Raw genomic sequence first — 48,788 nt, 5'->3', positions numbered from 1 at the left:
TATAAAGGTTCTTCTTGCAGTATGAATAGAAATACGCTCATAAAATTTCTTGATAAATGACTTTTGTATAACACCTTTGGTTCTGGTATATTCAACCTCTCTAGTGAATCCTGCACTCTTCAAGACTTGCTTTATATAATCATTATGTTTTTGATTAGATATTAAAGGCAAATTAAAATTGTATTTTAAAAGTATGGCATTTGAAATATTTGTTAAAGGTATTTCTCTTACTGGTTTTGAAGAATCTTTTTCCTCTTTTAAAAAAACATAATAGTCTTTTACAGTTCGTCTATTTACTTTTTTTAGCTCTCCAAAGCGCATACCTGTTAAGCATTGAAATATAAAGACGTCTTTCACTTTTTCTAGTTTTTGATTTTCACATTTATGTCTGAATAAGGTTTTGATATCTTCTAGTGAAAGTGCTTCTTCACGGGTTAAAACTCTTGAGGGTTTTTTAAATTTTATAAATGTATTATTAAATGTATATTCATTTTTCAAAGCCCAAAACATAAAAGCCTTGAATAATCCCAAATTTCTATTAAAGGTGTTAGTGTAATGGTTCTTGTATTCATAACAGAAATCAGTGAATTCCTTATAAAAGATTTTATTTACTTTACTGAAAGTCAATTTATAATCGTAAACCTTTTCAAATTCTTGAAGTAAGTTTTTAATGTTCTTGTAGCGTTTAATTGTTGACGTCTTCCATTCTTTTAACTTTATTTTTTCCTCTACAAAGTTGTCATAAACTTGAAAGAATGTTTCTTTCTTTGAAACAATTCCAAAAACTTGGTTAAAGTGTTGTTTCAATAAATGACTGGTAAATTCTATTTTCCCAAGATTGCATCTAGATTGAAAGACATAATATTCGTCTACAAATTGATTCAAAATAGCTCTAATTTGTCTTTGGTTTATGGCTATATTTTTACCTTTATTTTTAGGTTGATTATTCTTAAAATCCCAATGTAAAGGTAAAATAGATAGTCTTGTTGAGTAAACAAATTGTTTTTGTTCATCTTTAAAGTAGCAAGAGAATAGAATTAAAGTTTCTTTTTCTCCCTTAGGTTTTCTTAAAAAAAAAGTATGTTTCATAATTTTCAAAATTTATCAGTTTCACTATGCGTTGATAATCGCGTTGATAATTTTTTTATAGTTTATTAATGAATAATGTTATAATAAAACATAAAAAAATCATTCAATTAACTGTTAATAAGTAACTTATAAAAATTTATTGATAAATAAAATTATACTAAAGGATAGCCTCCGTCTCCACTTTTATGCATTAAACATTTGATAGCAGTTTATTTAATGATATCTTTGTAAAGACATAGCGAGAATTCCATTCTTTAAAGTCATAAGGTATTCAGTTTTAATTTTTAGTATCAGGTCTTCTACAAGATACATTTTTCTAAAAGAGATTCTTACTGTTTTAATTTTTATAGTCTTTTAGTAACATAAGAGAGTATATGCCCTAATTTTTTTATAACAACGACAGGTTAAATAGGTGTGTTGTTAGGAAGCATTGCTTGTAATTTGATAATAAACATAAAAAAGATAAATGATAAAAATAATAGTAAAAGAAGGCGAAAATATAGACAGAGCGCTTAAACGATACAAACGTAAGTTTAAGAATATTAAAGTACTTCAAGAATTAAGAGAAAGAAAGCAATACACTAAAAAATCAGTTATTAAAAGAAAACAAATGCAAAAAGCACAATATAAGGAGCAGTTTTTGCGCGATGAAGAATAATTTTTTTAGTTACGATTATAGTGCTGGAGGTTTATAAGATAAATATATATTGTCAAAATATTTCTAGAATAACTTTTCCTAAAAAATACATATATTGCAGAAGTGCTTAAGTTATAAGCACTGTTTCAATACTAATGTATGGCTAAAAAAGTAATCAAAGATATTTTAGATGATGCGCTCGATAGTTCTATAGAGCAAATATCTGCTCAAGATGCTACTTTTTTATATGCTGAATCTCCTACCAGCCATATGCATATTGGTTCATTAACTATTGTTGAAGGATCGATAAATTTCGAAGACTTTAAAGCTATTCTTGCTTCTAAACTTCATCTAATGCCCAAGTTTAGAAAGCGTCTGGTTAATGTACCACTTAATTTAGACTATCCGTATTGGGTAGATGATCCTAATTTTGATATAGACCTTCATTTAGACAGGCTTAAATTACCAGACGCTCCCAATTGGAAAACTTTAAGAGATACGACAGCCTCAATAATTAGTAGTTCATTAGACTTACGTAAACCCTTATGGTCTATTAGTTTTATAGAAGGGTTAGATGAGATTTCTCAAATACCGAAAGGATCAGTCGCTATTGTTACTAAAATACACCACGTGATGATCGATGGTGCCTCTGGTGTTGGCTTGATGGGAATGCTTTTCGATCGAGAAAAAGAAGATAGAAGAAAAACGATTCCACAACCAAAGCCTTATGAACCAGATCCGTTACCAGACGACTTAAGTTTATTACTAAAGAGCTCTTCGAAATTCATAAAAGATCCTCTAAAAGCACCAATGACTATCGGTGACACTGCCTTATCGCTACTAAAGAGTCAAGCGAAGAAAAAATTAAGAGGTAAAAAAACATTTAATAAAAGATCTTTTTCGGTTCCAAGAACCATTTTTAATAAAAATGTATCTCCAAAAAGAACATGGGGAACGGCGATTCTTTCCTTTAATAGAATCAATACCCTACGAAAGATTATGGGGGTAAGTATTAACGACCTTATCTTAGCTATATGTGCAGGAGCGCTGAGAAAATATTTGATTGAGCGAGATAAATTGCCATCACAATCGTTAGTTGCCAATGTGCCTATTTCTATTCGTGTAGAAGGAGAACAAAACAAAACGGGGAATAAAATTTCTAATATGCTCATACCTATTGCTACGCATATTAGCGACCCAATAGAACGGTTAGAATACATTCAAGAGCAAACAGAAATAGGTAAAAATCGCCACAAAGCAGTTGGAGCGAAAAGCTTAATGCAGATGGCAGAAAGTGTTCCTTTCGGATTAGCAAATCTGGCTGCAGGCTTATATAGCCGATACGATATTAAAGAATTGGTTCGTCCTCCTTTTAATGTTACAATCACCAATGTTCCAGGACCCAGTGGTATGCTGTACTTACGCGGGCACAAAATTGTATCCACTTTTGGTTTAACGCCTGTTTTAGACGGATTTGGTCTTATTATTGCAGCTTTTAGTTATAACGGTCAGGTAACAATTACGACTACCTCAGACGCCTATACAATGCCAGATGCCGATAAGTTTTCGCGTTATATTAGAGAAGCTGCTAATGAACTAGAAGAGATCATCAAAAAAAGAGGAAAGAAAAAAGAAGAAGAGAAAAATGTAAAAATTGAAAGTACGATTTTCTTTAACGGATTACGAAACTATTTAAAAGCCAATCCAAAAGTTGCGAATCGATATACAGAAGCCCTAGGTTTTAAAGTTTTATTAAAAAATGATGAACAAGCGACATGGCAATTAAAAAATGGAATATTAAAAAAGCAAAAGCTTTCTAAGCCCAAAGCAATATTAAAGATACGAGATGAAGTATTAGTAGCGTTATATAATAAAGAATTACTGTTCGAAGAACTCAAAATACAAGGAAGAATACTAGTTGAAGGTACAGTTACCCACCAAAAAAAATTAATAAGGTTACTGTCAGATTTTTTGAAAAATGATTAATGAATTATAATACGAATACGTTTATTGCCAATGATGGTGAAGAGATATTTTACTATCACTATAGTACCAGAAATCCAAAAGCTGTAGTACAAATAGCACATGGTGTTGGTGAACATGCAGGCAGGTATCAACCGATAGCTTCATTATTACAAGAGCAAGGGTATGAGGTTTATGCACATGATCATAGAATACACGGCAACTCAGTTAAATCGAAAGATTTATTAGGTTTCTATGAAGGAGCAGATTATTTTAATGATGCTGTTGAAGATATGCGTCAATTGACGAATATCATCAAAAAAGAACATCCTCAGCAAAAAATTATTTTATTTGGGCATAGTATGGGTTCTTTATTAAGCCGAGAGTATGTTACACGATATGGTAATGATTTACATGCCTTAGCTCTATCGGGTACTGCGAGCTTTATGAAAGGATTAGGCAATGTAGGTTTAATAGGTGCAAATATTACCAAATTTTTGAGAGGAAGACAACGTAGTAGTGCGACTTTAAAATCTTTATTTTTTACAGAATTCAATAAAAAATTTAAACCTAATAGAACCAAAGTAGATTGGATAAGTCGTGATGAAAAACAAGTAGATTTATTCGAAGCCGATCCATTACGAGTTGAAGATTTTTCTACGAGTGTTTTTATTGATATTTTAAAAGGAAGCAAAAAAATTAATCAAAAATCTACATTTAAAGCAACACCCAAAAATTTACCGATTTATATTTTTTCTGGAGATAAAGATCCAGTAGGAGAAATGGGTAAAGGCATAAAAAAAGTAGCAAAACAATATGAGAAAGCAGGAATTAATGACCTGACACTTAAAATCTATGAAGGAGGAAGACACGAAATGCTTAATGAAATTAATAAAGAAGAAGTAGAAAGAGATTTTATTAATTGGCTTAATGAACGAATTGAGTCGAAGAACTAATTATGGAAAACAACAAAACCCTTTATAAGTCATTTGCCAAATTAGCCATACATACTGCGATGAAAAGTGGTGTAGAACTAGAAGACGCTAAACAATTTATGTATAGTAGTTTTAAACATCATCCGTATGGTAAAGAAATAAAGAAGCATGCTTCAAAGGTTGATTATGACAAGCATCAAGAATTAGAACCTCTACTCGCCAACAGTATTGTAGTATGTGAAGATTTTGGTCCCGACAGAGATTACTTAGCCTTAGTACTTATTTTAGAAAGGCTTATATCTCCTAACATGCGCACCAGAAAGGTAAAAGAAGATAAATTATTAATAGTTGATTTTATAGTTAAAAGGTTTAGATCAGAAATTGAACGAATTAATAAAAAGATAGATGCGCCACCAGTATATAATGCATTGTTAGAGACGAGAGCCTTAGTAGAATGGTCAACTATTTTTTACATATATCCTTTTATTCCTAAACGAAAAAAAGGGAAAGGGAAGCCTGTTCTAATAATGCCTCCATATTTAGGAAATGATTTTTCAACACGTTTTGTAAGACGATATTTAAAGTCATTAGGTTTTAAAACCTATAAATGGGATTTAGGGGTGAATATGATAAATTCCAAATATATTCCAAAGCTCGTTGAGAGACTCGATGAAATCTATGAAAAACATCAAGAAAAAGTAAGTCTTGTTGGTTGGAGTGGCGGAGGTATGCTTGCTAAAATAATCGCGAATAGACATCCTGATAAAGTAGCACAACTTATTACGATTGGTTCACCAGTTTGGGGTATAAAAAACATGAATACGCCATTAGTTAGAATGCTAGAGTTCCTTCGAGGGAAAACACTTAGAGAACGCAATGAAAAATTTCTTCATGAATTAGAAAAGATACCCAATGTGCCTATTACGTGTATTTATACAAAAACTGACGGTTTATTACCCTGGAAACATTGTTTAGAGGCAGAGACTTTGCGAGGGGATATTAAAAATATAGAAGTATTTGGCAGTCATATAGGTATGGGAGCTAACGCGTCGATATTATTTACCGTTGCACACGCTTTAGGCGAGAATTTACATTTAGAGCCTTTTGAAAGCCGTTTTGTTCATAAAGTTGAAGAGTTATTTTTTCCTAAGTTTTGGGAACGTAAAAAAATGGATATCGTCAAAGATTTATTATTCTTAAAATAAATCTTATTACAATCGATTATATATACTTATTTCATTTGCGTAAATTAGTGTCTTAAATTAAAGACAAGTGCAGAAAGTCATTGACCAATCTCAGTTTCAAGAAGAGCTGAAGAAGATAGCTAAAGCGCAAAAACGAACGTTAGAAGATGTTCAGAAAGAAGCTGAAGCGTGTATAGCAGAAATGTATGCTAAACAAGACCCTATTGCAAATATTGCAACTATGAAGGGTTTTGAGTTAATGATGTCTAAAGCTTATGAAGATAAAATAGACGTTGATCCTCAAGAGATGAAACGTTTAATGAAGCTCATGCGCAAAAACTCGGTAGCCTTCATTCTTACCCATAAAACCTATTTAGATACTGTTGTTCTCATCAATACCTTGGCGAGCTATGGTATGCCAATTCCATATTTTTTTGGAGGCATCAATTTGGCGATGCCCGTTGTAAAGCAGTTGGGTAAAAATTCGGGACTTATTTTTTTACGTAGAAGTTTTAAAGATGATGAGGTATATAAAGCTTCCTTACGCCATTATATTTCTTATTTAATTGAAAAAGGAGATCACTTAACGTGGAATATTGAAGGAACACGTTCACGAACAGGTAAGATTGTATATCCTAAAATGGGAATATTAAAGTACATTATGGAAGGTGAGCAAGAGAGCTCACGAGCTATAAAATATGTACCCGTCTCTATTGTATATGATCTCATTCCTGATGTGAAAGAAATGACTGAAGAAGGAAGAAAGAATAGTGGAAAGCGATCTGAAAATTTAGGAGTTTTTGCCAATTACATCAAGAAATTAGGACATCAATATGGTCGGGCTGCCATTCGTTTTGGTGATCCCGTTGATGTAACAGCGCATAGAAATGCAATCATACCCGATGATGAAGAGCATAGTTACGATGATAAAAATACCTTACCTAGATTTGCTTTCGAATTAATTCATAAAGCAAATACAATAACGCCAGTAACCACCGTATCATTAGTCTGTAATGTATTGCTTAACAATTTTGCGTTGACCAAAAAAGAAATTGAAGCCAATGTCATCAAATTGATGAAGTATATTGAAAAACGAAAAGAAGATGTGTTGCTAGATCGGGGTAATGCTATCGGAGTTACAGTTCAAAAAGCCTTAAACTTATTACTCAGTTCTCATATTATTCAAAAGAGTAAAGCTGGGCGAAAAACACAGTATAGTTTAGCAGCAAGCGAATACCTTTCAGCTACGTATTATGCAAATATGGCGTCGGGTCATTTATACCACCGTGCTTTTATTGAGTTAGCGTTGGTTAAAATTAAAGATGACATTTCACCAGATAGAATTATCCATTTCTGGGAAGAAATCATGCGTTTACGAAATCTATTCAAATTCGAATTTTTCTATACAAATAAACCTCAATTTAGTAGTGAAATAGAAGAAGAATTAGTGTTGTTTGATAAAGATTGGCGTACCATTATTGCAAATCCTGAAGGAGATATTTACGATTTGTTAAAAAGACAAGAATTGTATGTTTCTAAAGGAATGTTACTCATTTATTTAGAAGCAAACAAAGTTGTATGCCATACCTTAAATTCATGGGATTTAGATGACGATTTTATAGATTCAGAATTCATAGACCTATGTCTTTTTAAAGGAAAAGAATTACATTGGCAATCGCGCATTACCCGATTAGATAGTGTATCGAAACCTTTTTTAATAAGTGCCTTACGATGGGCTAAAAATAGCAAACTTACACCTATTAATGGCAATCTTGATTACAACCGATTAGATGCTTGGATGGAAGAACTTGATGAAATGACAGGTCGATTTAATGTCTTACAGAAGCTTGAGTTGAACGCTACTAAAGAAACAGTGGCTATCAAGCATAAAGAAGAACAAAAAGAAACAGTACCAGGTAAAGATTTAGAAACCATTTCTGAGAGAATTTCGCGGCAAGAAGACGGCGCTCATGTAGCTGCATTTTTTGATTTAGACAGAACACTCATTAAAGATTTTAGTGCTAAAAGATTTGTGAAATCTCGATTGTTTAGTGGTAAGGCTACATCAAAAGAACTTTTATTTCAATTAGCTACGGTATTACTTTATTCTTCAGGAAATCGAGACTTTGAGATTTTAACGAAAGTCTCTGCACTTGGTGTAAAAGGTATTAAAGAAAAAGATTTTAAAGCACTCGGGAAGGCGGTTTTTGAAGATTATTTAGCAGAAACAATTTATCCAGAAGCTCGAAAGTTAATTTTAGCTCATTTAGAGAAGGGTCATAGTGTTGTAATTGTTTCTGCAGCGACTGTGTATCAAATTCAACCATTTGCAGATGAACTCGGTGTTAAAGATATCTTCTGTACAGAAATGGAAGTGAAAAAAGGTCGTTTTACAGGACAAATTGCAGAAATGTGTTGGGGTGAAGGGAAAGCTAGAGCAGGAAAGAAGTTCGCCAAAACTCATGACATTGACCTTTCTAAGAGTTTCTTTTATACAGACAGCTTCGATGATTATCCGTTATTAGAAATTGTAGGCAATCCCATTGCTACAAACCCAGATAATCGTCTATCACAAGTTGCCTTTGAAAACGGTTGGTCTATTTTACGTTTTGATGAAATGGATGACCAACCTATTGTCAATACCTTTAGAACAGGATTGGCAGCAGCTAGCATATATCCTTCAGTTGTAAAAGGATTAGTACGGGGCGCGATGACAATGTCTCGACAAGAAGCTGTGAATGCCACAGTGGCTAGTATTGGTGATTTAGGAACCAAATTCGCAGGATTAGATATTGCGGTAAAAGGAAAACAAAATTTAGTCGATTATAGACCTGCTGTTTTTTGTTTTAACCATCAAAGCTCAGCTGACTTTTTTATCCTTTCAAAATTATTGAGAAGAAATGTTACCGGTGTCGCAAAAAAAGAACTAGAAATGAGTCCGATGGGACCCTTATTTAAAGCTTTTGGTGCCATTTTTATTGATAGATCTAATAAAGAAAAAGCAATAAAGTCGCTAAATCATGCTGCTGAAGTGTTGAAAGGAGGAATGTCTGTTGCTATTGCTCCAGAAGGCACTAGAAGTGGTAGTAAAGAATTAGGCTCATTTAAAAAAGGAGCTTTTCATCTTGCTATGAAGGCAGGAGTACCTATTATTCCTATAGTAATTAAAAATGCATATCTGGCCTTGCCAAAAGGTAGTTCTGTATTTAAACCTACCCATATAGAAGTAGTGGTTTTAGATCCAGTAGATACTTCTGAATGGAAACCAAAATATATAGAAAAGTATGTAGAAGAGGTACGTAATTTATTTGTGAAAGAACTAGAAAACTAACTAAAATAAAATCAAATGAAACTTAAAGTTGGAATACTTGGCGGAGGTTCTTGGGGTACAACAGTAGCATCTATCGTAGCTAAAAATGCAGAAGCGACTATTTGGGCTCGAAACCAAAATACTGTTGATGAGATTAACGAACAGCATATCAATAGTAAATATTTACCAAATGCTAAATTAACAAGATCTTTAAAAGCTTCGAATTCTATAGAAGAAACTGTCAAAAATGCAGATTTGGTAATTATGGGAATACCCTCACAAAGTTTTAGAAAGGTTTTGTTAGAAGCCAAGGCACATATACGACCATGGATACCTATTGTAAGTTTGGCAAAAGGCTTGGAGATAGGTACAAAGAAAAGAATGACAGAAATTATTGAAGAAGAATTACCAGGGCATCCAGCAGGAGTACTTACAGGACCAAATCTCGCAAAAGAAATACACTTTGGTAAAGCTGCAGCTGCAGTTATTGCCATGGTAGATGATACGATTGCGAAAAGATTGCAACCTATCTTTAGCTCAGGCTTGTTTAGAGTATATACCAATGAAGATGTAATTGGTTGTGAGCTTGGAGGAGCACTTAAAAATATTATGGCAATTGCATCTGGTATGGGAGATGGCGCAAATGCAGGAGACAATACGAGAGCCGCAGTAATCACACGAGGATTGTCTGAATTAACAAGATTGGGAGTCGCGATGGGTGGAAAACGCCGAACTTTTTCTGGCCTCGCGGGAATGGGAGATTTAGTTGCCACTTGCTCAAGTGCTAAAAGTAGAAATCATCATGTAGGTTTTCAATTAGGACAAGGGAAAAGCTTAGAGCAGATCATCGAAGAAATGAACGAAGTGGCTGAAGGTGTAAAAACAGCAAAAGTTGTGATGGAGTTAGCAAAAGATTATGATGTTGAAATGCCAATTTCAACGGAAGTATATAAAGTATTATACGAAGGCAGTACGGTAAATGATGCCTTTAGAGGTCTATTAAAAATTGAAGTAGGTTCAGAAAAAGAACCAGGATAATTAAGTAATCATGGCTAAAAAAGCAGAGCAAACAGCATCATTTATGGTACGTTTTAACCAACGTATTTTTGAAGAGGATGGCGAATCTAAAGTACAATGGCGCGGTAGAATTTCGCATGTACAAGATGGTGAGGAAAAACGATTTTCAGACTTTAATGATGCATTGAAGTTTATGCAACATAAACTTTCTGAACTAACCAACGAAGCAACCAAAGATCAATCTTCTGAAGAACGTGATACGATTCTTCGAAAGAGTTTGTCTATGTGGAAGACGATGAAAGCCGTCGCTCCACAAATGATTATGGAAACTTTAAAAGATCCGAAAAAGCAGATTTCAAATATTCAAGATCAATTACAAGATCAAATAAGCACTATTGGCGAAGAAATTAGTGAAAAAGTGCAAATAGATCAATGGCGCAATGCTTCGAGATCAGATTTTAAAAAAGTGCAAGACTCCTTAAGTCAACTTGCAAGAGAAGTAAAAAAACTCAATAGTAAAGTTGATGCTTTAAGTAAAAAATAATTTATAATGTCACTTTCTCCCGAATTACAGGAATTGAAAGACTTCTATGATAATGCCGAAGTTCGTATTCAAACGTTAGGGCAATTCAATGTATGGAGAGATGGAGAAAAAATAGAAGGTAAGCAATGGGGTAGAGATAAGACACTACAACTGCTTCAATATCTTATTTCAAATCGTCAGCGTCATGCACTGCATAAAGAAAAGATTATGGATCACCTTTGGGAAGATGGTGATGATCGTGATTTTAAAGTAGCTTTACATGGTGTTAATAAAGCTTTAGAACCCAATAGACCCCCTAGAACAGCACCAAAGTATTTAATACGGCAAGGATTGAGTTATCAATTAGACCTCGATCGGGTTTGGATAGATGTAGAAGTGCTAGAGAGATTTGTAATAATCGGTAATGAATTTTATGGCTCAGACAATCAAGTTGCTAAAGAGGCTTACAAACAAGCTATAAGTTTATATAAAGGTATGTATTTACCAAATCGTATTTATGAAGATTGGTCTTCAGAAGAACGTGAGAAAATACAACTGCTTGTATTAGGAGCTTATATTACGTTAGCGGAAATCATTTTAGACGAAAACCCTTTAGAAAGTAGTCGCCTGGCACAAAATGCATTAGCAATTGACCCTACTTGGGAAGATGCGTATAGAATACAAATGCAAGCGTATATTGCAAAAGGAAATCGCCCTCAAGCGATAAAGACCTATCAAAAATGTGTAAATATTCTTGAGGAAGAGTATGGTATTGATCCGCTTCCAGAAACTAAAAAACTCATTAGAGAAATCGAAGAGATTCGTTGACTTGTCATTCCTGCGCAGGCAGGAATCTTATTAATAAAACTTCTCGATGTATTACTCCCTTAAAGTCTTATTTTAAATGACTCTAAAAATTACTTTGCAACTCATTTGCAACTCGCCTATAGTATGTTTGCCCCAGATTTAGAGTTTAAAATAAATTTAACAATATAAAATACGATTTAAAATGGCAACAAAAGCTAAAAACACAGTAAAAAATAGAGTTTACAAAACTGTAGATACAGTAAAAGAAGTAGCTACTAAAACTAATGATTTCGCTTTAAAAACTACTGAAGAGGTAGTTACAGAAATGATCACTGTAGCTGGTAAATGGCAAAATGTTACTGCAAAAGCTATTAAAGGTGGTTTAAAAGTAGCAGACGCACAACAAAACATGGTTTTTGACTCATTAGAAACTGCTAAAGGCCAGATCTTAAATGGTGTAAAAAGATCTAAGTTATTATTTAGCAAAAACTAGTTTTCATAAGTATTAATTAGGTGGATTAGAAAAGGTCAAGATTTTACATGAAATCTTGGCCTTTTTGTTTTTTAAAATGTTGATTTACAATTTGTAACTCATTTGTAACTAGGCCTACTTATCTTTGCCCCATAATTATTTGAATAACACATAAACAATATAAAAATGACAGCTAAAAAAAGTAAAAAATCGAACAAATTAGAGAATGCTAAGAAGATCGTTAAGAAGATAAACAACGATTTGATTGATGCTTCTTTCAATGCTATTGAAACTACAGTTAAGACTGGTGAGAAATGGCAAAAATTAACTTCTAAGTTGATCAAAAAGGCAGAGCCTTTATCAAAGAATCAGATCAATATGGTAGTTGAAACTGCAGAGACTATTAAAGGTCAATTAGAGCAGAGTACAGACCGTTTAAAAAATTTAGTAGGGTATGATCCTAAAATGATCGAGCAAGCTAAGAGAATGGTAACGGGTCACCCGATAGCACAAAAAGCAGAAGAAACTGCTGACAAAATTAAAAAAGAGGTTTCTAAAAATCCTTTAGTTAAGAAAGCTGAGAAAATGGCAAACAAGCTAAAAAAGGAATTAAACGAAACGATCGAAGATGTAAAAGACAAGGTAGAAGATGTAGCTGAAGATGTAAAAGAGAGCATAGAGGATGTTGTTGAAGACGTTCAAGAAAAAGTTGGTAAGATGGTAAAACCAGAAACCAAAAAAGCTCCCGCTAAGAAAAAAGCTACTCCTAAGAAGACAGTTACAAAAAAACCAGTAGCAAAGAAAGTAGTAAAAAAAGCTATAGTAAAGAATGATCTAAAAGAGATTAAGGGAATAGGTCCTAAAATGGAAACTACTTTAAACGCTGCGGGTATTACTTCATTCGCTGATGTAGCGAAGGCTTCAGTAAAGAAGTTAGAAAAAGCTATTGAAGATGGTGATATGAACCCTGCGATGTATCAAGCAGCTGCTTGGAAAGCTCAGGCACAAGAAATAGTTAAAAAATAAGGTGTTATTTAACTGTAAAAGAATAGAACATGAGTACTAAGAAAACAAAAAAAGTATCGGTTGCAACAAGAGTTAACAATGCTTTCGATACAACAAAAGAACTAGTAAAAAATTCAAATGAGTTTGCTTTGGCCACAACTGAAGGTTTCGTGAATGAATCTTTACAAGTTGCTGAACAATGGCAAAAAGTTGCTAAAAAAGCATTGAATGGTGGATTTAAATTAGCTTCTAATCAACAAGATTTAGTATTTGAAGCGCTAGAAGCTGTGAAAGGTCAATATTTCTATGGGAAGAAAAAGGTTGTAAAACTTTTCTCTTAATTTTCATAGATTTTTGAGTTAGTTAGTTGAAAGCCGGGCAGGAGTGCTCGGCTTTTTTTTTTATATTTAACTAATTTAAACTTTTTAATCATGAATTTCTTTTTAAAACGAACAAAATCAATTGTAATAATTTTATTTTCTTCTTTACTTCTCTTCACATCATGTAATCAAAATGAAAGTTCTGATATTATCTTAGACGAACAAATATCAATGGAAAAGGTAGTTGAAAAACATATTTTATTAGGAAAGGAATTATTCGCTTTAATTCAAGGTGAGAATAATATAAGTAAAGAGGTTATTATAAATTCACCGACTTATTTTGAAAACAACAGACAGTTATTAGACTTATTGAAATCAGCAAGGGTTGAAAATGCAGAAAAAATAACAGAGTTAATTTTAGAAATGAATGACAATATAGCTTCATACATAAAATCTATACCTTATGAAGAAATGAATCGGAACATAATTGTTAGTGAGATCACACATGAAATAAATTATCAATTGGATAAAGAAGAATCATTAAAAAATTTCTCGGGCCCTTGTCAAGACCAACTTAATCGAGATGAGAAAAAATGCACAACATCATTCTTAGTTTCGGCTGGAGGCGTGATAGCTTCAGGATTTATTTCATTTGGCGTAGGTACGATTATTGGAGGAGGGGTAGCATCTTTGAATTATATAAGATGTGGGTTTACAGCATCATTGGCTTATGAAGAATGTTTGGAGAATGAAAGGAATAATGATGAACCTTAGAATAAAAGAGAAAAAATACTTTTTTTTATTTTTATTCTTAGTTCTACTAATGCAATTTTTACATTCTTTGAGCATAAAAGATATATATTTATATCTTCAAATATTATTTTTAATTATTGCTTTATTTATAGGGATTTTAATGGTTAGAGATAATTTTAAGAATAAACCTGAATGATAGATTAAATCTCGGCTTTTTTTTAGTGTGGTAAAAAAACTACCCCACTACAAGAATCTCGTTGGGCACCTGTCACCGACCTTACTACATTTATTTTATTTTCTATTCTTAAAACACCCATAAAGGCAAAAATAAGCGCTTCTTTAAACTCAATGAGTTCTTTTGAAGGTATAACGACTTCTATGATTTCTGGTAATTTCGAACATAAAACCTCTATAAAGAAAGTATTTAAAGCACCGCCACCAGTTACGAGCACCTTAGCTTTTGTTATAGTTTTTTCTTGTTGAATGGTTTTGGCTATTTGCACACAATTGTGATGAATTGCAGTATGTAATAGATTCTCTAGGGTATCTTGATGTTTTTCTATAATAGGAATGACTTTTTCAGAAAACCACTCATACCCCGTTGATTTAGGATATGGTAATTTATAGTACTCAAGATTATTTAGATCTTCTAACAGTGCTTCATTAACCTTTCCGGTACGTGCTAATGCACCATCTTTGTCAAACGCTAAATCTTGCTTTTGAGTTATGTAGTTTAAAATCATATTCGCCAACCCGATATCATAAGCAATACGTTTATGTTCTTTTTCAAAAGAAATATTACTAATTCCACCAAGGTTAAGGCAAAAGTCATATTCACCAAATAAAAATTGATCTCCTATAGGAACTAACGGAGCTCCTTGTCCGCCCAATGCAACATCATTAGTTCGAAAATCGCATACTACTTTATGCTTTGAAATATTGGCGATGTGTTGACCTGAACCAATTTGATAGGTAAAACCTTGTTCTGGTTGATGATGAATGGTATGCCCATGACTGGCAATAAAATCTACTTGTAGATTATGCTCTGAAATAAAATCGCGAACCTGTTCGCCTAACCAAATACCATAATCATTATTGAGTCTCAATAGATCTATAGCTGACAAATTAATTGCCTTAGATAGCTTCGAAGTCATTTTCTTATGATAAGAAATACTTTTAGTCTGCTCAATATTGTAATGCCAATACGCATCTTTTTTCCATATAGTACAATACACCATATCTAGCCCATCGAGAGAAGTACCAGACATTAAACCAATAACTTTGTAGTAACTCATTTAGGCTAATTTAAATAAAAATCGAGCTTCTAATTTAAATATAGATGAAACATTTTAATTTTCAATACGTTAACAGGAAGTAAAATGTTAATAAATATCGTATCTTAGTCATACTAATTAATAAAAATGAGCGTTTTGACTAAAAAATAAACGAGATTATGAGAAAAACATTACTATTACTTTTTATACTTCCATTGCTAGGAGTTTCTCAAACTGAACCAGATACTGTTGCGAATAGTGAACAGGCTGAAAAGATAAAAGAAGTCGCTGCGCTAACTAATAAAAAAGAAGATAGTTCGCCTAAGTGTGTTGCTGGAGATTGTGAAAATGGTAAAGGAGATATGCAATTTAAAAGTGGTGTATATTCTGGAGCCTGGAAAGACGGCTTACGTAACGGTCAAGGAACGTTTACATGGAATAATGGCGATGTTTACACAGGAAATTGGGTTGAAGATAAACGTCATGGGTATGGAGAATACAATTGGCACGATGGCTCTCGCTATAAAGGAAACTATAGCCATGGAGTAAGAAGCGGATATGGAATTTACTATTATGCTAACGGAAGTATTTATGAAGGCACTTGGCAAAATAACCTTAAGCATGGTATTGCTAATTTTTACTATAAAGAGAGTGTAAATATTGGCGGAAAATACTTTAATAATGAGTATGTAAGCGGTACAGGAATCAATCAAGAATCATATAAACATAAACCTACAAACTAAAAAGAGTAAGGTTTAATTGAGTTAAACGACTAAAGTAATAAGTTGGTAAATAATCATTGTTTACCAATCTTTTTCATAGCAATTTCCCTTCTTTTTCTAAGAAGGGTTTTTTTATTTAATAGGTATTTAGAAATGCCTACTATATAAAAGAAAGGTTTTAGTAAAATAGAATTTAAATTAGTTTTAAAATCTATTTCTTCTTTATATTGAGACCAATTGTACTTTTTAGAAACGCCATAAGGATTACAGTTAGATATTATTAGATTTTTGTAGATCACCTTAATACCTTTTTTGTAAAAAAATAAGTTGAGTGCATAATCACTTAAAACTTTATATTTTAGGGAAAAATGTTTTTTTTCAAACAGACTTTTATGATAAAAAGCAGATTGATGATGTACACAATTTTTTATCCAAATTAATTTTGACCATTTAGATGTAAAAACGATATCTTTTTTTCTATAGGAATATAGAATCTTTCCTAAGATTAATTTTTCATCATTATAAATAAGCTCAGAAAATATATTTTCTAAAGTTTTCGAATTATACAATGTGTCATCTGTTCCCAAAAAATAAAGCCATTCACCTTGTGCGAGACTAATGCCTTTATTCATGGCGTCATAAATTCCGTAATCAGATTCGATGACAAACTTAAAAGGATGTTCAAGAAGTTGTAAATATTCTTTGGTTCCATCCTGCGATTTGTTGTCAAATATCAATACTTCATAGTCTTTAAAAGTTTGATCTTGAATACTTTTAATACAACCTTCTAAATTACTTAGATTGTTGTAAGACGGAATTATTATGGAGACCTTTGGTTTTATAATAGCTTAGTAAAAGTATTTGTCTAATAAGTTACTTTCTTTTTCCCAGCAAAAAATAGTTTTTGCTGTTTTTTGGTTTCTTTTTATTTCAGAAAGTAATTTTTTATGATTCAAAGAGGTCTTTATTTTTTTCGCAATGTATTGCGGATCATGACTTTCTAACAATATCCCGACCTTATGCTTAGTCACTATTTTTTCAACCTCTTTCAAAGGATAAGCAACAAAAGGCAATTCACTATGTATATAGTCAAATAGCTTATTAGGCAAAGAAAATTGAAAGCTTTTCCCAACGGGTTCTTCTAATAAAATACCCATATCTGCTTTCTTTGTGTAGTTGTGTAATTCTTCATAAGCAATTCTTCCTAAAAAGTGAACCCTATTATTTAAATAACGATTTCTAACGAATGAAACTAGGTTTTCTTTTTCTTTACCATGACCAATAATAACCAAATCAACACCTTCTAGAAAATTTAATGACTCTATAACTTGGTATAACCCTCGATTTTTAGTTAATTTTCCTTGATAAAGAAGTACTTTATTCTTTGTAGGAAAAGTAACATCTTTATAAATAAGGTCTAAATTATGTAGAATTGGTACATTTCTAATAATTCCGAATTTTACTTTATACTTTTCGTAGTATGCATCTACAATAGATTCACTAACAGTATAGACCTTATTTAACTTTGGAATTATGATTTTTTCTATTTGTAACCATATTTTTTTTACAAATGACCTGCCTTCTAGCTCTGGAGTTTCTGTAAAATATTCATGACTATCAAATACTAATTCAGTTTTTTTGATCTTAGAAGCCAAAAAACAAGCAACTAAGGTGTCAAGATCGTTAGAAAGAATGTAATCATGTTTGTTAAAAAGTAAAAACCCAAGTAATCTAATATTGTATTCTAAGTAAAAAATAAAGTTTGAGTTAAACCAATGTTTTTTATGAAATATTTTATACTTTCTGTCAACTTCAAAAGTATCTGGTAATTTTCTACCTCGAGCAATAACATTAAAACCTTTTTGTACCAAATAATTGCAAACTCTATGTACGCGTTGATCTGATGAAACATCATTAATTACGGCTACTAAAATGGTTTTTTTAGTACTCAAAATAGAAATGTTGTTTAAACAACTTCAAATACCTTTTCTCCTTCACATTTTATTGTTTTATGAGGATATTTTAAAATAAGCGCATAGTCATGTGTTGCCATTAAAATGGTCTTCCCACTTTTGCTAATTTGCTCTAGAATACTCATCACTTCAAGCGAAGTTTTAGGGTCTAGATTCCCCGTAGGTTCATCAGCTAAAATCAGTTCAGGATCATTCAGTAAAGCACGAGCTATGGCTACACGTTGTTGTTCACCACCAGATAATTGAAATGGCATTTTAAATCCTTTGGTTTTCATACCCACCTTATCAAGTACCTCGTCAATTTTTGCTTTCATTTTAGCCTGCTCTTTCCAACCAGTAGCTTTTAGAACAAATAGCAAATTGTCATAAACATTACGATCGTTTAACAATTTAAAATCTTGAAAGACAATACCCAATTTTCTCCGTAAGAACGGGATGTCTTTTTCACGAAGTTTTGTGAGGTCAAAACCTACAATAGTACCAGCTCCTTTTGTTAAGGGTAAGTCACCATATAGTGTTTTCATAAGGCTACTTTTACCACTACCAGTTTTACCGATTAGATACATAAAATCGCCCTCATAAATAGCAACATCCACATTAGATAATACAAGATTTTCTTGTTGAAATATCGAAGCTTCTTTAAGATGTAAAACAGGCTCAGCCATATAGTTTTAGATTTTTGATGTACAAACTTACTGTTTAAATTTTGAAATCGAAAAAGGTATTGTTCGTATGATTAATTTTATCTTTGATTCCTCTTGAAAATTCAAACAATGAGAATTTTTTTCATCATTATTATTTTAGTTACAACGTATAGTTGTAAGCAAAAAAGACAAGACATATCGTATAGTTGGAGTATAACTGAGCTTAAAAATGTACCAGAACCAGTCACGAACAGTGCTGTTATTGAGGGATTTGTACAAAGTGAACCTTATGTATTCACTTTTGCAGGATTAGATAGCACCAAAAAACATTCTGGGATACACTTGCGATCGTATAAATACAATTTTAAAAATAATATCTGGAGTCAAATAGCAAATTTACCCGATACGCTTGGTAAAATAGCTAGTGCGGCGAGTCGTATAAAAGACACCATTTATATTATTGGAGGCTATCATGTTTTTGAAGATCATTCAGAAAAATCATCAAATAAAGTACATCGCTACGATGTGGTTAATGATATATTTTTAGATGATGGAGTGCCTATACCTGTTCCAATTGATGACCAAGTGCAAGCTGTATGGCGAGATCAGTTAATTTATATAGTTACAGGATGGTCAGATAAAGAGAATATGCCTGATGTTCAGATTTATGATCCCGCTAAGAATAGTTGGATGCAAGGAACACCAGTTCCTAATAATCATACTTACAAATCTTTTGGTGCTTCAGGAACCATTGTAGGTGATACTATTTTCTATTTTGGAGGCGCTTCTATGGGGAAACACTATCCAATTCAAAATGTACTTCGAAAAGGAGTTATTAACCCTAAGAAACCGACAGAGATTACTTGGTCTCATCAAATAATCGATTCAACGATTGTGGGGTATCGAATGGCAGCTACTTCAGTACACCATACACCGTATTGGATAGGTGGAAGTTCTGTAACTTACAACTATAATCCGATTGCCTATAATGGCTCAGGAGCTGTAAGTCCTTTAAATAGAATACTTTCTTATAAAAAAGGAATGTTGAAAGAAGATTTTTTGAATAAAATCCCAATGGATTTGAGAGGAATAGCATCTTTAAACGACTCAACAAAAATAATTGTTGGAGGCATTCGAGAAAATCAACAAGTAAGCAATAAAGCATATCTATTAAAACGCGTAAGAAAACAATGAAATTTCTATCTATATTTTTAGTGATTGTTACACTAATTTCCTGTAAAAAAGAACAGAAACCAACGACATTACAAGAAGGTATTTGGCGAGGCGAAATTGCCATGCAAAATCAAGTTTTACCCTTTAACTTTGAGGTATCTAAAGAAGGCGAATCCTATAAAGCGAACCTAATCAATGGTGTTGAAAAAATCCCTTTAGACGAGATAGCAATCGAGGGTGATTCAGTATTTATAGCGCTGCATATTTTTGATATTGATTTAAAAGCAAAAATTGAAGAAGATAGACTGAATGGGCATTATATTAAAAATTATAAAGAGAATTATAAATTACCTTTTACTGCAACTTTTAATAAAGAAAGTAGATTCGAAAGCCCTACTGCTACTGCTATTTTTGACGGTAAATGGCAAACCATTTTTACAGAAAAAGATGGGAGTGCGTATCCAGCGATAGGAATCTTTAAGAAAGAAGGGGATCTTGTTAAAGGAACTTTTTTAACAGAAACAGGAGATTATCGTTACCTCGAGGGTATTGCCACAGATGATAAAATGAGCCTCTATACCTTTGATGGTAATCATGCTTTTATTTTTAATGCTTCTATTAAAAATGATTCAATCACAGGAGAGTTTCTGTCGGGCTTAGATTATAAAGCTACTTTTAAAGGAGTTAAAAATGACAGTGCAAAACTTACAGATGCTGATGAGTTAACCTATTTAAAAGAAGGTTACGATAAGGTTTCTTTTTCTTTTCCTGGTTTAGATGGTAAACCTATAAGCTTAGATGACGAAAAATATAAAAATAAAGTAGTGTTATTACAGATTTTTGGTACTTGGTGTCCTAATTGTATGGATGAAACTAAGTTTTATGCAGATTGGTATCAGAAGAATAGAGATAAGGGTGTAGAGATTATTGGTCTAGCTTATGAGGCAAAAGACGATTTCGAATATGCAAAAGCTCGAGTAGAAAAGATGAAGCAGAAATATAATGTAGGTTATGATTATGTTATTGCAGGTGTGTACGATAAAGAAGCTGCGGCTAAAACACTACCTATGTTGAATCATGTACTATCGTTTCCTACGACTATTTTTATAGATAAAAAAGGCGAGGTTCGCAAAATTCATACAGGTTTTTCTGGCCCTGCTACGGGTAAATATTATGAAGATTTTGTCGATGATTTTAATGCGTTCATGAACGTGTTAATTTCAGAATAAAAGTACTTTGGCGCGATATATGTTAACTTCTTAGGGTTAATTGAGTATATTTTCTTAACAAAATGTTATAATTAATTAACAATTATACAATTTCAAACTAAATATGCGTTGTGTAAAATAGGCATGGTATATTTTTAGCATGTTTTTAAAAATGAAACCCCTCGAAATGAAGCAACATAGTAGAATTATGTTTGGCTTGTTAGTATTCTTTACGCTAATAGGCTATGCCCAAAAAACGGCTATTTATACAGATCAACTAAAAGAGTATAACCATGCTGTTGACTTATATAACAATAGAGATTTCGAAGCTGCTAAAACGCTGTTTAGCAAAATCAAAAACGATTTTAATAAAGATTCAGAACTCAGAGCAAATAGTGAATATTATATTGCTTTTAGCGATATTCAGTTAGGCGAAGGAGATCAACAAATGAAAGATTTTGTTGAACGCTTTCCAACAAGTACTAAGCAAAACACGGCATTTTTAGAGGTTGGGGATTATTATTTCAAGAATGGTAATTATCCATATGCATTAAAATGGTATAAAAATGTAGAAACTCGAAATCTATCTACAGGACAAGAAGAAGACTATACATTTAAATATGGTTACGGATTATTTTCTTTACGCAATTATAAAAGCGCTAAAGAATATTTTCAACGATTACTCAACTCACAAGAATACGGCTCGCAAGCAAAATATTATTACGGATTTATTGCCTACCAAGACGATGATTATGATAATGCCAATCGCTATTTAAATGAAGTTGCCAATGACAAAGAACTTGGTAAAGATGTTCCGTATTATATGGCAAATATCAAGTTTAAAACGGGGCAATTCGAAGAAGCCATAAAAATTGCAAAACCCTTTTTAAAACAAGCGGATAGATTACAACATTCTGAAGTGTCAAAAATTATTGGGGAAAGCTATTTTAACTTAAAAAAATATGACGAAGCCATTCCCTATTTATTAGACTACAAAGGAAAACGTAGAAGGTTCAACAATACCGATTATTACTTTTTAGGCTATGCCTATTATCAACAAAAAGACTACGAAACTGCAATTTCTTATTTTAATAAAATAGTTGATGGCAATGATGGCGTAGCACAAAATGCCTATTATCATTTAGGTGAATGTTACCTAAAAACAGACCAAAAGGTGGAAGCTTTAAATGCATTTAGAAATGCTTCTCAAATGGATTTTAACAATGATATTAAAAAAGATGCCTGGTTAAACTATGCAAAACTAAGCTACGAAGTAGGTAATCCCTATAAACCAATACCTGAGGTTTTGCAAGAGTATCTAGACTTATATCCGCAATCAGAGTCGAAAGAAGAAATAGAGGAACTGCAAATAAGCGCTTATGTTACTTCAGGTGATTATGAAGGTGCCTTAGAAGCACTTAAAAGTAGAACGGGTGCAGATTATAAAACTATGTATCAAAAAGTAGCATTGTACAGAGGAATTCAATTGTTTAATGAAGAGAATCCTAAAGAAGCTAAAAAATATTTTGATATTGCGATTGATGATCCGCGTGACGCAACAATTGCTGCGAGAGCTATTTTTTGGAAGGCAGAAGCCGATTATACATTGACCAATTATGAGGAGGCTCGTGTTGGATTTAAGCAATTTGAAAACGCTAGTAACACAGATGATCTATCTGAAAAAGAACAATTATATTACAGCTTAGGATATACACATTTTAAACTAAAAATGTATGATCTCGCCAATATTAATTTCAAAGGGTACATAATTTCATCACCTGCAGATATTGAAAAATTGAGTGATGCTAAAGTACGGTTAGGAGATACCTATTTTGTTGCAAGTGATTATGATAATGCCATAAAAGAATATAATAAAGTGATTAATGAAAAAGGTCAGGCTATAGATTATGCACACTTTCAAAGAGCCATGAGTTATGGGTTGATTGGTAAAAATGATGATAAAATAATTGACCTCACAAAGTTTTTAAGCAGTTACCGTACATCATCATTACGAGATGATGCTTATTATGAATTAGGAGGTGCTTACACAAAAGCAAATAATACAGATAAAGCCATAGAAGTCTATGATAATCTATTGAAATACCACAAGAGAAGTTCTTACGTGCCGAAAGCATTACTAAAACAAGGATTGATCTACTACAATATTGAACAAGATAACCAAGCTCTCGATAAGTATAAACGTGTTGTAAAAGAATATCCGAATACCGAAGATGCGAAGCAAGCTGTTGCCAACGCACGCCAAGTATATGTTGATTTAGGAAGAGTAGATGAATACGCAGATTGGGTAAAAAGTTTAGATTTTGTAGAGGTTACCGATAGTGATCTTGATAATGATATGTACGAATCTGCAGAAAAACAATACCTACAGAATAATCGTATAAAAGCAATCTCGGCGTTTAAAAAGTATTTAGAGCGTTTTCCTAATGGGGTACATGCTTTAAACGCTAATTTTTACTTAGCAGAGTCATTGTTTGCAGAAAATAATCAAGGAGCTTCGGCAAAACATTACCAGTTTGTAGCTGACCAAGAGCGTAATGAATTTACCGAACAAGCACTTTCTAAATTGGCACAAGTGTATTTAGAAGCAAATAATTGGAATGCTGCAATGCCTATTCTCGAAAGGTTAGAAGAGCAAGCAGATTTTCCACAAAATATAACATTTGCGCAAAGTAATTTAATGAAGGGGCATTATGAATTAGAGCAATATGAAGATGCAGTTGCCTATGCTGAAAAAGTATTAAAACGTCCTAAAATTGAGAATAGGGTAAAATCTGATGCAAAAGTTATCATTGCGCGTTCAGCTTTTAAAACAGGAGATGAATACAAAGCACAAGATGCTTATAAAGAAGTAGCTAAGATTGCCACAGGAGAGTTAAAGGCAGAGGCATTGTATTATGATGCGTATTTTAAAAATAAAGAAGGTAATTATAAGGTCTCAAATACGGTGGCACAGAAGTTAGTTTCTGAATATTCAGCATATAAATATTTTGGTGCGAAAGGACTTATCGTTATGGCAAATAATTTTTATGAATTAGATGACGCTTTTCAGGCAACTTATATTTTAGAAAATGTAATTAAAAACTTTAAAGATTATGAAGATGTTGTACAAGAAGCAAAAGACGAATTAAAGAAGATAAAAGCAAAAGAAGCTGAAACTAATGAATCAGTAGATCCAAATGAAAACTAAATCAAAAGTCATTTTGATGTTAACGAAGAATCTTTAAAACATGAAAAATAGAATTTTAATACTACTGTTAGTTTTAGCAACCTCGTTTTCTTTTGCGCAAAAAAGACAAAAGGATACCATAGACACAGAGGTAATTAATGTAGTAAGACCTTATTCGCCAACGGTGTCTGATGCTTTTAAGATAAAGACAAACCCAAAAATCACAGATTCTATTGCTAAAAAAGAAGTAGCCTATGCCATAATTTCATTTCCGGTTGCATCTACTTTCACACCAGCGAAAGGAAAACCAAAAGCATTACAAGTAGTTCCAAGTGATCCTACCTATACAAATTTTATCATGGCGGGTTTGGGTAATTTCGGGACACCTCAAGTAGAAGCTTTCTTTAAAACAAGTAGTAATCGCTTTAATCAGTTTGGTGCTTTTGTAAACTATCATTCATCACGCGGAGGTATTGAAGGAGTTGTACTTGATGATAATTTTTTAGATGCTAATGTCGATTTATTTTATGCACAAGATGATCGTGATTATGATTGGCAACTCAATGGAGGGGTACGTTATCAAAAATATAACTGGTACGGACTTTCAAATGAGATTAATTATACAGGAGATGTAATTAACGGAATTGATCCTAGTTTAAATTATACAGATGTGCATATTGAAGGAATTATGAATTATCAAGATTCATTTTTTCAAGGTGGGAAAGCTGAACTCTACAGCTTTACCGACAATGAGGCCAGTTCTGAGCTCTACGGTTTGGTGAAGCCTAAAATTGAATTTCCGATCGCTAATGAATATATAAATGCTGAAGCAAGACTTGAATTTTTAAACGGAAAATTCTTTCAGAATTTTGAAAGAACGAATGATATCAATTACACGTTTTTCAATATCGGCTTTAGTCCAAATTTAGAAATCTTACGTGATAATCTAACACTAAATTTAGGAGCAGACCTAGTATATAGTTTAGGTTCAGGTACAAATAATGAAAACAAAGGTTATATCTATCCTAAAGTTACGGCTTCATACGTACTCATAGATCAAGTGATGACGGCTTTTGCAGGAGTAGTAGGTGGTTTACATCAAAATTCATTTAAAGAGTTTGCGAATGAAAATCCATTCGTATCACCAACGTTAAATATAAGAAGAACAAATCAGCAATATGACGCTTATGGCGGATTTAAAGGTAAGCTAGCGTCTAATGTAAGTTATAACTTAAAAGGAGGCTATACTATTGAGAGAGACAAGCCTTTATACAAATTAAATCCATCAAAAACAGGCGGAACTACTTTAGTTAGTAAAGGATTTGAAGCAGGAAATTCGTTTAATGTTTTGTATGACGATGTGAACACAGTCTATGCGAAAGCAGAGGTTAGCGTAGATTTTTCAAAAGCGTTAAAATTTGGAGGTAATGTTGGTTATTATATCTATGAAACTGAAAACGAAGCAGAACCTTGGAATTTACCTGCTTTAAGAGCAACTGCTTTTGCAAATTACACGAATGATCAATGGTTTGCAGGTGCTAATTTGTTTTTTATAGGTGAACGCAAAGATGAGATTACATTTACCGATCCCTTATTAAATAGTATTTTTGTAACGAATGGAAATTATCTCGACTTAAATATAAACGGAGGTTATAAGTTCACCAATAGATTTACAGCATTTGCAAAAGTTAACAATCTATTAAGTAGTAATTATGAAAAATATACGAACTTTACCGTACAAGGTTTACAGGTCTTTGTAGGTTTAAAATATAAGTTTGATTTTTAAATTTAAAAGTATTTCATAAATCGTAAAATAATAAGAAATAGTCATTTAGAGTGGCGTTATGTGTTTTCCCTTCTTTTCCCTTTTTACATGACGCTACTTGAATGGCATTAAGAATACATCTTTTTATAATATTCTCTATAGGCTCCAGAAGTTACATTGTTTAGCCAATCTTCGTTGTTTAAATACCAATCAATTGTTTTTGAAAGCCCTTCTTCAAAGGTTACTGAAGGTTTCCAACCTAATTCTCTATTTAATTTTTTGGCATCTATGGCATAACGACGGTCATGACCAGCACGGTCTTTTACAAAAGTGATCAACTGTGCAGAAGTTCCCTTTTCTCTCCCTAATTTTTGATCCATAAGCTTACATAATAGATTAATAAGATCAAGATTTGTCCATTCGTTGAAACCACCAATATTGTAAGTTTCTCCAACTTTACCTTTATGAAATATCAGGTCAATAGCTTTTGCATGATCTTCTACAAACAACCAATCTCTAGTATATTGACCATCACCATATACAGGAAGCGCCTTATTATTTTTAATATTATTAATAAATAGTGGAATCAGCTTTTCAGGAAAATGATTTGCACCATAATTGTTAGAACAATTACTCACAATAAAGGGCATTTTATAGGTATTTCCATAAGACCGAACCAAATGATCTGAAGCAGCTTTTGAGGCAGCATATGGAGATTGAGGATTGTATGGTGTGGTTTCTGTAAATAAGCCTGTCTCACCTAAAGAACCATACACTTCATCTGTTGAAATGTGATAGAATAATTTACCTTTAAAATTACCATTACAGGCATTTCTGAAGGCATTCATTACATTGGCCGTGCCAATTACATTGGTTTCTAAAAAAGCGTTAGGATCTTTAATAGAACGATCTACATGACTTTCTGCGGCAAGGTGAATTACAGCATCAAATTTATGTTCATTAAATAAACTATTGATAAAGTCAACATCTTTAATATTTCCTTTAATAAAACTGTAGTTGTCAGAGGTAGCAATATCTACTATGTTTTCTAGATTTCCGGCATAGGTTAAGGCATCTAAATTGAAGATTTTATATTCTGGATATTTTGTAACAAACAACCTAAGTACATGTGATCCGATAAATCCGGCACCACCAGTAATGAGTATACTCTTATTGCTATTCATTTAATGTTTTTTGCCATTTCCAGGCAGATGCCAATCCATCCTCCAAACTTAATTCAGCTTTCCAACCCAATTCTTGATTTGCATACGAAGTATCAGCATAAGCTTCTACAATATCACCCTCACGTTTATCTACAATATGATAATTTAATTTTTGCCCAGTAGTATTTTCAAAAGCATTGATAACATCTAATACGGTACTTCCTTTACCAGTACCAATATTAAAAATTTCAAATGAGCTTTTGTTTCTGTTATGAAGTAATCTACGCATAGCAATAGTGTGTGCTTTTGCTAAATCTACAACATGAATATAATCGCGAATGGCAGTTCCGTCTTTTGTAGGATAATCACCACCATAGACAGATAATTTTGCCCTGATCCCAGCAGCTGTTTGGGTTACAAACGGAATTAAATTCTGCGGAACACCAATTGGCAATTCGCCAATTTTAGCTGTTTTATGAGCTCCTATAGGATTAAAGTAACGTAATGCAATTGCATTTAAACTTGAAGCTTTTGTAGTATCTTTTAGAATTTCTTCGCCTATTTTTTTAGTATTACCATAAGGAGATTCTGCGGGTTTGTAGGGAGCGCTTTCTGTAATTGGCATTGTATCAGCTTGACCATAAACTGTACAAGATGAGCTAAAAATAAAATTATTGATATTTCTACTATTCATTTCTTTTAATAAATAGATTAAAGAAGAAATATTATTATGATAATATTTTAAGGGTTTTTCAACACTTTCTCCTACAGCTTTAGAAGCAGCAAAATGAATAACTCCTTTAACATCTGAGTACTTTTTGAATAAATTGTTTACAGCGGTTTTTTCTTTTAGATCAATTTGCTCAAAGTAAGGTTCTTTACCAGTGATAGTGGTAATGCCATGTAACACGGCTATCGATGAATTTGATAGATCATCTACAATCACAACATCATAGCCCTCTTCTTGTAGCTCTACTACCGTGTGAGAGCCTATAAAGCCTAATCCTCCTGTTACCAAAATCTTTTCCACAGCTAAAAAATTATTGATTTACAAATTCTAACACTTTCTCAGTAACATATTTTAAATCTTCTTCAGTGAATTCAGTATGAATAGGTAACGATATTACAGTTTCACAAAGCTCATAGGTAACTTTAAAATTTTCTTCATTATACCTACTATCAGCATATGCTTTTTGCTTGTGTAAAGGCACTGGATAATAAATAGCACTTGCGATTCCATTTTCTTTCAAATGCTCTTGTAAATCTGCTCTGTCAACACCATTTAAGCGTAAGGTATATTGATGAAAAACATGGCAATCGCAATTTTCGCAAAATATATCAGCATTACATTTTCCCGATTTTGGAGTGATTAGTTTTTCAGTTTCGGCAAAAGCAGTATTGTAATAATTTGCAACAGATCGTCTCGCATTACAATATGCATCTAGATGAGGTAGTTTAATATCTAAAACTACAGCTTGCATAGAATCTAAACGAGAATTTACCCCAACCACATCGTGATAATAACGTTTGTACATACCATGATTTACCATACCTCTCATAACATGAGCCAACGCATCATCATTCGTAAAGATGGCACCTCCATCGCCGTAACACCCTAAGTTTTTACTTGGAAAAAATGAAGTAGTACCCACATCACCAATCGTTCCTGCTTTCTTCTTAGTACCATCCTTAAAAGTATAACTAGCACCAATAGCCTGAGCCGTATCTTCGATTACAAAAAGATCATGTTCTTTTGCAATTTCCATAATGGCTTCCATGTTGGCAACCTGACCAAATAAATGTACAGGTATTATCGCTTTAGTTTTAGATGTAATTGCTTTTTTGAGGGCATCAATATCAATATTAAACGTATCAGGATCAACATCAACCAATACAGGAGTTAATTTTAATAACCCAATGGTTTCTACGGTAGCGGCAAAAGTAAAGTCAGCAGTAATTACTTCATCTCCTTGTTCTAAGCCTAATCCCATCATAGCTATTTGTAAAGCATCTGTACCATTGGCACAAGGTATTACGTGTTTAGCTCCGAGATATTCTTCCAAGTTTTTTTGAAAACTTTTCACTTGAGGTCCATTTATAAAAGCGGTAGTATTTATTACTTCTAGAATAGCACTATCAACTTGATCTTTAATTTTGTGATACTGACCTTTAAGGTCAACCATAGGTATATTCTTCATCAAAATGATTTTTAGAGAAACAAAAATAACAATTATTTGAGAGCAGTTGTGCTAAATTCCTATTTTCGCGTTAACAATGTTTTTATTGTACAACATATCTCACTTTTTATTTGGTTTTTTTATTAAAATTATTAGTTTTTTTAATAAAAAAATCAAGCTGTTTGTTAATGGGAGAAAGGATGTTTTTAAGTATTTAGAAGATAATATTTCTACTATAAATAAGGTCATTTGGTTTCACTGTGCCTCTTTGGGCGAATTTGAACAAGGACGACCAGTAATTGAGAAACTAAAAACGCAAAAACCAAATTATAAAATTTTAGTGACGTTTTTTTCTCCTTCGGGTTATGAAGTTCGTAAAAATTACGCTTACGCGGATGTGGTTTGCTACTTACCTTTAGATACAATTTCTAATGCACGAAAATTCTTAGAAATTGTGCATCCAGACATGGCTATTTTTGTAAAATATGAGTTTTGGCCTAATTTTTTACGTGAACTAAAACAAAGAAATATAAAAACGATACTCATTTCAGGTATTTTTAGAAAAGACCAAGCATTTTTTAAAGGTTATGGTGCTTGGATGCGGAAATCACTTAAGACCTTTAATCATTTTTTTGTTCAGAATGATGATTCTAAGAGGTTATTAAAAGATATTGGTTTTAGCAATGTAACTGTAAGTGGTGATACCCGTTTTGATCGTGTATATGATATTCTAAATCAAGAGAATACTATCCATGAAATTGAAACATTTAAGAATAATAAACACACGCTGGTAGCTGGGAGTACTTGGCCAGAAGGAGAAACTTTATTGATTAACTATATAAATAATCAAGCTACAGAAGAGGAAAAGTTTATCCTTGCTCCACATAATATCAACCCCAAAGAAATAGAAAAACTAAAAGCATCTTTCAAAAGGAAAACCATGTTATTTTCTGAAAAAGACAAGCATGATATTACAGATGCTCAGGTGTTAATCATCGATTCTATTGGCTTACTTACAAAAGTCTATAGTTATGCAAATGTGGCGTATGTAGGTGGCGGATTTAAAACAGGGTTGCATAATATTTTAGAACCCGCTACGTATGGTGTTCCGATTATTATCGGACCTCATTATGAGAAATTCAACGAAGCTAAAGAACTTGTTGCATTAGGAGGATGTATTGTTGTAAATTCTCAACATCAGTTTAATAGTACTCTTAAGGAGCTATATCAGCATAAGCAATTAATGTTAGCGAAAGGAGAAATCTCTAAAAACTATGTTAAAAGTAATATTGGTGCTACAAATGCTATCTTAAAGTATATTCAAGAAGAACTTTAATGGCCCTTTCTTTGTAACTTGCAAGTTCCTGTATGAGTGAATTAATAGATAAATTCGGACGGCAAATTTCGTATGTGCGCTTAGCGGTTACAGACCGCTGTAATTTGCGCTGCCAATATTGTATGCCTGCCCATGGTATTAATATTGTTGATCGAAAAGAGTTACTAACATTTAAAGAAATGTATCGGGTCACTCGCGTATTGAGTGAGCTAGGTGTAAATAAAGTACGTCTTACTGGTGGAGAACCCTTTGTACGTAAAGATTTTATCAAGTTTATAGAAATGCTTTCATTTAATGACTTATTAGATGAAATCAATATTACTACTAACGGAGCATTAATTGCTAATCATATTGAAAAGCTAGCGTCACTTAAAGTAAAATCTATTAATTTGAGTATTGATAGTTTGAACAGCGAGAATTTTGCAAAGATTACACGAAGAGATGTTTTTGATGAAGTATTCAAGACTTTACAGTTACTTGAACAAAGTGCTATGAATTTAAAACTCAATATGGTTGTGCAGTCAGGAGTGAATACTGATGAAATTAATGATTTTGTTGCGTTCACAAAGAATAAAGATATAACTGTACGATTTATAGAGGAAATGCCCTTTAACGGAACTGGGCAACGTGAAACAAAAGAGGTATGGAACTACACTAAAATTCTGACTGAAGTTCAATCTCATTTTTCAACTATTGAACCACTAGTTTCAGAAAAATCATCAACTTCAAAGAATTTTAAAGTTAAAGGGTACAAAGGAAGTTTCGGGATTATTCCTGCCTTTACAAGAACGATTTGCGGTGATTGTAATCGTATTCGAATTACGGCCACGGGTATGTTTAAGAATTGTTTATTTGATGAAGGTGTTTTTAATGTTCGAGATTTTATCCGGAAAGGAGCAAGTAATGAAGACCTGAAGGAACTTTTCTTATCAATTGTTAAAGAAAAGCCCGAAAACGGATTTATAGCCGAAGCAAACAGAAAACAGAACAAAAAAGTATCAGAAAGTATGTCCACTATTGGTGGATAAATTTAATTAGATAATGAGTTAATATGATAATATCATTTCGAACGAAATGAGAAATCTCTCAAAATGATCTCATCGCAACAAGCATTAGATATTATACTTGACAATACCCAAGACTTTGGTGTTGAGGATGTTTCTTTTTTAGATGCTCAAAATAGAGTTTTGAAAGAGGATATTGTTGCTGATCGTGATTTTCCACCATTTGATCGTGTGAGTATGGATGGTATTGCTATTAATTTTACTGCCTTTGCTAACGGAAAAAGAACTTTTCAAATAGAGGGAGTTCAACCGGCAGGAAGTTCTCGACTTACATTAAAAAATGAAGAAAATTGCTTCGAAGTAATGACAGGCGCCATACTTCCTTTAAATTCAGATACGGTAATTCGCTATGAAGATGTAAGTATCGACAATGGTTATGCAACCTTAAAGATAGATACTATAACTGCGAATCAAAATGTACATCATAAGGCTAAAGATAGAAAGCAAAGTGCTATTTTAATTAGAAAAAACACCTTACTATTTCCTGCTGAAATAGGAGTTTTGAGTACTGTAGGAAAAGCCAACGTACAGGTTGCGAAACAGCCAAAAGTGATGATTATATCAACTGGCGATGAGTTGGTTGATATCGATCAAAAGCCATTGCAACATCAAATTAGACGAAGTAATGTTTATACCTTGGTTGGACTATTAAAGAAATTAAACATTCAAGCGAAAGTAGATCATATAGTAGATCATAGAGAACTATTAAGAGAGAGTATAGCAGCATACTTAATGAGTTATGACGTTTTGCTATTTAGCGGTGCTGTGAGCAAAGGTAAATACGATTTTTTACCAGAAGTACTCGAAGAACTAGGTGTTCAAAAATTATTTCACAAGGTTGCGCAAAGACCTGGTAAACCTTTTTGGTTCGGCGGGCACCAAGTGCCTTTAAGTATGAATGAGCAGAGCGGAAAAAATACCAATAAAAAAGTAAGCGTTTTTGCGTTTCCAGGAAATCCAGTCTCTACTTTTGTAGGATGTCTAAAGTATTTTTATCCATGGTATAAAAAATCTGTCGGAATTCCAGATACTGAAATTAATCAAGCAGTTTTAGTTGAAGACTTCGAATTCAAGCCATCACTCACGTATTTTTTACAAGTAAAGCTTTATTATACAGAAGGCTTAACAATGGCAAAACCTAGTACGGGTAATGGTTCAGGAGATTTGGCTAACTTAGTAACTATCGATGGTTTTATAGAGTTACCTCCAGATAAAACAGTGTTTAAAGCAGGAGAAGTGTATCCATTAATAACATTTAGATAAATGAGTGATTTTTCACATATAACAGACAAAAATCAACCCAAAATGGTGAATGTTGGTGATAAAAAAATCACCAAGCGAAAGGCAATTGCTAAAGCAGCAATGTACTTAGGTACTGAAATCATTTCAAAATTTAAGGATAGTGAATTAAGTACTAAAAAAGGTCCTGTTTTTCAAACTGCTATTATTGCTGGGATTCAAGCCGTAAAAAAAACATCAGACTTGATACCTATGTGTCATCCGCTTATGATTAACGGTGTCGATATTGACATTACTATTTTAGATACTGAAAACATTGAAATTCTTTGTTCGGTAGAAATTGAAGGTAAAACCGGAGTCGAAATGGAAGCATTGACAGGAGCATCTGTAGCGGCTCTTACGGTATATGATATGTGTAAGTCTATATCACCAAAAATGAGGATTAAAGAAGTAAAATTAGTAGAAAAAACAGGAGGCAAATCAGCTATTAAAAAGTGAATGTCTTTACGAAGAATGAAATGACGAAGTAATCTATTGAATGAGATTCAGAAGCAAATTTAGAATTACAAAATCAAAAAAATGGACAATATAAAACACTATAAACATACTAAGTTAGCACGTAGAATAAATGATAACTTTGCGCCTAACGAAATTGCTATTTTAGGAACAAAATGCTCAATTATCGCTGATTTTGTTCAAAAAATGAGCAAAAAACTGCAAAAAACTGCAAAAATTGGGTATTTAGATGCTTCGCATGCTGATACAATTGAAGTACCGATTTTAGATGAATTTACAGCGCATCATTCTGGTAGTTTATCTGTTACAAGTAAACATGATTTAAATGAATATAACGAACGGATTCACTTTTCAGCATATGATTTACTTTTTATCAATGGAAATCATTACAAAGGAGCAAAACAGATCCTCATTTTAGACAATGAAAAGGAAGCTTCTGTTAAAAAACGATTAGACCAACTAGACAGAATTCAGTTTGTAGTGAAGTTAAATGACGATTCTACGTATTTTGATTTTTTATTAGAAAAATACCCAGCCATCAAGAATCTCAAACAGTATACTATTGACGAGATTGATGCCATTGCGGGGCATATCAATAATTTAATTCAGGAAAATATAGCTCCCATACAAGGAGTGGTTTTGGCTGGCGGTAAAAGCAAACGCATGGGTCAAGACAAAACGCAAATTAAGTATCATGGTAAATCGCAATTAGCACATACGGTTGAATTATTGGAAAACAACTTACTTACCACCTTTGTGTCCTTAGCTGAAAATCAAGTGTTACATGACTATCAAGTAATACAAGACAAATATGTTGATTTAGGTGTTTTTGGAGCGATTTGCTCTGCATTTATGAAAGATCCGAATAAAGCTTGGTTGGTCTTAGCAACCGATCTGCCTTTTGTAGATAAAGATTTGATTCAATTGTTGTTACAAAAAAGAAATCCAACAAAAGTTGCCACAGCCATTAAAGGAAAATCAAAACAATTTGTTGAACCGCTGATTACTATTTATGAGCCAAAAGCGTATCCTATTTTGTTGAATTATTTGGCACAAGGGTATTCATGTCCGCGTAAGGCATTGATTAATTCTGATGTTGAAATTGTAGAGGTTGAAGATGATTTAATACGCAATGTGAATACTCCCGAAGAGTATGAAAAAGCTTTAGAAGAAATCAAAAATGCGTAAAACACTCCATATAGCAAATGGTGATAGTACCAGAATGCAATTAGAGGAAAGTGAATTGCATGGAGACATTGTAGTATGCCGAGAGCTATTTTGCGAAGGCAAAATTGTAGAAGATATAGGTAGTGATGCGTTTTGGAAGGCAAGATATGCGTTCTTCAAAAAAGAATATGATGTTGATAAGCTATCGTATTTTGATAAAACGATCAAAGAATTTGTAAAGCTTGAAGATGTCTCGCAATATGATGAAGTTGTATTATGGTTTGAATATGATCTTTTCTGTCAAGTAAATTTAATGGCAGTATGTACGTATTTACTTAAGCATTATAGGTCTGCTGTTTGGTATCATCTGGTATGTGTAGGAAAAGAATACCCAAAAGATGTTTGGAAAACCTTAGGAGACTACAAACCAGAAGCATTTGTAAAACTTTATGAAAATAAAATAAAGCTTTCGCGGAATGATCTACAATTTATAAAAGATGCCTGGGGAGTTTATGTGAGAAATGACCAGCAAGAAATAGCCCACTTCAATTATAAGAAAAGCAAAAAAATAAAATATTTTGATGTTGCCATGCAACAACATTTAAAACGTTTTAAAGACGAAAAAGGATTGAATGAAATAGACAAAAAGATATTAGAGATTATAAGAATAAAGCCTCAAAAAGAAAGAGAGATTGTAAAAGAATTACTTGAATGGCAGCATAATGAGACTGTTTATGGTTTTGGAGATTTACAATATGTTAGAAAACTTAAAAAATTATCTGATTACTACAAGGTTAATGATGAATTATATTATTTAAAATAACTAAGTAGAGAAACTTTTATAGTTAAATGAAGAATATTACTAAAAAAGACTTTTTCAAACGCCAAACAATTTTACAAGAAATTGGCGTAGCAGGGCAGCAAAAATTATTGCGAGCCAAAGTGCTCATTGTGGGATGTGGCGGACTCGGAAGTGCCGCGGCAGTCTATTTAGCGGCAAGTGGCATTGGTGAACTTCACTTGGTAGATTTTGATGTGGTTTCAGAATCGAATTTACATCGACAAGTATTTTATAGAATTGAAGATATAGGAAAACTTAAAGTTGAAATATTAGCTAGGCATATTAATTCTATTTCACCATTTGTAAAAGTAAAAACATGTAAAATAGCGCTATCAAAAATAAATGTTTTTGATTTAATTGATGTGGTAGATTATGTGTTAGATTGTACAGATAGTTTGCCTGTAAAATATCTTCTAAATGATGCCAGTGTATTAAAAGATAAACCGTTAATCTATGGTTCGTTGTATAAATTTGACGGCTATGTAGCCAGTTTTAATATAAAATTATCGAATGGAGGCTATACCACAAACTTAAGAGATGCTTTTCCTGAGATGTCAAAACAACAAGTACCTAATTGTTCAGAAGTAGGTACACTGAATACCATTGTAGGAATTATTGGATTAATGCAAGCTAATGAAGTATTAAAATTAGTAACTGAAGTTGGTAAGCCATTAATTAACCAGTTATTGATTTACAATAGTCTAGATAACTCTCAGTTCAAAATGAGATTAAAGAAATCGGTTACCAAAGAACAGATTGCCGAAATCTTTAAAAAAGAAATATATATCGATCGAAATTGTGAGGCGCAAGATGAAGCACTACTGATTTCTGCTAATACATTAAAATCAAAACTTTCACTTCGAGATCAGTCAAAAAATCTAAGTATTATCTCAGTCATAGAAGATGAAAAAACAGCATTACCTTTTCAAGTAGCTATTAAAATTCCGCTATCGAAATTAAATGTTAAAAATTTAGAATTTGACAATCAAAAAGAATATGTCATAGTCTGTAATAGAGGTATTTCAAGTTATACTGCTTTGCAAAGAATTAAAGAAGTGTATCCTAAAATTAATGTATTGAGCCTCGAAGGAGGAATAACTAATTTTTAAATGCAAGAACCCTTACAGTTTTATACTTCAGAAAAAGAAAAATATCTACTAGAGCTAGAAATATTAAAAAAGAAATTACGTATTTCTAGCGGCCTGCGAATTCTTGTGTTTTTACTAATTGTATTTGGCTGCTATTATTTTTTATTTGCTACGAAAATACTTTTTATTGGTACTGTGATTGGTATTACAACCTTTTTATTGTTAATAGTAAGACATGGTAAATTACAATCTCAAAGAGATTTAAAAGAAAACTTACTTACTCAGAATCAAACAGAAATTGACGCGCTCAATGGCAATTTTTCAAGATTCGATGATGGGTTCGAATTTGTAAATCCAGCACATTTTTATAGCAATGATATTGATCTTTTCGGAGCAGGTTCTTTTTTTCAATTTGTAAATAGAACAGCCACAAAAGATGGTAAGATACTCTTGGCATCCTTACTTACCTCTAATAACATTTCTAATATTGAACAAAAACAGGAACTAATAAAAGAGCTCGCATCAAAACCCAGATGGAGGCAGCATTTTTCGGCACTGGCAAGTCTTGTTAAAGTACAACACACGACAGAAGCAATACTAAAATGGGTACAAGATTATACACCAAAATTCGAAACTTTTGTAGCCTGGTTACCAAAGTTATTTTCTATTGCTTCTCTTGTATTGATCGTATTATCAAGCGTTAGTCTTCTAAGTTTTAATATGGTTTTTCTTTGGTTTTTTGTGGGATTAGGAGTTAGTAGTATTTATTTCAAAAAAGTAAATCAAGTTTATCTAAATGCTGACAAAGCAAAAAGTACTTTTAAACAATACAATAAACTTTTAAAAGAGATTGAAACGACAAACTTTCATTCACAATTATTACAAGAAGCGCAAAACAAAATAAAGATTGAAAATGAAAAAGCTTCACAAGTATTTGCAATTTTCTCGAAATACCTTGATGCTTTAGATCAACGGAATAATGTTATCATAGCTGTACTAGGAAATGGTCTTTTTTTAAGAGACTTACAAATAGCTTATAAAATTGAAAAATGGATAGAGAGGTACGCTAAGAAAACCGAAAATTGGTTTGATGCAATTGCTTTTTTTGATGCCCAAAACTCATTGGCAAATATGGCTTTTAATCACTCAGAATACGTCTTTGCAGAGATTATAGAAGGGAATAATGTTATAAAAGGAACACAATTAGGACATCCATTAATGAAAAAGAAACAACGCATAGATAATGATTTTAAAATAGAAAATCAGCAGTTCTTTATTATTACTGGGGCAAATATGGCGGGTAAAAGTACTTTTTTACGAACAGTTTCATTAGCTATAGTAATGAGTAATGTGGGTTTACCAGTATGTGCTGAGTCATTTTATTATTCACCTGTAAAGTTGATTACGAGTATGCGAACCTCAGATTCATTAGCCGATAATGAATCCTATTTCTTTGCTGAATTAAAACGTTTGAAGTTTATTATTGAAGAAATTAAAAATGAGGAGTATTTTATTATTCTTGACGAGATTCTAAAAGGAACGAATAGTGTCGATAAAGCCATAGGGTCTAAAAAATTTATTCAGAAACTAGTGGCATCTAAAGCGAAAGGAATCATCGCTACCCATGATCTTAGCTTATGTGAAATTGAAAGAGAATTAAGTGAAATAAAAAACTACTATTTTGATGCCGAAATTATAGATGATGAACTTCACTTTGATTATCAATTAAAGAATGGTATTTGCAAGAATATGAATGCTTCTTTTTTATTAAAAAAAATGGATATCGTTTAGCGATTTTTTAATTAAAAGAGTACAACAATACTTTCTTATGTTGTTTTAACAAGATGTCAAGTTCATCTAAAAATTTTATGGAAACCGTTGGACATCCCCAGCTTAACGCTATTGATTGCGGATACACTTCTTCATCAGGTACATGTTTCCAAGCATGTAAAACGACCACTCTTTTTCGCATATTAGAATTAGATTTTTCGAGTCCATCTAGCCAATATTTGTAGTTCTTACCCCATTTACTGTAAGCACGTTCACTTATAACGGCCATTCCTAAAGAGGTACATAGACTTTCACTTGTATTACTAAAGTTAACTGCTTTAGCTCCATTTTTTAATGTTGCCTTGCAACTTCCATGACAAACAAGACCTTTTTTAATAATCTGCTCTTTTTTCAAATCAACTACAAAAAAGCGATTTTTACCACTGTGTAACGAATAATCAATCATGAAGGCTATATTTTCGTTATAAGAACTATCCTTAGTAAATTGCTTTATCTTCTTTACTTGGTTGAGATAAGATTTTTCCTTTAGAGTATTTTCTATAATAGAATTCATTGCTATTTTTCTCTCTTTACAAGAGAAAAGAGATAGATATATTAGAAATACTACTATTCGTCGCATACGTATAATCTTGACTAGAAAATAAAGCTATAAAAAAACCCTGCTCATTTACAAGCAGGGTTTATAATATAATGTTAAAACTTTTATTGAATAGAGAAATCAAATACAGATTGGTTTGTTCTTCCTTGAGGTACTTGACCTTGGTAAATAAAACAATATTCTCCTGGCTCTAAGTTTTCTGGGGTAACTTTAAATTTATTACCTTCTATCTCATCAATTTTAAATGATATAGCGTACTTTGGGTCGATACCTTCACTACTTGATATCCAACTTTTCTTACCAGTAATTACTTCTCGCAAATTTTTTCTTTCTTTTACTGTAAGCTTTACTAATACAAATTCATTAGGATTTGTTGCCACTCTAAACCACCAATTAAAATAGCTACCACCTCCAAGTCCTTGATCATTTTGCATGTTGTCAACAGATGTTGCGGGATCGAAAATAAAGGTAAATTCAGGCGAACTTGTTGAAAGTACATTATTAGATTTTGTTCTTGGGAGTTGCGCTTTTTTCTTTGAGTTAATTAATCCTGAAACCAGTTTTCTCGCAGCAGAGTTTGAATTGGTTCCTGAAAAAACAGAGGGTTGAATCATTTTCTGTTTACCATTATCATCAAAGTAAATTCCAGTTTTAGAAACGGTATTGTGCTTAGATTTCTTCATGATTAAAGAAATAACATCAGAAGAAACTCCAGCTTTTTTTAATTTAGACAGCTCAGCAATAGAAGTATCAAACTTTACATTTGAGGTATTTATTTTTTCAATAATAGTTGAATCGCTAAAACCTAGTTCTTTCATCTGCACTACAGATTCATTGGTAATCGTCTCTTGAGAAGCAACAGTAAAAGAAATAAATAAAGCAACGACAATAAAAATCTTTTTCATAATTAGTTTTGTTTTAGGGAATTGTATTAAAAGGTAAATTTATTAAAATTAAAATTAAAATAATGAGCACTCATTAAATTTTTGAGTTTTACTGTAAAATATTTGATTGTGTATTACAAAAAACTTGAATAATAGTTTTCTTATCACCAGTGGCTGAAAATAGTCGTTACCTTCAAGGTGTGGCATTCACCCAAACTTCACCATCAACAAAATGTTCTTTTTTCCAAATAGGTACCGTTTCTTTTAAAGTATCTATGGCAAACTCGCAGGCTGCAAACGCTGCTTTTCTATGAGGAGCAGAAACAGCAATAATTACGGGTATATCACCAATTAGTAATTCTCCTTCTGCATGATGAATTACAATCTTTAAAATATCAAAATCTGCTAGGGCTTGATTTGCTATTTTTTGCATCTCTTTTAACGCCATAGGCTTATAGGTTGAAAAATCTAATAAGGTAACCTCTTTATCTTGAGTTTGATTTCTAACAGTTCCAATAAACAAAGCAATGCCACCACAAGAAGCATCAAGTACAAAATCATAACATGCTTGAATATTAAGTTTTTCAGATGTGATCTTTATAGAACTATTTCCATTCATTTTTAATAGATTTCACAACAAAGTTAGCGAATCGGGTTGTATTTTTGCAGTCGAAATTTTGTAGTATGAAAAATACATTTAGAGCGATAAGTATTTTAGAAGGGCTATCTTATATTTTATTGTTATTTATAGCTGTACCCATTAAATACATAGGTGGTGATGAAAGCTATGTTAAAATGCTAGGAATGCCTCACGGTTTGTTGTTCGTAGCTTACATAGTTTTAGCCTATTTGATAAAAGATAAATTGAAATGGAATTCTAAAACTTTCTGGACAGTTTTAGTTGCTTCCATAATTCCTTTCGGAACATTTTATATAGAAAAGAAATATTTACGAGCTTAACCACCACTTACAGGAGGTATTAATGCTATAGTATCATTATTTTTTAATTCTGTATCGCTTTGCGCGTAAGTTTCATTAACAGCTATTGAATAGGCATATTTATTTAAATCTATATATCTATCTGCTAATTGTTGTTTTAATTTTTCGACTGTTATTCCTTCAGTAATTGTTAAATTCAACTCATTTTCACCGATAATATCTCGAGTAATTCCAAAAAGTAACACTTGTATCTGCATAGTTCAAAGTTATTAAAATCTGCTACATTTGTGAAATCAATACCGAACCGATTGAAAAAATATATACCAATACTCGATTGGCTTCCTAAGTATTCTTTTTTATTTTTAAAGGGTGATCTTATTGCTGGGCTGACTGTGGGTATTATATTAATTCCGCAAGGCATTGCTTATGCCTTGATTGCTGGGCTTCCACCAGTGTATGGTTTATATACAGCCTTAATTCCGCAAATAATGTATGCTATTTTCGGAACTTCTAGAAAGCTAGCTACGGGTCCTATAGCTATTGATTCGTTGATTATTGCTGCTGGGGTTTCTGCGATTGCATCGGTCAATCCAGAAAATTATATAGCGGTAGTATTAGCACTGACATTAATTACAGGATGTATTCAAGTAATTGTGGGCTTTTTTAGATTGGGCTTTATTGTGAATTTTTTATCGAAACCTGTTTTGACAGGGTTTGTAACTGCTGCTGCGCTAATTATTGGCTTTAATCAATTTAAAGGATTATTACGAATTGATATAGTGCGTAACAATCGTATTCAGAATTTGATGAATGATATTTTTAATAACCTCTCCTCAATTCATGGTAAGAGTTTTATAATCGGGCTTATTGCTGTTTTAATTATAGTAAGTCTTAGAAAAGTGAATCGGCGTATTCCTGGACCATTAATCGTGGTAATTCTCGGAATAGTAATTATGAGTATTTTTAGAGACTATTTTTCTGGAGTAGAAATTGTTAAAGAGATTCCTAAGGGTTTGCCTCAATTAACACTTCCAGAATTTGATTATGCGTTATTCTATAAACTAATTCCGTTAGCATTAACTTTAGCTTTTACAGGATTTTTACAAGCAATATCGATCGCAAAAGCACTTGATGATAATGATTCAAATTCAAAATTAGATGCAAATCAAGAATTAATAGCACTTGGTTTTGGTAATCTCGTTGGATCTTTTTTTAGCTCTTATAATTCTACGGGTAGCTTCGCAAGATCTGCTATTAATAAAGAAGTAGGAGCACAAACACCAATGGCTAATATTTTTTCGGCATTATTTATAATTTTTACACTCCTTTTTTTAACACCTATTTTCTATTATTTGCCCCAAACTGTTTTAGCGGCAATTATTATTGTAGCAGTATTTAGTCTCATAAAGATTAATGATATTAAATTCCTTTGGGATACAAATAAAAAAGATTTCTTTATGATGTTAGTTACTTTCTTAGTAACCTTAACGATTGGAGTAAAAGAAGGTATTATTGTGGGCGTTTTAGTATCTATTTTTACAGTAATTTTTGAATCTTCTATGCCTCATATTGCCGTACTAGGTAAGGTGCCAGGAGAGCAGAATTTTTATAGAAATATAGCTAGATTTAATGATGTTGAGATACATCCAGAAATATTAATCGTACGTTTTGATGCGCGACTGTATTTCGCAAATGCTAGTTATTTTAAAGAGAAGATTACAGAATATGCTATAGCAAAGGGGGAAGATTTAAGGGTCATCATATTAGATGCTGAGGTAATAAATAATATTGATAGTACTGGGGCTTCTGCATTAAATGAATTAAAACAAAAATATGCAGCGAAAGGTATAGATGTTTACATAACAAATGTAAAGGGACCTGTGAGAGATGCACTGGCTAAGAGTAAATTAACAGAAAAAATAGGTGTAGAGAACTTCTTTATGAGCATTCATGAAGCAGTTGATTATCATTGTAAACAAGAAAAAGAAGAAAGAAAGTACAGTAAATATGTGAATCAGACCAATATTGATTAACACTACTTTATGATAAAAATCAGATTTACTACTTAGATAAGTTGTTAAATTTGTAAATTAAGACGAGATATTATGAATATAGAACAGATATATACCGGTTGTTTGGCCCAAGGAGCTTATTATATAGAAAGTAATGGAGAAGTGGCAATTGTTGACCCCTTACGAGAAGTCAACCCGTATATTGAGCGAGCAGAAAAAGATAATGCCAAGATCAAATATATTTTCGAAACACATTTCCATGCAGACTTTGTGAGTGGACATGTCACATTAGCCGAAAAAACAGGAGCTACTATTGTATATGGTCCTACAGCACAGACTTCCTTTGATTCTCATATTGCTAAAGATGGTGAAGTATTTAAAATAGGAGATATTACGATTACAGCTTTACACACACCTGGTCATACAATGGAGAGCACGACCTATTTATTGAAAGACAAAAACGGAAAAGACCATGCTATTTTTAGCGGTGATACGCTCTTTTTAGGCGATGTTGGTCGTCCTGATTTGGCGCAGAAAGCTGCTGACATGACGCAAGAAGATTTAGCAGGTATTTTATATGATAGTCTGCGTACTAAAGTAATGACGTTAGCAGATGAGGTAATCGTATATCCTGCTCATGGCGCTGGATCGGCCTGTGGTAAAAATTTAAGTAAAGAAACCGTAGGTACAATTGGTGAACAAAAGCAAACTAATTATGCTTTACGTTCAGATATGACAAAAGAAGAGTTTGTAAAAGAAGTTACCGATGGTTTGTTGCCACCACCTCAATATTTTCCTTTAAATGTAAAATTGAATAAGGAAGGATACGAAAGTATTGATGAAGTATTGAATAAGGGCGTTAGACCATTAAATCCTGATGAATTCGAAAAGTTGGCAAATGAGCATGATGCGTTGATATTAGATGTTAGGCATCAATCAGAATTTATAAAAGGTTTTATTCCTCAATCTATTTTTATTGGTTTGGATGGTGGATTTGCACCTTGGGTTGGAGCCTTGGTGATGGATATAGAACAACCTATTTTATTGGTGGCTCCCGAAGGAAGGGAAGAAGAAACCATTACACGTCTGTCTCGTGTTGGTTTTGATAATACCTTAGGATATTTAAAGGGGAGCTTTGCCTCTTGGGAAAAATCAGGAAAGGAAATTGATACATTAGAATCTATCTCAGCCGACGAATTGGAAACTAGAATCAATGAACAAAATGCAATGGTTTTTGATGTAAGAAAACCTGGTGAGTATCAAAGTGAACATATTGAAAATGTACCAAATACACCGTTAGATTTTATAAATCAATATGTGAACGAATTTCCTAGCAATGAACCCTTTTATGTGCATTGTGCAGGTGGATATCGCTCGGTTATAGCGGCTTCTATTTTAAAAGCTAGAGGGTTTCATAAAGTAATTGATGTAGCTGGCGGCTATGGCGCTATAAAAAATACAGATATCAAAAAAACAGCGTACGTTTGTCCAACAACGATTAAATAGAATGTCTTTCTATTAAAAAGAATCATGAAACAAGTTATTTTTCTCATTGTATCTTTTTATGTACTAAACTTAAATGCTCAAACAAAAGTCAGTGAAAACATTTTAATATTAGATAGTTTAGCTATTTCCCCAAAAGCTACATTAGCAGATGTAGCTTGGATTTCAGGAAACTGGAAAGGAGAAGCCTTCGGTGGAATTACAGAAGAGAATTGGAGTGAACCCTCAGGTGATTCTATGATGGCAGCTTTTAAATTGATTACCAATGGTAAAGTGTCCTTTTATGAAATAGAAATTATTAGAGAGGTAAAAGAGTCTTTGATTTTACAACTCAAGCATTTTAATAATGACTTAAAAGGTTGGGAAACTAAAGAAGAAACTATCGATTTTCCATTGGTAAAAATTACAGACAATGTTGCTTATTTTGATGGAATGACCTTTCAGAAAGTGAATGATAATGAAATGAATGTGTATGTGATGATTGGAGGAAAAGATGGAACTCAGAAAGAAGTACAGTTTAATTATAAAAAATAGCGAATGAAAACCTTGAAAGTACTTTTTGTTTTCATGCTTATCGTAGCTTTTTCTTGTAAAGAGAAAGCTAAAGAAAAGACTGCTGAAAATGTTATAGAAACTGTTTCAGCAGATAAATTCAAAGAAATTTTAGATAAAAAAGAGGTACAACTTATCGATGTTCGTCGATTAGATGAATTTGAAGAAGGTTATATAGCTGACGCAGAATTATTGAATATAAATGACGAAGGCTTTATCACTAAAGCGACAAGAAACTTAGATAAAAACAAACCTGTGTTATTATATTGTAAAGCAGGTGGTATACGAAGTGTAAAAGCTGCTGAAGTTTTGGAAGAACGAGGGTACACAAAAATTTACAATCTACAGGGAGGAATTTTGGCATGGCAAGACAAAGGATATAAGCTAACAGAAGATAAACAAACGCAAGTTGTAAATGAAAAGCTAAATTCTCAAGCTTTTAAAGCGAAAATTGAAACTAAAAATATTCAATTAATAGATGTTAGAAGACCAGAAGAATACGCCGAAGGGCATCTTAAAAATGCAAAGAATATTAACTTTTATGATGATGATTTTATTGTGAAAATGAATAATGAATTAGATAAATCTAAACCAGTGTATTTATATTGTAGAAGTGGAAATAGAAGCAGTAAAGCGGCAACCAAATTAAGTAAACAAGGTTATAAAATTTATGATCTTAAAGGAGGTATTTTAGATTGGAAAGCAAACAATTATGAAGTAATTAAATAATATAGCTATAAAAAAAATGTTGGAGATATTGATAAAATAATTCGTTTTATAATTGCTGTAGCTGTAACTTTTTTAGCCTATAAAGGATACGTTCAAAGTCCATGGGATTATGTATTATATGTAGTTGCAATTATAATGTTAGTAACGGTCTTAACAAGTACTTGTTCTATTTGGCTAGCTACAGGAATGAATACTGTAAAATCAAAATTGAAATAAAAAACCGAGCAAAATTACTCGGTTTTTTATTTTTTAAAAATTGACGGTGACGCCTACTAAAAAATTTCTGGTAGCTTGTGGATAATATCCTTGAACTTCAATAGAAGTAGGTCCGCTCCAAAAATCTAAATAGGTATAACCTCTATCTACGTATTCTTTATTAAAAAGATTATTTACAAGACCAGAGAATACTATAGATTTAAATATCTTATTTGGCTTAATTTCGTAAATAATATTAAAATCACTAATAAAATAGTCATCAATTTTAGAGGCTTCAGTATCTGTATTACTTAAGTATTGCGAGCTTACATATTTGCCCATTAGAGAAAGCTGCAAGTTCTTAACTGGTAAAAAAGTCAAGGAGCTTCCTGAAATAAAATTAGGCGAAAAGGCAATATTTGTTTTGCTAAAATTCTTCACTTCCCCATCTCTTTCTATCATTAAATTGTTGATCTTATTTTCACTTATTGAAAGATTTGAATTCAGTCTAATCTTTTCAGAAATTAAAATATCAGCATCTAATTCTAAGCCTAAGCGATAGCTATCTTTTACATTTTCTCTTAAATAAGCTCCAACATCATCAATTGCACCAGTCAATACTAACTGATTTTCATAATCCATAAAGAAAATATTGGTATTCAATTTTATATTTTTAGTATTTAACCTCCAACCCAGTTCAAAATCATTTAGAGTTTCATGAGTAACATTGTCTTTATTACTTTCAAAATCATTACGGTTAGGCTCTCTATTTCCTCTTGCATACGAAGCATACAAACTATTGTTTTTGTTGACCGCGTAAGTAAGTCCAATTTTTGGATTAAAAAAACTAAAATTTGTATCAACATCAATAGGTAATCTATCTGAAGTTAATCCTTTGGTTTTATAATTTACAAAACGCCCTTGAAAATCAATATAAGTATCTATTTTCTCGCTTACGCGGAAAGTAGTTTTAGAGAAGATGCTAAAATCGGTTTTTTTAGCGTCGCTAAAATAGTAGCGATCACGAATATTAGTATTTGCTGCCAAATTACTGCCCCAGATAACTTCCCCAAAATGATCTCCGAGGTAATTACTATATGATAAACCCGTAATTATATCAATTTTTTCATTTTTATAATTTATGTTAAAGTTGGTAACATAAAAATCATTGTCTAACCATCTTCTCACAATAACATCACTATCATCTTCAATTAAATTTGCAAAATCAGCAGCCGATTCACCTTCTTTAAATTGTTCAAAGTAGCCTTCACCTTTTGTATAATTTAAACCAAGATTTGTGGACCAATTCTCGTTTAATTTTTCATTCCAATGTAACTGATAATGATTTTGATTATAATTATCGGTTTCATTTTCGTAAGTATATGGGTTCTGACGACGGTTTTGCTCTAATTGAGCAGCTGTTAAACCAAACCAAGCTTGATAGGTTCTTTCCTTTCCACCAAAAGTTAAAGCTTTAATTAGGGTATTATCATCAATATAGGAAGCTTGTAAAAAATACGATTTTAGGTCAGTAAAGGCACGATCTACATAACCATCAGAATAAATATTTGAAAGGCGCCCAATAATTTCTATATTATCATTTATCAATCCAGAGCTTAGTTTTACGGTATGCTTTCTTGTTGCATAAGATCCAAAAGAATTAGATACTTCTCCGTAGGCCTTATCAGAAATAGCATCAGTCAATAAATTTAAACTTGCACCAAAGGCTCCAGAACCGTTAGTTGAAGTTCCTACGCCTCGCTGTAATTGTAAGCTTTGAGTTGAAGAAGCAAAATCACCAAGGTTTACCCAAAAAGTTCCTTGGCTTTCAGCATCGTTATAGGGTATGCCATTAATAGTAATGTTCACTCGAGTTGCATCAGAACCACGCACGCGTAGATAAGTATAACCAACACCAGCACCAGCGTCAGAAGAACTAATTACAGAAGGTAAATAATTAAGTAAAACCGGAATGTCTTGCCCTAAATTACGCTTGGCTATTTCCTTTTTACTTAGGTTTGAATGTGTTACTGGAGCAGTTGCTTTAACACGAACAGCTTTCACCAAAACTTCGTCTAATTTTTCGACCTTAGTAGAGTCTTGTTTTTTCTCTTGAGCATACATACTGACCGAAAGTAGCAGTAATGTCAAGAACAACGATATTTTTTTCATCGATTAAAATGTTAATCGAATAAAAAGAGGTAATTATTCTTATATTAATAATTGACTTTAGTCATTACGAGGAGTTTACGACGAAGTAATCTCTTCATCAAAAACAGATTGCCACAGTAATCTTAAAAATTACTTCGCAATGACGCTTCATTTCCTAAACAGCATTACCTGTTCTAGGTTCAATGGGTATGATCTCAGCCGATAATAGGCACCCCTTTATGAGAACGTTGCAAAATTACTAGCTATTTTTTAATTAGCAATGCCTAGTTTAAATTATTATTTTAGCCATTCTAATTACAGAATTTTCTATGAGTCAATCCTTTAAAGTAAAAGTCAATGAATCTTATGATTTTAGTTTTTCTGAAGAAGAAATTAAAGACTTAGATCAAGTCAAGAAGGCTAAAAATAATTACCATATTTTAAAAGGAAATCAATCCTTTGATACTATTGTTCTTGAATCTGATTTTAATCAAAAAAAATATACTGTTCTGGTAAATGGGAATAGTTACGAAATAGCTATTTCCAATGAATTGGATATGTTAATTACTGAATTAGGATTGGAAGCTTCTTCTGTAAAAAAAGCAAATGATGTAAAAGCACCGATGCCAGGGTTAATTGTTTCTATTGATGTGAAAAATGGCCAAGAGATTAAAGAAGGTGAAGGTGTTTTGGTTTTAGAAGCGATGAAAATGGAAAACACCTTAGTGGCTCCTAAAGATGGTATTGTAAAAGCGATTAATATAAAAGTAGGAGACAAGGTTGAAAAGAACGAACTTTTAATTGAAATGGAATAAGATGAAGAAGATTTTAATAGCAAATAGAGGAGAAATTGCGTTACGCGTGATGCGATCAGCAAAAAAAA

General features: G+C 32.4%; 45 protein-coding genes and 1 pseudogene (1 of these 46 only partly in view). 33 read left to right on the top strand and 13 right to left on the bottom strand.

Annotated elements, in window-relative coordinates; genetic code table 11:
* Positions 1 to 1,089: tyrosine-type recombinase/integrase (locus tag AC1EUY_RS05450; protein ID WP_480194495.1), on the bottom strand; the 1,089-nt coding region annotated here is incomplete at its 3' end.
* Between the two features lie 466 nt (positions 1,090 to 1,555).
* Here AC1EUY_RS05450 and rpsU point away from each other — a divergent pair.
* The 12 genes from rpsU to AC1EUY_RS05390 all read left to right on the top strand — a co-directional run bounded on the left by rpsU (position 1,556) and on the right by AC1EUY_RS05390 (position 14,035).
* Positions 1,556 to 1,747, top strand: coding sequence for a 30S ribosomal protein S21 (rpsU, locus tag AC1EUY_RS05445; protein WP_480194494.1), 192 nt, complete (start codon positions 1,556 to 1,558; stop codon positions 1,745 to 1,747).
* Between the two features lie 138 nt (positions 1,748 to 1,885).
* On the top strand, positions 1,886 to 3,712 hold the full coding sequence (locus AC1EUY_RS05440) for a WS/DGAT/MGAT family O-acyltransferase (protein ID WP_480194493.1): 1,827 nt from the start codon (positions 1,886 to 1,888) through the stop codon (positions 3,710 to 3,712).
* On the top strand, positions 3,712 to 4,644 hold the full coding sequence (locus AC1EUY_RS05435; RefSeq protein ID WP_480194492.1) for an alpha/beta hydrolase: 933 nt from the start codon (positions 3,712 to 3,714) through the stop codon (positions 4,642 to 4,644). The genes AC1EUY_RS05440 and AC1EUY_RS05435 overlap by 1 nt, the downstream gene beginning before the upstream one ends.
* 2 nt (positions 4,645 to 4,646) lie before the next feature.
* Positions 4,647 to 5,828, top strand: a complete 1,182-nt coding sequence (locus AC1EUY_RS05430; RefSeq protein ID WP_480194491.1) for a PGAP1-like alpha/beta domain-containing protein — start codon at positions 4,647 to 4,649, stop codon at positions 5,826 to 5,828.
* A 67-nt stretch (positions 5,829 to 5,895) separates the two neighbouring features.
* The gene (locus AC1EUY_RS05425; protein WP_480194490.1) at positions 5,896 to 9,138 is read left to right on the top strand and encodes an HAD-IB family hydrolase; all 3,243 of its coding nucleotides are present in this window, start codon (positions 5,896 to 5,898) and stop codon (positions 9,136 to 9,138) included.
* Positions 9,139 to 9,153: 15 nt separating this feature from the next.
* The gene (locus AC1EUY_RS05420) at positions 9,154 to 10,155 is read left to right on the top strand and encodes an NAD(P)H-dependent glycerol-3-phosphate dehydrogenase (RefSeq protein ID WP_480194489.1); all 1,002 of its coding nucleotides are present in this window, start codon (positions 9,154 to 9,156) and stop codon (positions 10,153 to 10,155) included.
* A 10-nt stretch (positions 10,156 to 10,165) separates the two neighbouring features.
* The gene (locus tag AC1EUY_RS05415) at positions 10,166 to 10,678 is read left to right on the top strand and encodes a hypothetical protein (RefSeq protein ID WP_480194488.1); all 513 of its coding nucleotides are present in this window, start codon (positions 10,166 to 10,168) and stop codon (positions 10,676 to 10,678) included.
* A gap of 6 nt (positions 10,679 to 10,684) precedes the next feature.
* Entirely contained in the window at positions 10,685 to 11,485 is an 801-nt protein-coding gene (locus AC1EUY_RS05410; protein ID WP_480194487.1) for an AfsR/SARP family transcriptional regulator, read from the top strand.
* 181 nt (positions 11,486 to 11,666) lie between these two features.
* Positions 11,667 to 11,957, top strand: a complete 291-nt coding sequence (locus tag AC1EUY_RS05405) for a hypothetical protein (RefSeq protein ID WP_480194486.1) — start codon at positions 11,667 to 11,669, stop codon at positions 11,955 to 11,957.
* Positions 11,958 to 12,122: 165 nt separating this feature from the next.
* On the top strand, positions 12,123 to 12,962 hold the full coding sequence (locus AC1EUY_RS05400) for a helix-hairpin-helix domain-containing protein (protein ID WP_480194485.1): 840 nt from the start codon (positions 12,123 to 12,125) through the stop codon (positions 12,960 to 12,962).
* A 29-nt stretch (positions 12,963 to 12,991) separates the two neighbouring features.
* Positions 12,992 to 13,282, top strand: a complete 291-nt coding sequence (locus AC1EUY_RS05395; RefSeq protein WP_480194484.1) for a hypothetical protein — start codon at positions 12,992 to 12,994, stop codon at positions 13,280 to 13,282.
* 210 nt (positions 13,283 to 13,492) lie between these two features.
* Positions 13,493 to 14,035, top strand: a complete 543-nt coding sequence (locus tag AC1EUY_RS05390; RefSeq protein ID WP_480194483.1) for a hypothetical protein — start codon at positions 13,493 to 13,495, stop codon at positions 14,033 to 14,035.
* A gap of 197 nt (positions 14,036 to 14,232) precedes the next feature.
* Here the strand turns inward: AC1EUY_RS05390 and AC1EUY_RS05385 are convergent, their stop codons facing one another.
* Entirely contained in the window at positions 14,233 to 15,309 is a 1,077-nt protein-coding gene (locus AC1EUY_RS05385) for an anhydro-N-acetylmuramic acid kinase (RefSeq protein ID WP_480194482.1), read from the bottom strand.
* A 158-nt stretch (positions 15,310 to 15,467) separates the two neighbouring features.
* Here AC1EUY_RS05385 and AC1EUY_RS05380 point away from each other — a divergent pair, with 158 nt between their 5' ends.
* A complete protein-coding gene (locus tag AC1EUY_RS05380; RefSeq protein WP_480194481.1) occupies positions 15,468 to 16,031 on the top strand; it encodes an MORN repeat-containing protein in 564 nt (187 codons plus the stop codon).
* 53 nt (positions 16,032 to 16,084) lie between these two features.
* On the opposite strand, the gene AC1EUY_RS05375 is transcribed toward AC1EUY_RS05380, so the two are convergent.
* From AC1EUY_RS05375 to AC1EUY_RS05365, 3 genes are read right to left on the bottom strand one after another with little or no spacing between them, the layout of a single operon-like run.
* Complete coding sequence (locus tag AC1EUY_RS05375; RefSeq protein ID WP_480194496.1) at positions 16,085 to 16,828, bottom strand: glycosyltransferase; 744 nt, start codon at positions 16,826 to 16,828, stop codon at positions 16,085 to 16,087.
* A 30-nt stretch (positions 16,829 to 16,858) separates the two neighbouring features.
* Entirely contained in the window at positions 16,859 to 17,962 is a 1,104-nt protein-coding gene (locus tag AC1EUY_RS05370) for a glycosyltransferase (protein ID WP_480194480.1), read from the bottom strand.
* Positions 17,963 to 17,976: 14 nt separating this feature from the next.
* Positions 17,977 to 18,648, bottom strand: coding sequence for a cell division ATP-binding protein FtsE (locus AC1EUY_RS05365; RefSeq protein ID WP_480194479.1), 672 nt, complete (start codon positions 18,646 to 18,648; stop codon positions 17,977 to 17,979).
* 108 nt (positions 18,649 to 18,756) lie between these two features.
* Between AC1EUY_RS05365 and AC1EUY_RS05360 the strand changes: the two genes are divergently transcribed.
* From AC1EUY_RS05360 to AC1EUY_RS05345, 4 genes are all read left to right on the top strand, one after another.
* On the top strand, positions 18,757 to 19,821 hold the full coding sequence (locus tag AC1EUY_RS05360; protein ID WP_480194478.1) for a Kelch repeat-containing protein: 1,065 nt from the start codon (positions 18,757 to 18,759) through the stop codon (positions 19,819 to 19,821).
* Positions 19,818 to 21,029 carry a TlpA disulfide reductase family protein gene (locus tag AC1EUY_RS05355; RefSeq protein WP_480194477.1) on the top strand — a complete coding sequence of 404 codons (1,212 nt, stop codon included), beginning with the start codon at positions 19,818 to 19,820 and terminating at the stop codon, positions 21,027 to 21,029. The genes AC1EUY_RS05360 and AC1EUY_RS05355 overlap by 4 nt, the downstream gene beginning before the upstream one ends.
* Positions 21,030 to 21,195: 166 nt before the next feature.
* A complete protein-coding gene (locus AC1EUY_RS05350) occupies positions 21,196 to 24,216 on the top strand; it encodes a tetratricopeptide repeat protein (protein ID WP_480194476.1) in 3,021 nt (1,006 codons plus the stop codon).
* A 40-nt stretch (positions 24,217 to 24,256) separates the two neighbouring features.
* Positions 24,257 to 25,981, top strand: a complete 1,725-nt coding sequence (locus tag AC1EUY_RS05345; RefSeq protein ID WP_480194475.1) for a TonB-dependent receptor — start codon at positions 24,257 to 24,259, stop codon at positions 25,979 to 25,981.
* 107 nt (positions 25,982 to 26,088) lie between these two features.
* On the opposite strand, the gene rfbB is transcribed toward AC1EUY_RS05345, so the two are convergent.
* Genes rfbB through AC1EUY_RS05330 form a run of 3 tightly spaced genes read right to left on the bottom strand, consistent with a single transcriptional unit; the run spans position 26,089 to position 29,321 of the window.
* Positions 26,089 to 27,144 carry a dTDP-glucose 4,6-dehydratase gene (gene rfbB, locus AC1EUY_RS05340; RefSeq protein WP_480194474.1) on the bottom strand — a complete coding sequence of 352 codons (1,056 nt, stop codon included), beginning with the start codon at positions 27,142 to 27,144 and terminating at the stop codon, positions 26,089 to 26,091.
* Complete coding sequence (galE, locus tag AC1EUY_RS05335) at positions 27,137 to 28,153, bottom strand: UDP-glucose 4-epimerase GalE (protein WP_480194473.1); 1,017 nt, start codon at positions 28,151 to 28,153, stop codon at positions 27,137 to 27,139. The genes rfbB and galE overlap by 8 nt, the downstream gene beginning before the upstream one ends.
* A 10-nt stretch (positions 28,154 to 28,163) precedes the next feature.
* Positions 28,164 to 29,321, bottom strand: coding sequence for a DegT/DnrJ/EryC1/StrS family aminotransferase (locus tag AC1EUY_RS05330; RefSeq protein ID WP_480194472.1), 1,158 nt, complete (start codon positions 29,319 to 29,321; stop codon positions 28,164 to 28,166).
* A 76-nt stretch (positions 29,322 to 29,397) separates the two neighbouring features.
* Here AC1EUY_RS05330 and AC1EUY_RS05325 point away from each other — a divergent pair, with 76 nt between their 5' ends.
* The 8 genes from AC1EUY_RS05325 (at position 29,398) to AC1EUY_RS05290 (ending at position 38,342) form a co-directional block, all read left to right on the top strand.
* Positions 29,398 to 30,636: a 3-deoxy-D-manno-octulosonic acid transferase gene (locus AC1EUY_RS05325; RefSeq protein WP_480194471.1), complete on the top strand. Its 1,239-nt coding sequence runs from the start codon at positions 29,398 to 29,400 to the stop codon at positions 30,634 to 30,636.
* A gap of 32 nt (positions 30,637 to 30,668) precedes the next feature.
* Positions 30,669 to 31,664, top strand: coding sequence for a GTP 3',8-cyclase MoaA (gene moaA, locus AC1EUY_RS05320; RefSeq protein WP_480194470.1), 996 nt, complete (start codon positions 30,669 to 30,671; stop codon positions 31,662 to 31,664).
* Between the two features lie 63 nt (positions 31,665 to 31,727).
* Complete coding sequence (locus AC1EUY_RS05315; RefSeq protein ID WP_480194469.1) at positions 31,728 to 32,963, top strand: molybdopterin molybdotransferase MoeA; 1,236 nt, start codon at positions 31,728 to 31,730, stop codon at positions 32,961 to 32,963.
* Positions 32,964 to 33,437, top strand: coding sequence for a cyclic pyranopterin monophosphate synthase MoaC (gene moaC, locus AC1EUY_RS05310; RefSeq protein ID WP_480194468.1), 474 nt, complete (start codon positions 32,964 to 32,966; stop codon positions 33,435 to 33,437).
* An 81-nt stretch (positions 33,438 to 33,518) separates the two neighbouring features.
* Positions 33,519 to 34,643 (top strand): NTP transferase domain-containing protein, encoded by a 1,125-nt coding sequence (locus tag AC1EUY_RS05305; RefSeq protein ID WP_480194467.1) that lies wholly within the window; start codon positions 33,519 to 33,521, stop codon positions 34,641 to 34,643.
* On the top strand, positions 34,636 to 35,445 hold the full coding sequence (locus tag AC1EUY_RS05300; protein ID WP_480194466.1) for a DUF1835 domain-containing protein: 810 nt from the start codon (positions 34,636 to 34,638) through the stop codon (positions 35,443 to 35,445). The genes AC1EUY_RS05305 and AC1EUY_RS05300 overlap by 8 nt, the downstream gene beginning before the upstream one ends.
* 26 nt (positions 35,446 to 35,471) lie before the next feature.
* Entirely contained in the window at positions 35,472 to 36,572 is a 1,101-nt protein-coding gene (locus tag AC1EUY_RS05295) for a ThiF family adenylyltransferase (protein WP_480194465.1), read from the top strand.
* Positions 36,573 to 38,342, top strand: coding sequence for a MutS-related protein (locus AC1EUY_RS05290; RefSeq protein WP_480194464.1), 1,770 nt, complete (start codon positions 36,573 to 36,575; stop codon positions 38,340 to 38,342).
* A gap of 7 nt (positions 38,343 to 38,349) precedes the next feature.
* Here the strand turns inward: AC1EUY_RS05290 and AC1EUY_RS05285 are convergent, their stop codons facing one another.
* From AC1EUY_RS05285 to AC1EUY_RS05275, 3 genes are all read right to left on the bottom strand, one after another.
* Positions 38,350 to 38,961, bottom strand: coding sequence for a murein L,D-transpeptidase catalytic domain-containing protein (locus AC1EUY_RS05285; RefSeq protein WP_480194463.1), 612 nt, complete (start codon positions 38,959 to 38,961; stop codon positions 38,350 to 38,352).
* An 83-nt stretch (positions 38,962 to 39,044) separates the two neighbouring features.
* Positions 39,045 to 39,845 (bottom strand): hypothetical protein, encoded by an 801-nt coding sequence (locus AC1EUY_RS05280; RefSeq protein ID WP_480194462.1) that lies wholly within the window; start codon positions 39,843 to 39,845, stop codon positions 39,045 to 39,047.
* Positions 39,846 to 40,017: 172 nt separating this feature from the next.
* On the bottom strand, positions 40,018 to 40,443 hold the full coding sequence (locus AC1EUY_RS05275; RefSeq protein ID WP_480194461.1) for a molybdenum cofactor biosynthesis protein MoaE: 426 nt from the start codon (positions 40,441 to 40,443) through the stop codon (positions 40,018 to 40,020).
* A 65-nt stretch (positions 40,444 to 40,508) separates the two neighbouring features.
* Here AC1EUY_RS05275 and AC1EUY_RS05270 point away from each other — a divergent pair, with 65 nt between their 5' ends.
* A complete protein-coding gene (locus tag AC1EUY_RS05270; RefSeq protein ID WP_480194460.1) occupies positions 40,509 to 40,784 on the top strand; it encodes a DUF3817 domain-containing protein in 276 nt (91 codons plus the stop codon).
* Here the strand turns inward: AC1EUY_RS05270 and AC1EUY_RS05265 are convergent.
* Positions 40,781 to 41,020 (bottom strand): MoaD/ThiS family protein, encoded by a 240-nt coding sequence (locus tag AC1EUY_RS05265; RefSeq protein WP_480194459.1) that lies wholly within the window; start codon positions 41,018 to 41,020, stop codon positions 40,781 to 40,783. The two genes, AC1EUY_RS05270 and AC1EUY_RS05265, sit on opposite strands and share 4 nt — an antisense overlap.
* Before the next feature lie 51 nt (positions 41,021 to 41,071).
* Between AC1EUY_RS05265 and AC1EUY_RS05260 the strand changes: the two genes are divergently transcribed.
* The 5 genes and pseudogenes from AC1EUY_RS05260 to AC1EUY_RS05240 all read left to right on the top strand — a co-directional run.
* Positions 41,072 to 42,796, top strand: coding sequence for a SulP family inorganic anion transporter (locus AC1EUY_RS05260; protein ID WP_480194458.1), 1,725 nt, complete (start codon positions 41,072 to 41,074; stop codon positions 42,794 to 42,796).
* A gap of 72 nt (positions 42,797 to 42,868) precedes the next feature.
* On the top strand, positions 42,869 to 44,281 hold the full coding sequence (locus AC1EUY_RS05255; RefSeq protein WP_480194457.1) for an MBL fold metallo-hydrolase: 1,413 nt from the start codon (positions 42,869 to 42,871) through the stop codon (positions 44,279 to 44,281).
* Positions 44,282 to 44,305: 24 nt separating this feature from the next.
* The gene (locus tag AC1EUY_RS05250) at positions 44,306 to 44,812 is read left to right on the top strand and encodes a DUF6265 family protein (RefSeq protein ID WP_480194456.1); all 507 of its coding nucleotides are present in this window, start codon (positions 44,306 to 44,308) and stop codon (positions 44,810 to 44,812) included.
* 3 nt (positions 44,813 to 44,815) lie between these two features.
* Positions 44,816 to 45,559, top strand: coding sequence for a rhodanese-like domain-containing protein (locus AC1EUY_RS05245; RefSeq protein ID WP_480194455.1), 744 nt, complete (start codon positions 44,816 to 44,818; stop codon positions 45,557 to 45,559).
* Positions 45,560 to 45,580: 21 nt separating this feature from the next.
* Positions 45,581 to 45,775: pseudogene (locus tag AC1EUY_RS05240) on the top strand (YgaP-like transmembrane domain); the annotation flags it as partial.
* Between the two features lie 33 nt (positions 45,776 to 45,808).
* Here the strand turns inward: AC1EUY_RS05240 and AC1EUY_RS05235 are convergent.
* Complete coding sequence (locus AC1EUY_RS05235) at positions 45,809 to 47,926, bottom strand: TonB-dependent receptor (protein WP_480194454.1); 2,118 nt, start codon at positions 47,924 to 47,926, stop codon at positions 45,809 to 45,811.
* A 308-nt stretch (positions 47,927 to 48,234) separates the two neighbouring features.
* On the opposite strand from AC1EUY_RS05235, the gene AC1EUY_RS05230 reads away from it, so the two are divergent.
* Together AC1EUY_RS05230 and accC are read left to right on the top strand one after the other, a co-directional pair.
* Positions 48,235 to 48,720: a biotin/lipoyl-containing protein gene (locus AC1EUY_RS05230; protein WP_480194453.1), complete on the top strand. Its 486-nt coding sequence runs from the start codon at positions 48,235 to 48,237 to the stop codon at positions 48,718 to 48,720.
* Between the two features lies 1 nt (position 48,721).
* A protein-coding gene (gene accC / locus AC1EUY_RS05225; RefSeq protein WP_480194452.1) for an acetyl-CoA carboxylase biotin carboxylase subunit crosses the window boundary here: on the top strand, positions 48,722 to 48,788 show its 5' end (the start). 1,382 nt of this gene lie beyond the right edge of the window; only the first 67 of its 1,449 coding nucleotides appear in the window; the start codon lies at positions 48,722 to 48,724; its stop codon lies off the right edge, out of view.

Source organism: Maritimimonas sp. 2210JD6-3, from assembly GCF_056591795.1.
The sequence above is the reverse complement of the archived record's forward strand: the minus strand, read 5'-3'. Positions and strand labels throughout refer to the sequence as shown.

Excerpts from the sequence above, each read along its gene's own strand:
- rpsU (WP_480194494.1), top strand. The coding sequence starts at position 1,556 with ATGATAAAAATAATAGTAAAAGAAGGCGAAAATATAGACAGAGCGCTT.
- AC1EUY_RS05440 (WP_480194493.1), top strand. The coding sequence starts at position 1,886 with ATGGCTAAAAAAGTAATCAAAGATATTTTAGATGATGCGCTCGATAGT.
- AC1EUY_RS05435 (WP_480194492.1), top strand. The coding sequence starts at position 3,712 with ATGAATTATAATACGAATACGTTTATTGCCAATGATGGTGAAGAGATA.
- AC1EUY_RS05430 (WP_480194491.1), top strand. The coding sequence starts at position 4,647 with ATGGAAAACAACAAAACCCTTTATAAGTCATTTGCCAAATTAGCCATA.
- AC1EUY_RS05420 (WP_480194489.1), top strand. The coding sequence starts at position 9,154 with ATGAAACTTAAAGTTGGAATACTTGGCGGAGGTTCTTGGGGTACAACA.
- AC1EUY_RS05415 (WP_480194488.1), top strand. The coding sequence starts at position 10,166 with ATGGCTAAAAAAGCAGAGCAAACAGCATCATTTATGGTACGTTTTAAC.
- AC1EUY_RS05410 (WP_480194487.1), top strand. The coding sequence starts at position 10,685 with ATGTCACTTTCTCCCGAATTACAGGAATTGAAAGACTTCTATGATAAT.
- AC1EUY_RS05405 (WP_480194486.1), top strand. The coding sequence starts at position 11,667 with ATGGCAACAAAAGCTAAAAACACAGTAAAAAATAGAGTTTACAAAACT.
- AC1EUY_RS05400 (WP_480194485.1), top strand. The coding sequence starts at position 12,123 with ATGACAGCTAAAAAAAGTAAAAAATCGAACAAATTAGAGAATGCTAAG.
- AC1EUY_RS05395 (WP_480194484.1), top strand. The coding sequence starts at position 12,992 with ATGAGTACTAAGAAAACAAAAAAAGTATCGGTTGCAACAAGAGTTAAC.
- AC1EUY_RS05390 (WP_480194483.1), top strand. The coding sequence starts at position 13,493 with ATGGAAAAGGTAGTTGAAAAACATATTTTATTAGGAAAGGAATTATTC.
- AC1EUY_RS05385 (WP_480194482.1), bottom strand. The coding sequence starts at position 15,309 with ATGAGTTACTACAAAGTTATTGGTTTAATGTCTGGTACTTCTCTCGAT.
- AC1EUY_RS05380 (WP_480194481.1), top strand. The coding sequence starts at position 15,468 with ATGAGAAAAACATTACTATTACTTTTTATACTTCCATTGCTAGGAGTT.
- AC1EUY_RS05365 (WP_480194479.1), bottom strand. The coding sequence starts at position 18,648 with ATGGCTGAGCCTGTTTTACATCTTAAAGAAGCTTCGATATTTCAACAA.
- AC1EUY_RS05360 (WP_480194478.1), top strand. The coding sequence starts at position 18,757 with ATGAGAATTTTTTTCATCATTATTATTTTAGTTACAACGTATAGTTGT.
- AC1EUY_RS05355 (WP_480194477.1), top strand. The coding sequence starts at position 19,818 with ATGAAATTTCTATCTATATTTTTAGTGATTGTTACACTAATTTCCTGT.
- AC1EUY_RS05350 (WP_480194476.1), top strand. The coding sequence starts at position 21,196 with ATGAAGCAACATAGTAGAATTATGTTTGGCTTGTTAGTATTCTTTACG.
- AC1EUY_RS05345 (WP_480194475.1), top strand. The coding sequence starts at position 24,257 with ATGAAAAATAGAATTTTAATACTACTGTTAGTTTTAGCAACCTCGTTT.
- rfbB (WP_480194474.1), bottom strand. The coding sequence starts at position 27,144 with ATGAATAGCAATAAGAGTATACTCATTACTGGTGGTGCCGGATTTATC.
- AC1EUY_RS05330 (WP_480194472.1), bottom strand. The coding sequence starts at position 29,321 with ATGAAGAATATACCTATGGTTGACCTTAAAGGTCAGTATCACAAAATT.
- AC1EUY_RS05325 (WP_480194471.1), top strand. The coding sequence starts at position 29,398 with ATGTTTTTATTGTACAACATATCTCACTTTTTATTTGGTTTTTTTATT.
- moaA (WP_480194470.1), top strand. The coding sequence starts at position 30,669 with ATGAGTGAATTAATAGATAAATTCGGACGGCAAATTTCGTATGTGCGC.
- AC1EUY_RS05315 (WP_480194469.1), top strand. The coding sequence starts at position 31,728 with ATGATCTCATCGCAACAAGCATTAGATATTATACTTGACAATACCCAA.
- moaC (WP_480194468.1), top strand. The coding sequence starts at position 32,964 with ATGAGTGATTTTTCACATATAACAGACAAAAATCAACCCAAAATGGTG.
- AC1EUY_RS05305 (WP_480194467.1), top strand. The coding sequence starts at position 33,519 with ATGGACAATATAAAACACTATAAACATACTAAGTTAGCACGTAGAATA.
- AC1EUY_RS05300 (WP_480194466.1), top strand. The coding sequence starts at position 34,636 with ATGCGTAAAACACTCCATATAGCAAATGGTGATAGTACCAGAATGCAA.
- AC1EUY_RS05295 (WP_480194465.1), top strand. The coding sequence starts at position 35,472 with ATGAAGAATATTACTAAAAAAGACTTTTTCAAACGCCAAACAATTTTA.
- AC1EUY_RS05290 (WP_480194464.1), top strand. The coding sequence starts at position 36,573 with ATGCAAGAACCCTTACAGTTTTATACTTCAGAAAAAGAAAAATATCTA.
- AC1EUY_RS05285 (WP_480194463.1), bottom strand. The coding sequence starts at position 38,961 with ATGCGACGAATAGTAGTATTTCTAATATATCTATCTCTTTTCTCTTGT.
- AC1EUY_RS05280 (WP_480194462.1), bottom strand. The coding sequence starts at position 39,845 with ATGAAAAAGATTTTTATTGTCGTTGCTTTATTTATTTCTTTTACTGTT.
- AC1EUY_RS05275 (WP_480194461.1), bottom strand. The coding sequence starts at position 40,443 with ATGAATGGAAATAGTTCTATAAAGATCACATCTGAAAAACTTAATATT.
- AC1EUY_RS05270 (WP_480194460.1), top strand. The coding sequence starts at position 40,509 with ATGAAAAATACATTTAGAGCGATAAGTATTTTAGAAGGGCTATCTTAT.
- AC1EUY_RS05265 (WP_480194459.1), bottom strand. The coding sequence starts at position 41,020 with ATGCAGATACAAGTGTTACTTTTTGGAATTACTCGAGATATTATCGGT.
- AC1EUY_RS05255 (WP_480194457.1), top strand. The coding sequence starts at position 42,869 with ATGAATATAGAACAGATATATACCGGTTGTTTGGCCCAAGGAGCTTAT.
- AC1EUY_RS05250 (WP_480194456.1), top strand. The coding sequence starts at position 44,306 with ATGAAACAAGTTATTTTTCTCATTGTATCTTTTTATGTACTAAACTTA.
- AC1EUY_RS05245 (WP_480194455.1), top strand. The coding sequence starts at position 44,816 with ATGAAAACCTTGAAAGTACTTTTTGTTTTCATGCTTATCGTAGCTTTT.
- AC1EUY_RS05235 (WP_480194454.1), bottom strand. The coding sequence starts at position 47,926 with ATGAAAAAAATATCGTTGTTCTTGACATTACTGCTACTTTCGGTCAGT.
- AC1EUY_RS05230 (WP_480194453.1), top strand. The coding sequence starts at position 48,235 with ATGAGTCAATCCTTTAAAGTAAAAGTCAATGAATCTTATGATTTTAGT.